This is a genomic window from Synechococcus sp. H60.2 (assembly GCF_047462315.1).
Classification (GTDB): Bacteria; Cyanobacteriota; Cyanobacteriia; order Thermostichales; family Thermostichaceae; genus Thermostichus.
On the sequence record NZ_JANSIZ010000012.1, the window covers coordinates 1 to 48186 of the forward strand.

The window sequence follows — 48186 nt, forward strand, 5'->3', positions numbered from 1 at the left end:
AACCGGGAGTAGTGGTCTCTGACCCGGTTCAACCGCTGTCCATTCCAGTGATCCCCCTCAGAGGTCTGGGCAATATCTCTCCTACCCAAATCCATGCCGATTGCCTTGGTGGTGTCTTGTGGCTCCGGTACCTCAGACTCCACGCCAATCTGGATGTAGTAGGAACCGTCTTGGCGTTTGACCAACGTGGCTGCTTTGGGATTCGAACCTGTTAGCATGCCACGCTGGTAGTGACCTACATTCAGCTCAAAGCGTTCGCGTCCCTCAACGGTGGTCAGCGACACCGTCCAGTCCTTCTCGCGGAAAGAGAAGATGCGGGCATCGTAGGTAACAAAGCCAGACTTGAACGCTTTGACTGGAGGACGGTTTTTCTGTTGGGCACTCTTACGTGCAGCGGCTAGCCTTCTGCATACCTGTTGTGCCACTCGCGCTAGCGGGACGGAGTCCTTATTGCTGGATAGCCCAAAGTGGGTACGAATTGCGCGGTAGCAGAGAGATTGGAGCTTGACGGCGTTGACCACCTTCTCTGGCGTGTTTTGGTTGACCCAGTAAGGCCTCCGGCCCGCTGGCGCGAGGAGTGCTTGTGCAAAAGCGGACAAGGTTGCCTCTAGCTTCACAGCTTGCGAAGCAGATACCTTGAGCTTGCAAGAGATAGTCAGGACTTGGGCCATGTCACAGTTATTCGTCGTCCGCATTCCTCCCGACCCTGACCGGCCCCCCTCCCCCCGTATACAGGGGTACAGGGCGGGGCTCCTGCGGTTTCTAGCTGAAAGGCACCAGCTCCCCTGAAATTACGCAAAATCTTAACACAGCTTTAGGGGTTGGCCCCCCATCCCAAGGAGAAGCCTGTGAAGAGGGTGTGAAGGGCTTGGCTATCATAGCTGTAGACGGCCAGAGGCGGGATGACCTGTGCAAATTCGCTTTGCTGTGATCAGCGATCCCCACATCACTGTTCCTTCCACCCTTTGGGATCATCCCAACCGGTTTCATTTGGTGGAGGTGAGCATCCCGGCTCTGGAGCAGGTTTTGCAACACCTGGTGCAGTTGCCCTTGGATTTTTTGCTGCTGCCGGGGGATCTGACCCAGCATGGAGAGCCAGAAAACCACGCCTGGTTGGCGGAGCGTCTGGCTCGTTTACCTTTTCCAGCTTTTGTGGTGCCCGGCAATCACGATGTGCCCCAGCTTGAGGCATTGGCAGAGTTTCCCCGCTACTACCAAGCTTTTGGCTATGAGGACGGGCGGTCTTTGGATTACAGCCGCCTGTTGCAGCCAGGGATCCGTTTGATCGGCCTCAATTCCAACCACTTTGATGCTCAGGGCCAGTTGGTGGGGTGTCTAACTTCGGAACAACTGACCTGGCTGGAAAAGGAATTGGCAGCAGCCGAAGAGGAGCTGGTGCTGCTGATGGTGCACCACAACGTGGTCGAGCATCTGCGCGGGCAGTCCCTCCACCCCTGGGGCCGTCGCTACATGCTGGAGAATGCCTCTCAATTGCGGCGGCTGCTGCAAGCTTACGGGGTGCAACTGGTGTTCACCGGACATTTGCACATTCAGCACATCGCCCGGCGAGGGGGGGTTTACGACATTACCACCGGCTCTTTGGTCAGTTTTCCCCATCCCTACCGCCTTGTCGAGATCCGACTGGATCGCGAGACCGGGATCCACGTCCACATCCAAAGCTACCGGGTGGGATCCCTGCCCGGTTGGCCCGATTTGCAGGCGTTCTCGCGGGAGTGGATGGGTCAGCGCAGCGAACCGGTGGTGGTTAAGTTTTTAACCTCTGCGCCGCTGCATTTGCCCCTGGAGCAGGCCCAAGCCTTGGCCCCACAATTGCGCCACTTTTGGGCAGGGGTAGCTGCCGGGGATCCAGACCTCGCTTTTCCAGACTTCCCACAGCCGGCAGGTCGATTCCTGGAGCGATTTAGCCGTTGTTTTCGCTGCCCACCCGATAATCAGGCGCAGCTCCATTTGCTGCCTCGGGGTTTTTCTATTTCTTAGGAACCAGGGCAAAGAATGGCCTTTGCAGGATTTGGCAGTTGGCGAAGCGATACCGTTTGTTCTTTCGGAAACATTCCTAGGGTTGGGATCCCTCAATGTGGGAGTAGGGCTCTAGGTGGATGGTGACCCGCACCGGCCCGTAGCGCTCCTGCAGCAGTTGCTCCACCGCTTCGGTGATGCGGTGGGCCGACTCCACGTCCAGCGGCTCCACCACCATGTGCATTTCGATAAAGATCATCTGCCCTGGGATGCCGCGGGAGGCAATGTCGTGGCAGTCGAGGATGCCGGGCAGGCTGAGAACCAGCTCCCGCAAGGTCTTAGGCGGAATGGCTACCCGGTCGGTTAAAAAGGGAACGTTTTCCCGCAGTACTTCCCAGCCGCTCCAAAACACCAGCAGCCCCACCGGCACCGCCAGCACCTGATCCAGCCAGGGGATCCCCCAGTAGTGGATCCCGGCCAGTCCCAGCAGCACCGTCAGGGTTACCCAAACATCGCTGAGGGTATGGCGGGCATCGGCCAAGAGCAGCGAGCTGGACAAAGCCTTGCCCCAGGAACGTTCATAGAAGGCCACGAAGAGGTTGATCCCCAGTACCCCCACCATTAGGGCTAGGGTCAGTCCATCGACCTGCAGCGGCGGCTGGGGCTTAAAAAACCGTCCCACTGCTGCGCTGAGGATCTCAAAGCTGGCCATCCCCAGAAAAGCGGCGATCCCCATGGCACCGATGGCCTCAAACTTGCTGTGGCCGTAGGGGTGCTCCTCATCCGGCTCTGGCGAGGAAAAGCGGGCCGCCAGCAGGGCAAGAATGTTGCTGGCGCTATCGGCGGAGCTGTGCAGGGCATCGGCCACCAAGCTCAGGGATCCGGTCGCCAGGCCCAAACCCAGCTTGACCAAAAACACCAAAAGATTGAGCCCCAGGGTAACATAGAGCACCCTCTGTACCTGGTGCTGACGGCGAGCGGCTATGGCAGCAGAATCGGGGAAACTCACCGCTCAAAGGCTCAGAAGAAAACCGGTTCTGCTTTATTTTGCCACCGGCTTGGGTTCAAGGCTGTCTTTCCTCCCCTTGAGGATAGGGGATCCCGGTCGGCGGGGTATTTTAGAACCAAGCATCGACGCGAGGGGGAAGCGGGCTATGGACGTGGCGGTTGTGGGAGCTGGCTATGTGGGGTTGGTAACCGGCGCCTGTCTGGCTCACCTGGGCCATAGCGTTATCTGTGTAGACAACAACCCCGTCAAAATCGAAAACTTGCAGCGGGGCCACCTGCCCATCTACGAGCCTGGGCTGGAAGAGCTGGTGCGGGGAGGCACCGAGGCCGGCCGGCTGCACTTTACCACCGACCTGGGCCTGGCGGTGAAAGCCAGCGAGGTGATTTTTATTGCCGTGGGCACCCCAGCTTTGCCCAGCGGCGAGCCGGATCTGCGCTACGTGGAGGCCGTGGCGCGGGAGATCGGCCAGCACCTGGACGACCGCTACCGGGTTATTGTCAACAAGTCTACCGTCCCCATTGGTTCCGGCGACTGGGTGCGTATGCTCATCCTCGACGGCGCCGCCGAGGCTGTCCAGCAACGTCTAAGCAGCCAGCAGATGGCCCTGGCTGGAGGGGATCCCACCCCCTCCTCCCTGGCCACCCTGGACAAGTCTCCCTGTGTGCCGCCCTTCGACGTGGTCAGCAACCCCGAGTTTTTGCGAGAGGGCAGCGCCATCCACGATACCTTCTACCCAGACCGCATCGTGATTGGCTCCAACAGCCCCCGCGCCATCGAGATCCTGCGGCAGCTTTACGAGCCCATCCTCAACCGCCAACAGGGCTTGGGCGGGGATCCCGTGCCCTTGCTGGTCACCGACCTGGCCTCCGCCGAGATGATCAAATATGCCGCCAACGCCTTCTTGGCCACCAAGATTAGCTTCATCAACGAGATTGCCAACATCTGCGAGCGCACCGGCGCCGACATCACCCAAGTGGCCGAAGGGATCGGCCTCGATAAGCGCATTGGCCGCGCCTTCCTCAACGCCGGTATAGGCTGGGGAGGGAGCTGCTTCCCCAAGGATCTGTCAGCTCTCATTCAAACAGCTGCTGACTACGGCTATGAGGCCAAGCTATTGCGGGCTACTGTCGAGGTCAACCGCGAGCAGCGGCAGCGCCTGGTGGAAAAGCTGCAGCAGGCCCTCAAGGTGCTCAAGGGCAAGACCATTGGCCTTTTGGGCCTCACCTTTAAGCCCCACACCGATGACCTGCGGGATGCACCCTCTCTGACGTTGATCGAGCAGCTCCACCGCCTGGGAGCCAAGGTGAAGGCGTATGATCCCATTGTCTCGGCTTCGGGGATGCGGGAGGGCCTGGCCCATGTGGTGGTGGAAACGGATGTGTTCCGCCTGGCCCAGGATTGCGATGCCCTGGTGCTGGTGACGGAGTGGCCGGAGTTTTTGTCGCTGGATTACCGGCGCCTTGCCGAGCTGATGCGGCGGCCTTTGCTGATTGATGGCCGCAATTGCTTAGATCGGCAGGCCGTTCAACAGGCGGGCATCACTTTAATTGGAGTGGGCTGGTGAAGATTCTGGTAACGGGTGGTCTGGGATTTATTGGCTCCCATCTGGTCAGCCGCCTTCTGCAGGAGGGCCACGCAGTTATCTGCCTCGACAACGGCTACACGGGGCGGGAGGAGAACGTGCAGGCCCACCGCGACAACCCCGCCTTTACCTTGCTGTGGCACGATGTGGCCGAGCCGCTGCCGCCGGAGCTGGAAAAAGCTGGGATCGAGCAAATCTACCACCTGGCCTGCCCCGCCTCGCCGCCCCACTACCAGGCGGATCCCATCCGCACCATCCGCACCAGTGTCTGGGGCACCTACCACCTGCTGGAGCTGGCTCAAAAAACCGGGGCCCGCTTCCTCCTGGCTTCCACCTCGGAGGTGTACGGGGATCCCCAGGTGCACCCCCAGCCAGAGGACTACTGGGGCCATGTCAACCCCATCGGCCCGCGGGCCTGCTACGACGAGTCCAAGCGCCTGGCCGAAACCCTAACTTTTGATTGGCAGCGGCAACACCAGACGGAGGTCCGCGTTGCCCGCATCTTCAACACCTATGGCCCGGCCATGCGGGAAGACGATGGCCGCGTGGTCAGCAACTTCATCGTCCAGGCCCTGCGCGGGGATCCCCTCACCGTCTATGGAGATGGATCCCAGACCCGCAGCTTCTGCTACATCGCTGACCTCATCGAGGGCTTGGTGCGCCTAATGAACAGCGCCCACCCCGGCCCCTTAAACCTGGGCAACCCGCAGGAGTTCACCATCCTAGAGTTGGCCCAGCAGGTCTTGGCCCTCACTGGCAGCTCTTCTCCCATTGTCCACCGCCCCCTGCCAACCGACGATCCCAAGCAGCGCCGGCCCGACATCAGCAAAGCCCGCGCCCTGCTGGGCTGGGAGCCGCAGATCCCTTTGTCCGTCGGCTTGGAGCTAACCATCCCCTACTTCCGCCGCCGCCTGGGGCTGGCATAGGAGAATGCCCCCTGGAGTTCCCAGGCCACTGGCCACTTCTAGAGGTGAGTAGAGGGCCTCAAGGTTGTTACATACTACGATACAAATACGGAGAAGGGATGTTAGCCTAAGCAGGGGATCCCTAGGTCCATGGACACTTCTCCTCTCTCTCTGGAAGAACCGACCACCCTCATGCCCTTAGAAAGCTGCGGGCTGGAAGCAGAGAGGGAACCGGTGGGCGCTTTTTTGACGGTGCTCCAGGGATCTGACAGGGGCAGGACTTTCCGCCTAGGGGAGACAGTAGTAGTGGGGCGCAGCCCCCAAGCCGACGTTCAGCTTTCTGACTACACCATCTCTCGGCAGCACTGCCAGCTGGGGAAGGAAGGGGAAAGCTATCTCCTCACGGATCTAGGCAGCCTCAACGGCACCTATGTCAACGGGGAACGGGTAACTTGCCGGGTTCTGGCGGATAGGGATCGCATCCAGGTGGGCAATAGCCTCCTACAGTTTGCCTACTATGACCGGCTGGAGGAGGCTTTCTTTTCCCAGATGGCCGCCGCTGCCCTCTACGACCCACTCACCAGCCTCCACAACCGTCGTTTTTTCCTAGAACACCTCGAGCGGGAAATCCCCTTTGCCCTGCGCCATCGCCTTCCCCTCCACTTGCTCTACCTGGATCTAGACAACTTCAAGCTCATCAACGATCGCTGGGGGCACTTGGCCGGGGATCAAGCCCTGATCCAGGTGGCCCAACAACTGCAGGCTCAAGTTCGCCGCGAGGACTTGCTGGCCCGCCTAGGGGGCGATGAATTTGCCCTCTTGGTGCGCGGGATCCCGGACTCTCAGATCCTGCAGTTGGCCAGGCGCCTACAGCAGGCCATCGAATCCCTTCCCCTGCAGGGGGGAATTCACCTCACCTGTAGCATTGGTGTCGCCTCTTTGCTCCGGCTTCCAGCAGAAACCTCTGCACCCAGCTTCCTAGAGGCAGCCGACCAGGCCCTCTACCAGGCCAAAACGCAGGGGGGCAACCGGGAGGTGTTGCTGTAGGGTTCAGGATCCCTCCACCAAGCTGGCATAGGCCTCGGCGCTCATCGTGTCGTCGAGATCCTCCGGGTTGGTCATGCGCACCTTGATCAGCCAGCCATCCCCATAGGGATCGTCGGCAATGCTCTCCGGGCTGTCCACCACTGCTTTGTTCACCGCCACCACTTCCCCCGAAACAGGGGCATAGAGATCCTCCACGGCCTTAACGGATTCCACCGAACCAAAGCTCTCGCCCTTTTCAATCTCTGTTCCTTCCTCCGGCAGGCCGACGAAAACGATGTCGCCAAGCTGATCGACGGCATAAGCCGTGATCCCAATCACCGCAAGGTCATCCTCAACGCGGATGTACTCGTGGGTGTCCACATAGCGCAGATGGGGTGGATACTCCAGGGCCATGCCGTTTCCCCCGCTAGAATTCAGTGGATTATTCTAGGGTGAACCCCTGAAGCTGGTAAAGCTCTCCCAAGGGGATCCCCTAGGCTTGACACCTAACTAGAGGAACTCCATCAGCAGCCGATTCACGGTTTGCGGCGCCTCCTGCTGTGCCCAGTGGCCGCACTCGGGGATGTATTCTTTGCGAATGCCGTTGGGGAAAAAGGGATCCATTCCCTCGGTCAGCTCGCGGCTGAGGGCAAAGTCTTCCTCTCCCCAAATGAGTAGGGTGGGGGCGAGGATCTGCCGCAGAGGCTGTAAAAACAGGTTCTGCAGAGTGGGCAGGCTAAACAAGTGGCGGTAGTAGTTAAGGGCAGAGGTGAGCACCTTGGGTTTGGCGAGAGCCTCTTGGTAGATCTTCAGGTCATGTCGGGTGAAGGCACTCTTGCGCACCGAGGTTTCTTGGAAGATGCGCTGCACCCAATCGCCCAAGTTCCACTGGAGCACCCACTCCGGCAGCCAAGGCAACTGAAAAAAGAACAGGTACCAACTGCGGCGCATCTGATCTAGGTTGGTCAAGAACTCCCGCCGAAAGCAAGCCGGGTGAGGGGAATTGAGAACGGCCAGCTTGCGGATCTCGTCGGGGAAAAATTGCGCCCAGTGCCAGGCAATGGCTCCTCCCCAGTCGTGGGCCACCACTACCGCCCTCTTAGCCCCAAAGTGATCCAGGAGGCCGCGGACGTCCGCCGTGAGGGTATCTAGGTCGTAGCCGTGATCCGGCTTATCAGAGTCATTGTAGCCGCGTAGATCGGGGGCTACGACGCGAAACCGCTGCGCCAACACTGGGATCTGGTGCCGCCAGGAATACCAAAACTCCGGGAAACCATGCAACAAGATCGCCAGCTCCCCTTCCCCCTGGGTGACGTAGTGCAGTTGAATACCATTGGTCAGGGCATAGCCGTGCTGCCAGCTCCCCATCTTAGCGGCTACTTCAGAGGGAAGGCGTCGGATCCCTGCTTCTGTCATGTCGTCTGCTCTCAGGCCGAACCCATGATTTGGTATCCACCCATACTAACCTTTGTCGCTCTCTTGCTAGCGGGGAGTTTTCCGGAGGCGTCTGCAAAAGGCATCCTGGGAGAGAAGCGGCGGCTGCAAAGGTCGGATGAAAACTAACACAACATCCCCCCAGAAGATCGCCATTCTAGGGGCGGGAGCCTGGGGAAGTACGCTGGCTCTACTGGCCCAGGCCCAGGGGCACCGAGTGCAGCTTTGGGATCGGCGCAAGGATCTCGATCTCAAAGAGGTGCTCCAGGGATCCCAAATCCTTATCTCGGCAGTCTCCATGGCGGGGGTGCGCCCTGTGGTGGAAGCGGTGCGCCAGGTGGGGATCCCTCCCCAAGCGATTGTGGTCTCGGCCACCAAAGGGCTGGATCCGTTGCAGCTTCTGACCCCTGCCCAAATTTGGGGGGCCACTTTCCCAGAGCAGCCTCTGGTGGTGCTTTCGGGGCCCAACCTTGCGGCGGAAATCCGTCAGGGCTTGCCGGCAGCGGCGGTGGTGGCCAGCCGGCAGTCCTGGGCAGCTATGCAGGTACAGCATGCCCTGGCTTCGGAACGCTTTCGCCTCTACACCAGCAGCGATCCCTTGGGGGTGGAGCTGGGGGGCATCCTGAAAAATGTTATCGCCATCGCCGTGGGGGTGTGCGATGCACTGCAACTGGGCACCAATGCTCGGGCTGCCCTGGTCACCCGCGGCCTGGCAGAGATGATCCGGGTGGGATCCCACTTGGGGGCGCGGCCTGAGACCTTCAACGGCCTCTCAGGGCTAGGGGATCTGCTGGCCACCTGTCACAGTCCTTTGAGCCGCAACTACCGCGTAGGCTACGGCTTGGGTCAAGGCAGGCCTTTGTCCCGCGTTCTGGCCGAAATCGAGGGCACTGCCGAAGGGGTTTACACCGCCCCCGTCGTGGTCAAGATTGCCGCCCAGCATAACATCCGGGTGCCTATCACCCAGGAGGTGCATCTGTTGTTGCAAGGACAGACCACCCCCCCTGCTGCCCTAGCCAGGCTGATGGAGCGACAACTCACCTCGGAATAAGACCCTCACCCCCCGCTCCTCTCCCTGAGGGAGAGGGGGGCTAGAGGTAGACGTAGAGAAACGTTTCATTGCTATTTGAAGCTATTTGAAATGACCATAGCCGCAAATCCGCGGATGAGGAAAGGGGTTCTGCAGCGCATCAGGATTTTTGCAGAGGGTTGGGGTACCAGAATGAGCTATTTGGCGGAGTTTTTTTCCTCAGAGTTTTTCTATGCTGCCTCCATAGCTTCCCTGTTCGTTCCCGCATCAACTCGGCTCTCGATTGTTCCGGGAAGCCGACAGCCAGCCCCAGGAGTTGGGGGGTCTCTTGTTTGCTTGTTTGCGAAGCCACATGTCCAAACGCATCTTGGTGATTGAAGACGAACCCGCTATCCGCACCTATTTGCAGAAGGTGTTGCAACGAGCTGGGTACGACACTGTTGCGGCCAGCGACGGAGAGGAAGGATTACAGATGGTGCGCGCCCTCCTGCCGGATTTGGTGTTGTGCGATGTGGTCATGCCCAAGCTAAACGGCTACGGGGTGCTCGATGCCGTGAGATGGGATCAGTTCACTGCCCACATCCCCTTTGTCTTTCTCTCCTCGAAAACCAGCCGAGAAGACATGGAAGAAGGGCTGCGGCTCGGCTCTAATGCCTATCTAACCAAGCCCATCGACCAAAACCACCTGTTGAAAGCAATCGCTGCCCAACTGCTCTAAACTTTTAGCCATTTACCCCTGGGATAAGACTTCCAGGGAACCGAGAAAAGTTTTCCGGATCCCTGCCGGCTGTAGCTAGGGGATCAACGCCTGTTGTCGCTGCCGCTGTTGCCGCTCCAGGGCCTCGAACAGGGCTTGAAAATTGGCTTCGCCAAAGCCCGCGGCTCCGCCCACTCGCTGGATCACTTCGAAGAAAAAGGTGGGCCAGCCAAATAGAGGTTGGGTAAATGTTTGCAGCAGAAGGGGACGATCCTGGCCATCAGAGGCGGGCAGGGTGGCATCCAGAAGGATCTGCTGCTCCACCAGGTCTTGCCAGGAGATGGCCTGTCCAAGGGCGGAACGGAGCGCCAACCCCAACTCCCTTTCCAGGCTGGTGTAGTACTGCGGCGGCACCTGCAAAAAGTCCACTCCCCCCTGCCGCAACCGCCGCAGGCTGGCAACGATATCCGGGTTGTGCAGCGCCGCGTGCTGAATGCCCGGGCCACCATGGGCATCCAAAAACTCCTGAATCTGAGAAGCGGCGCAGGTGGGTTCGTTGATGGCCCATTGGATCCCGGCTTCTGGATCCCCTACCACCACGCTTTCCAGGCCAGAGGTGTCGGTGTGGATGCTGTAACGGTACAGATGCCGCCAGCCCAGCACCTGGCCATACCAGTCGGCTGCCGCCTGCAGGGATCCCTGCTCCACGTTCAACACCACGTGATCCCAATGGGAGAACAGGCCTGCTTCCGCAGGGGTGACGTTGGAGGGGCCGGGGACGAGAGAATGCCGGATCCCGTAGGGGGTGTGGAGGCAGAGCGCCGCTGCTGTCGGGATCCATTCCACTGGGGCGCCTCGCCCCCGCAACAGCTCCGCCAAGGCCGGTAGCTCCTGCTCCCCCACCGCCAAAGCCACATCCACCACCCCCGGCGAATGCTGCTGCAAATAGCGATCCACCTCGTCCCCCGCCCGTGCCGGCTGAGACAGGCGCACGCGCAGGGATCCCTGCCGCAGATCCAGGGTGTTGCCGGCCTCGCTTTCCAGTCGGAAGCCCCAAACCCGACAAAAGTGTTCCCGCCAACGGGGCAGATCCCAAAGGTAGAAGTGCAGGTGATGGATCCCTTGGACAATTCGAATGGACTGGTTCATAGAAAGCGCACGGCTAACGCGAACGCCAGGTGTTCTGGTGTTTTCCCGGCAACAGGTAACCGGGGCCGCCCTAACCCAGCATAGGCTGGCCCTTTGGCGAGGGAAAAGGTCAAAACCCTTTCCAGCAAACCCTTAAGACAACATTAAAAACACGCTTAAAAATGCGCCCACAAAAACATCTTCGCAGGGCAAAGGACTAAAATTGAAGTGGGCGAGGTGTATGGCCAACATCCAAAAAAAGAAACAGCAGAGTTGCTAAAAGCTCTCCCTCAAGTCAGTCACCAGGCCCTCTCTTTTGCAAAGATTGTTGTAGCTTTTGGCAGTTGCTGGGGCGCCGCCTTGCCCTATTGTCAGCCTATTGGCGGAGTTGTCAGGCGTCATAGTTGGGAGGATTGTTATGATAGCGAGCGCGCAGCGTTCTGTAGCTTTGTCTACAGAATCGAAGGCCGAAAAAAATACAGAACGCAAAGTATCTGATCAAGCAGTTGCGAGAGATTTTCTGCCGGGACGGTGGCAGCGCTGCATCGATGTCCGAGATTTTATTCAGCGCAATTACACTCCCTACACCGGGGATGAAAGCTTTTTGGCGCCGGCCACCGAGCGCACCCAACGGCTGTGGGCCAAGGTTAAGGATTTGATGGCGCTGGAGCGGGAGCGGGGGGTTTTGGATGCCGACACCGACCTTCCTTCCAGCATCACCAGCCACCCGCCGGGCTATATCGACCGGGAGCTGGAGCAAATTGTAGGTCTGCAGACAGACAAGCCCCTGAAGCGGGCCATCCTGCCCTTTGGCGGCATCCGCCTGGTAGAGACGGCCCTCAAGGCCTACGGCTACGAGCTGGATCCAAAGGTTAAGGAGATCTTTACCAAATACCGCAAGACCCACAATGACGGGGTCTTCGACGCCTACACGGAGGAGATGCGCCGCTGCCGCCGCTCTGGCATCATCACCGGCTTGCCGGACGCCTATGGGCGGGGCCGCATCATCGGTGATTACCGGCGGGTACCTCTCTACGGGGTGGATCGGCTGATTGAAGACAAGGAGGCGCAAAAAGCCAGCCTCGACCTGGACACGATGGATGAAGAGACCATCCGCCTGCGGGAGGAGCTCTCAGAGCAGATCAAAGCCCTGCACGAGCTCAAGGAAATGGGGGCCAGCTACCGCTTTGACCTGGGCCGTCCGGCAGCCAACGCCCGCGAAGCCATCCAGTGGCTGTACCTAGCCTACCTGGCAGCGGTCAAAGAGCAAAACGGCGCCGCCATGTCCCTGGGGCGGGTCTCCACGTTCCTAGACATCTACATCGAGCGGGATCTGCAGGCCGGGATCCTCACCGAAGAAGAGGCCCAGGAGCTCATCGACCACTTTGTCATGAAGCTGCGCATGGTCAGGTTTTTGCGCACGCCGGAGTACAACGAGCTCTTCAGCGGCGATCCCACCTGGGTAACTGAGTGCATTGGCGGCATGGGGCTGGATGGGCGACCTCTGGTTACCAAGACCAGCTTCCGCATGCTGCACACCCTCTACAATCTGGGGCCGGCGCCGGAGCCCAACCTAACGGTGCTTTGGTCGGAGCGGCTGCCGGAAGCCTTCAAGCGCTACTGCGCCAAGGTCTCCATCGAAACCAGCTCCATCCAGTACGAAAACGACGACCTGATGCGCCCCTACTGGGGGGATGACTACGGCATCGCCTGCTGCGTATCGGCCATGCGCATTGGCAAGCAGATGCAGTTTTTTGGGGCGCGGGTAAACCTGGCCAAGTGCCTACTCTATGCCATCAATGGCGGTCGGGATGAGATCTCCGGTGAGCAGGTGGCCCCGGCCTATGCCCCCATCACCTCTGAGGTGTTGGAGTACGACGAGGTGTGGCCGCGCCTGGTGCAGATGATGGCCTGGCTGGCCAAGACCTACGTCAACACTATGAACATCATCCACTACATGCACGACAAGTACTGCTACGAGCGCCTGGAGATGGCCCTGCACGACCGCGACATCGTGCGCACGATGGCCTTTGGCCTGGCTGGCCTATCGGTGGTGGCGGATTCCCTCTCGGCCATCCAGTACGCGCGGGTGCGGGCAATCCGGGACGAGCGCGGCTTGGTGGTGGACTACGCGGTGGAGGGCGACTTCCCCAAATACGGCAACAACGACGACCGGGTTGACCAGATTGCGGTGCAATTGGTGCAGACCTTCATGGCGGAGCTGCGCAAGCACAAAACCTACCGCAACGCTATTCCCACCCAGTCCATTCTCACCATCACCTCCAACGTGGTCTACGGCAAGAAAACCGGCAACACCCCCGATGGGCGGCGGGCTGGCGAGCCCTTTGCGCCGGGGGCCAACCCCATGCATGGCCGCGACACCAAGGGAGCGGTGGCGTCGCTGGCTTCCGTGGCCAAGCTGCCCTACGACGACGCGCTGGATGGTATCTCCAACACCTTCTCCATCGTGCCGGCGGCCCTAGGTCGCACGGCTGAGGAGCGGGTTGCCAACCTGGTGGGGCTGCTGGACGGCTACATGCGGGATGGCGGCTTTCACCTCAACGTGAATGTCCTCAACCGCGAGACCTTGCTGCAGGCCATGGAGCACCCAGAGCTCTACCCGCAGCTCACCATCCGGGTTTCCGGCTACGCAGTGAACTTCATCAAGCTTACCCGCGAGCAGCAACTGGATGTGATTAACCGCACCTTCCATCAACACTTCTAAACGAGGGGGCGGGGGATCCCGGAAGGCTGCCCCTAGCCGGGTGAAGGATCCCCCCTCCCCAAGCAAGGGGGTTCAATGAACTATAGCGTTGGGGATTTGGTTAGAGACTACGCGGCGGGACGGCGAGATTTCCAGGAGATCGAGCTGCCCCAGGCCGACCTACAAGGGATCCACCTAGCCGGTGCCGACCTGCGCTATGCCGATTTCAGCGGCGCCAACCTGGCAGGCGCCAACCTGCGGGGGTGCGATCTCAGCTTTGCCGATTTGAGCGGCGCCAACCTATCGGGAGCCGACCTGCGGGGATGTCTACTTTTTGGCAGCAATTTCCGCGGTGCCCTCTTGGAGGGGGCTTTGCTGGATCACGCCGATTACGATGCCTATACCCATTTCCCGGCGGGCTTTGATCCCAAAGCCCATCGCCTGCACAGCCTCTCGGCGGAGGTCTCCCAGTAGGAGATCTTTCCATTGGTTTTCAACCGTTAAGAAAAACACAGTCTGGGTAAAGTCCAAACCGTGATGTGCATAACATGGCCAGCAATTGGGAAGAAAACCTCAAGATTAATTGATATTTTGCAAAAGCCATTGAGGATAGAAGTATGGATACCCCGCTCAACCCCTTGACGCCGATAACCGGCCGCATTCACTCGGTCGAGACCTGTGGCACGGTGGATGGGCCAGGGATCCGCTTTGTCATCTTCCTACAGGGCTGTCCTCTGCGCTGTCTGTACTGCCACAATCCCGACTGTCGGGATCCCAATGCCGGCCAGGTGGTGACGGTGGACTCCCTCATGGCGGAGATCCAGCGCTGCCGCAATTACTACCTCAAGGGTGGGGGAGTCACGGCCAGCGGGGGGGAACCGTTAATGCAACCCAACTTTGTGGCCGAGATTTTCCGCCGCTGCCACGAGCTGGACTTGCACACGGCGCTGGACACTTCCGGCTACGCGCCCTTGGGGGTGGCCAAGCCAGTTTTGGCCCATACGGATTTGGTGTTGCTCGATATCAAGTCCTATCTGCCGGAGCTCTATCGCAAAGTTACCGGCGTTTCGCTGCAGCCCACTCTCGATCTGGCTCGCTATTTGGATCAGATTCACAAGCCCACCTGGATTCGTTTTGTTCTCGTTCCTGGACTAACAGATCCTGAGGAAAACATCAAGGGCTTGGCTGAGTTTGTGGCCACTCTATCCAACGTGGAGCGGGTGGAGGTTTTGCCCTTTCACAAGATGGGGGAATACAAATGGCAGCAGTTGGGACTGCCCTACACCCTCAGCGATGTCCAGCCGCCCACCCCGGAACAGATCAACCACGCTTTGCAAATCTTTCGCGAGCGGGGATTGGTGGCGGTTTAATGGCTGCTAAGACTTAGTTTATTGCCGTAGCAACAGTAACAAAAACAGAGTCAATCCCCATTTGCATCAGCTTGATCCCAAAGTCATCTCTAAAATTCTTAGGCTGCCCCTAAAGTAGCGCTAGGTTGAACTTATAGGCTAGGAGCTGGCCAACTCTGGCAGATGGAAAAATAGAGGAGGGATCCCCAGTGGAAGTGCGCGTAACCTACCAAAATGGCGTTCAATTTCAAGCCGAAAGCCGCGGCCATCGCATTCTCAGCGATCAGCCCTTGGACAACCACGGCCAAGATCAGGGAATGACGCCGCCGGAGTGGTTTTTGGCCTCTTTGGGTGCCTGTGTTGGCTTTTATGCCGTCAAGTATCTGGAAGCGCGGCAGTTGGATCCTCGGGGGCTGGAAGTGGTTGTTACTGCAGATAAAGTTGAGCACCCCAGCCGCTTAGACAACATTTGCATTCGCGTTCAGACGGGGATCTCCCTCGACGAAAGGCAGCAAAAGGGCCTAGAAAAAGCTGTCGACGCTTGCATCATCCACAACACCCTCACCCATCCCCCAAAAATGACCACCGAGATCCAGGTTCCCGCACCTGTGGGCGCTTAGCCAGCCAGGGAGCCCAGGGAGTCTTGTAGCTCTAACTGTTACTCTTGCCTCAACTCTTAACCCGTATGGATGTGATTTTGGAGGGATCCACCTATGCCTGTTACCAATCTCGAGGAACTGGAAGCTTTAATCCAACAGGTGAAAGCTGCCCAGATTGAGTATGCCACCTTCACCCAGGAACAGGTGGATCGAATCTTTCACAAAGCTGCCCTGGCGGCCAACAACGAGCGGATCCCCTTGGCCAAGTTGGCCGTAGAGGAGACCGGCATGGGTATTGTGGAAGACAAGGTGATCAAAAATCACTTTGCCTCTGAATACATTTACAACAAGTACAAACACGAGAAAACCTGTGGCGTCATTGAGCGGGACGAGAGCTTTGGCTACGAGCGCATTGCCGAGCCGGTGGGGCTTTTGGCAGGCATTGTGCCGGTCACCAATCCCACTTCGACGACTATTTTCAAAGCCCTCATCACTCTGAAAACCCGCAACGCCATCATTTTTGCGCCTCACCCCCGCGCCAAACGATGCACCATTGCCGCGGCCAAGGTGGTCAAAGAGGCGGCTGAGGCGGCAGGCGCGCCTGTGGGCTTGATTGGCTGGATTGACGAGCCCACGATTGAGCTTTCTCAGGCTTTGATGCAGCATCCGGAGGTGAAATTGATCCTGGCCACCGGCGGCCCCGGCATGGTCAAGGCGGCCTATTCCTCCGGCCACCCCTCGCTGGGTGTGGGAGCGGGCAACACGCCGGCGGTCATCGACACCAGTGCCGACATTCCCATGGCCGTCAGTTCAATCTTACTCAGCAAAACTTTTGACAACGGCATGATCTGCGCCTCGGAACAGGCGGTGATTGTGGTGGAGGCCGTTTATGAGCAGGTGAAGGCGGAGTTTTGCCATCGAGGGGCCTACTTTTTGGATCCGGAACAAACGCAAGCGGTGCGCCGCATTCTCCTCAAGGATGGCCGTCTCAATCCAGCTATTGTCGGCCAATCGGTGCAGACCATTGCCGCTCTGGCCGGGATCCAGGTACCCGAAGGCACCAAGCTGCTGATTGGGGAAGTGGACAAGGTGGGGCCCGAAGAGCCGTTTTCCTACGAAAAATTGGCCCCTGTTTTGGCCTTCTACCGCGCCAAGGATTTCCACAGCGCCGTCGATGTTGCTGTCCAACTGGTCAATTTCGGTGGGCGGGGCCACACCTCTGTCTTGTATACCGATCCCGCCAACCAGGACGATATTGCCTACTTTGAGCATGCCCTCCAAACAGCACGGGTGCTGATCAACACCCCCTCTTCCCAGGGGGCGATTGGGGATCTCTACAACTTTAGGCTGGATCCCTCGTTAACTTTGGGCTGTGGCACGTGGGGGGGCAACTCGGTCTCCGACAATGTGGGGCCGCGCCACCTGCTCAACATTAAAACCGTGGCCTACCGGCGGGAAAATATGCTCTGGTTCCGGGTGCCGCCCAAGATCTACTTCAAGCCGGGATGTCTACCGGTGGCGCTGCGGGAGTTGGCCGGCAAAAAACGGGCTTTTTTGGTGACCGATAAGCCCCTCTTCGAGCTGGGTGTGCTGCAGCCGGTTACCCAGGTTTTGGACGAGCTGCACGTGAACTGGGATGTCTACCACGATGTGGAGCCGGATCCCACCCTCAGCAACGTCAACCGCGGCCTGGAGCAGTTGCGCCAGTTTCAGCCGGATGTCATCATCGCCGTGGGCGGCGGATCCCCGATGGATGCGGCCAAGGTGATGTGGCTGATGTACGAGCAGCCCCAGGTGGAGTTTGAAGGCCTGGCAACGCGCTTTATGGACATCCGCAAGCGGGTCTACGAGCTGCCGCCGCTGGGGCAAAAAGCCCAACTGGTCTGCATCCCCACCACTTCCGGGACGGGATCCGAGGTAACGCCCTTTGCGGTGGTGACCGATGACCGGGTGGGGATCAAGTACCCCCTGGCCGACTACGCCCTCACCCCCAGCATGGCCATTGTCGATCCGGATCTCACCCTAAAGATGCCCAAGAAGCTGACGGCTTACGGCGGCATCGATGCCCTCACCCACGCCTTGGAAGCCTATGTCTCGGTGATGGCCAGCGAGTTTACCGACGGGCTGGCGCTGCAGGCAATTAAGCTGCTGATGACCTACCTGCCGCGGGCCTACGAGAAGGGAGCTGAGGATCCAGAAGCACGGGAAAAAGTCCACTACGCCGCCACCCTTGCCGGCATGGCCTTTGCCAACGCCTTTTTGGGGGTGTGCCACTCCTTGGCCCACAAGCTGGGATCCACCTTCCACCTGCCCCACGGCCTGGCCAATGCCCTGATGATTACCCACGTCATCCGCTACAACGCCACCGACGCCCCCTTCAAGCAGGCCATCTTTCCCCAGTACCGCTACCCCAACGCCAAGCACCGCTATGCCGAAATTGCCGATTACCTGCAGTTGGGGGGAGCCAATGATGATGAAAAGGTCATGCGCCTTATCGAGGCCATCGAGGAGCTGAAGCGGAAGCTGGGGATCCCGGCCAGCATTCGCGAGGCCCTCAGCGAGAGCGAGCAGGCCTTTTACGACCGTCTGGAAGCGATGGCGGAGCAGGCTTTTGATGACCAATGCACCGGCGCCAACCCCCGCTACCCCCTCATTCAGGATATGAAGGAGCTGTACGTCTTGGCCTATCGGGGCTGCCGGGTGGAGGCTGCCCTCTACCACCAGCCGGAGCCGGCTCTGGTTTAAGGTCGGCCTTCCTCCCCGCCAAAACGTACTTCTCCCTTCCCTCCTTGCAACGGCTATGGCTACGCTGCACCGCCCCGATCCCAGCCTGGACATCTGGAAGGCCAGATCCCACCCCTTAGATCCCATTTTTCTGCCCCGCTCGGTAGCGGTGGTGGGGGCAACAGAGCGCGAGGGCAGTGTGGGGCGCACGGTGCTCTGGAACCTCATCAGCCACCCCTTTGGCGGCACGGTCTACCCGGTCAACCCCAAGCGGCACCAGGTGTTGGGCATCCGGGCCTACGAGCGGCTCTCTGCTCTGCCGGAGCCGGTGGATCTGGCCATCATCGCCATCCCGGCAGCCGGGGTGCCGGCGGTTATTCAAGAATGCGTCGAGGCCGGCGTCAAGGGGGCCATTGTCCTCTCGGCAGGCTTTAAGGAAATTGGCCCGGAGGGGCTGGAGCTGGAAAAGGCCATCCAAGAGGCTGCCCGCGGCAAGCTGCGCCTCATTGGTCCCAACTGCCTGGGGATCCAAAATCCCCACACCGGCCTCAATGCCACCTTTGCTGCCCAGATGGCCCGACCCGGCAACGTGGGGTTTATCAGCCAAAGCGGGGCGCTCTGCACCTCGATCCTGGACTGGAGCCTGCGGGAAAATGTCGGCTTTAGCGCCTTCATCTCTCTGGGATCCATGCTGGATGTGGGCTGGGGGGATCTCATCGACTATCTGGGCGAGGATCCCCATACCCACAGCATTGTCCTCTACATGGAGTCGATTGGGGATGCGCGGTCGTTTGTGTCGGCGGCCCGCGAGGTGGCGCTGAGCAAGCCCATTATTGTCATCAAGGCGGGGCGTACCCAGGCGGCGGCCCAGGCGGCAGCTTCCCACACGGGATCCCTCACCGGCAGCGACGCGGTTTTGGATGCAGCCTTCCGCCGCTGCGGTGTGCTGCGGGTGGATCACATCGAAGACCTCTTCGACATGGCGGAGGTGCTGGCCAAACAGCCCCGCCCGCAGGGCCCTCACCTCAGCATCCTCACCAATGCCGGCGGACCGGGGGTGCTGGCCACCGACGCCCTCATCCGCGCCGGGGGATCCCTGGCCCAGCTTTCTCCCCAAACCCTGGAGCAGCTTAACTCCATCCTGCCGCCCCACTGGAGCCACGGCAATCCCATTGATATTTTGGGCGATGCCGGGCCGGAGCGCTTTGCCCAGGCGCTGGAGATCGTGCTGCGGGATCCTGCCAGCCAGGGCTGTTTGGTAATCCTCACCCCCCAGGCAATGACGGATCCCACTGCCACTGCTGCCAAGGTGGCAGAGACCTGGCGGCGCAGCGGCTCCCGCCAACCCATCCTGGCCAGTTGGATGGGGGGAGACCTGGTGGATGCCGGCGAGCAGATCCTTAACCAAGCGGGGATCCCCACCTACCGCTACCCGGATCAGGCGGCACGGGTGTTCAGCTATCTGTGGCGCTTTAGCGACAACCTCAAGGCCCTCTACGAAACTCCCACTCTGCTCCCTGCAACAGCGGTCGAGGGCGAGAGGGTGCAACAAATTCTCGGCCAAGCCCGGCAGCAAGGTCGCCGGCTCTTAACCGAGGTCGAGTCCAAGGAGATCCTGGCCGCCTACGGGATCCCGGTGGTGCCCACGCGGGTGGCCAATAGCCCGGAAGCAGCGGTAGAGGCCGCCGCAGAAATGGGCTACCCGGTGGTGCTGAAGCTCTACTCCCATACCCTCACCCACAAGAGTGACGTGGGCGGCGTCCAGCTCAACTTGCCCGATGCCGAAGCGGTGCGGCGGGCCTTCGCCCAGATTCGCCGCAACGTCAGCGAGAAAGCAGGGCCAGAGCACTTCCAAGGGGTGACGGTGCAGCCGATGATCCGCACCGACGGCTACGAGCTGATCCTGGGCAGCAGCGAGGATCCCCAGTTTGGGCCGGTGTTGCTGTTTGGCAGCGGCGGCCAACTGGTGGAGGTGTTCCAGGATCGCGCCATTGGCCTTCCCCCCCTCAACACCACCTTGGCGCGCCGCCTGATGGAGAATACCCTCATCTACAAGGCCCTCAAGGGGGTGCGGGGGCGCCGAGCCGTCAATCTGGAAGCGCTGGAACAGCTTTTGGTGCGCTTCAGCCAACTGGTGGCCGAACAGCGGCAGATCCAAGAGATCGACATCAACCCCCTGCTGGCCTCGGGCGAGCAACTGCTGGCTTTGGATGCCCGCGTCATTTTGCGCTCGGAGCAGGAACCCCCCGTACCGTTGGCCATCCGCCCCTACCCCAGCCAGTACAGTTGGCCCTTCCGCGAGGGCATCACCATCCGCCCCATCCGTCCCGAAGACGAGCTGCTGGTGATCCAGTTTCACCGCCACGTCTCCGACTACAGCATCTACCTGCGCTACTTCCACCCCATCAAATACAGCGCCCGCATCGCCCACGAGCGCTTGGTTCGCATCTGCTTTAACGACTACGACCGGGAGATTGCTCTGGTGGCCGAGCGGCAAGACCCAGAGCCCCACCTCCTCGGCATCAGCCGCCTCTCCAAAAAACACGGCCTTCCCGAAGAAGCCGAGTTTGCCCTGCTGGTGGCGGATCCCTACCAAAGACAGGGGATCGGCACGGAGCTGCTGACCCGCCTGATTCAGGTGGCCCGCTGCGAAGGGATCCGGCGCCTCACCGGCGAGGTGCTCAGCGAAAACGAGGGCATGCGCCGCCTCTGCAGGCGCTTGGGGTTCCAGTTGCTCCCCTCTTCAGAGGATCCCGGCCTCCTCAGGGCCACGCTGGATCTTGCTGCCGATGCGGCGCTTCCCACCCCCTGCCCTGCCTAGGGATCCCTGGCCCTAAAGACGGTCTGCCGACCGGCTGACCGTAGAATGGATTCCTGCCGTTCAACCTTTAGGTTCTTGGGGAGAGCGGAATGGGGGTGGCTGTGAAGAGGGAAGGGACAGGGGGGATCCCCTCACCTGTCGCGGTGGCCTGGTCGGGGAGAGTGGGGCGGTGGCTGGCGGTGGGATCCCTGCTCCTGGGACTCCTGCTGGGGCTGGGCGGCTGTGGCGTGGGATCCCAGGGGGAAGTGAGGATTCTCCTAGCTTCTTTTGCGGTGACCCGCGATGCCTACCGGCAGATCATCCCTGCCTTTGAGGCCCACTGGCTGGCCCAGACCGGCCAACGGGTGCGCGTAGAAAGCAGCTACGCCGGCTCGGCCACACAAGCGCGGGCGGTCATTGACGGGCTGGATGCTGATGTGGTGGCTCTGGCCCTGGGCCTGGATGTGGAGCGCCTTGTGGCTGCCGGTCTCGTTCGACCAGGCTGGGAAAGCCGCACGCCCAACCAAGGGATCGTCACCCGCTCAGTGGCGGCAATCGTCACGCGGCAGGGCAACCCCCACGCTATCCACTCTTGGCTGGATCTGGCCCGGCCCGGCTTGCAGGTGATCACCGCCAACCCCAAAACCTCAGGGGGCGCCCGCTGGAACTTTTTGGCTCTCTGGAGTGCTGTCCCTGAACCCCAGGCCCTGGCCTTCACCACCCAGGTCTACAAAAATGTCCGCGTTCTGCCACGGGACTCGCGGGAGGCTACGGATGTCTTTTTCCAAAAAGGGCAGGGGGATGCCCTGCTCACCTACGAACAGGAGGTGATCCTGGCCGGCCTGCGCGGCCAGCCCTTGCCCTACGTGGTGCCGGATCCCAACATTTCCATCGACAACCCCGTAGCCGTGGTGGATGCCACGGTGGAGCGCAAAGGAACCCGCGCCGTGGCCGAAGCCTTTGTGAACTACCTGTTTACTCCAGAAGCGCAGCGGGCCTTTGCCGAGGTGGGTTTCCGTCCGGTGGAGCCGACGGTGGCGCAAGAGTTTGCCTGGCGGTACCCTTCCATCGAGAAGCTGGTAACCGTTGCCGACCTGGGCGGCTGGGAAGCAATCCAAAACCGCTTCTTTGCCGATGGGGCTGTGTTTGACCGCATCCAAGCTGGGTTGTAGGGAGCCTCCCTTGTTTTGCATCCCCATTCAAGGTATCCTGGGAGCAGTATCAACGGTTTGTTGACAGGTTTACCGTAGATTAGAGGCTCCCTACCTCCTCAGGGATAGGCAGCGCCATCCGGCCAACCCTTAGCTAGGCAGAACCTATGGGCATCACCATTGCAGGGGTATCGAAGCGTTTTGGGCAGTTTCAGGCTCTCCACCCTACGGATCTCACCATTCCCACGGGATCCCTGGTTGCCCTGTTGGGACCGTCGGGTTCCGGCAAATCTACCCTCTTGCGCCTGATTGCCGGCCTAGAAAAGCCGGACACGGGGCGGATTTTCCTCACCGGGCGGGATGCCACCCATGCCAGCGTCCAGGAGCGCAACGTCGGCTTTGTCTTCCAGCACTACGCCCTGTTCAAGCACATGACGGTGCGGCAGAACATCGCCTTTGGCCTGGAGATCCGCAAAGCTTCGCGGGCTGAGATCCGGGCACGGGTGGACGAGCTGCTGGAGCTGGTGCAACTGTCGGGGTTGGGGGATCGCTACCCCTCACAGCTTTCGGGGGGACAGCGGCAGCGGGTGGCTCTGGCCCGCGCCTTGGCGGTGGAGCCGCAGGTGTTGCTCCTGGATGAGCCCTTTGGGGCGCTGGATGCCAGAGTGCGCAAGGAGCTGCGCCAGTGGCTGCGGCGCCTGCACGACGAGGTACACGTCACCACCGTCTTGGTCACCCACGACCAAGAGGAAGCCATGGAGGTAGCCGACCAGATCGTGGTCATGAACCAGGGGCGGATCGAACAGGTGGGATCCCCTGCCGAGATCTACGATCACCCGGCCACCCCCTTTGTCATGAGCTTCATCGGCCCGGTCAACGAGCTCTCTCCCCGCTCCCTGTTATCTTGCCAGCTTCCCGAGGCCCAGGCGGGCCCGCACCAGCTCTTCTTGCGCCCCCACGATGTGCAGATCGAGGTCAACCCCAATAGCAGCGGCGTCTCGGCTTGGGTCAAAGAGATCATCCACCTGGGGCGGGAGATCCAGGCGGAGCTGATTCTAAGCGATGGCGGATCCCTGTGGGCCCACCTCAGCCGCGAGCAATATGCCAGCCAGCCGCTGCAGGTGGGGCAGCAGGTCTATGTCCGCCCCAAGGTGGTCAAGGCCTTTCCCCTCAAAAAAAACGATAAGAAAACTGCCATGACCCCGCTGGCAATGGCGGGACGGAGTCCGATGTCGCTGGGAGCTTGAGGAAAGTTGCAGCAAGCCGGGTTTCAACTGTCTTGGCCGTGGCGGCTGAGCTTGGGCTATCTCTTCCTGATGTTGGCCTTGCCGCTGGCGGCCTTGATCGCCAAGTCCAGCAGCGTCGGCTGGGCGGAGTTCTGGCGGATCGCGACGGATCCGGTGGCCCTCTCCGCCTATGAGGTTACTTTTGTAACCGCGCTGCTGGCGGCTTTGGTTAACGGCGTAATGGGCACCCTGACGGCTTGGGTGTTGGTGCGCCACGCCTTCCCCGGCAAAAAGCTCCTCGAGGGGTTGATCGATCTGCCCTTTGCCCTGCCCACGGCTGTGGCCGGCCTCACCCTGGCAACCGTTTACAGCAGCAACGGCTGGATTGGATCCCTTTTGGCCCCCTTGGGGATCCGCATTGCCTTTACCCGGCTGGGGGTGGGGGTGGCGATGCTGTTTATCTCTTTTCCCTTTGTGGTGCGGACGGTACAGCCGGTGCTGCAGGAGCTGGAACGAGATGTGGAAGAGGCGGCCTGGAGCTTGGGCGCCTCCCGCTGGCAGACCTTCTGGCGGGTGGTGCTGCCCCAGATTTTGCCCGCCGTGTTGACCGGCGTAGCCCTAGGGTTTTCCCGTGCTGTGGGTGAATATGGCTCCATTGTTATCATCGCCTCTAGCATCCCCTTCCGGGATCTCATCGCGGCAGTGCTGGTGATCCAGCGGCTGGAACAGTACGACTATGCCGGGGCAACGGTGATCGGGACGGCGATGCTCGGGATCTCGTTCCTGTCGCTGGTGGTGATTAACCTTCTGCAAGCCTGGGGAAGTCGCCATGAAACCTGACGGGATAGCGGGTGTCCAACCGGAGCCATCGACAAACCCTTGGCTGTCGGGCCTGTTGATCGGCATTGTCGGGCTCTACATCGCCCTGCTGCTTGGGATCCCGGTGGTGAACATCTTTTATCAGGCGTTTCGAGAAGGGATCCCAGCTTTTCTCCAGCACCTGACCGAGCGGGAGCTGCTCAGCGCCCTCCGATTGACGGTGCTGACGGCGCTGGTTGTTGTTCCCCTCAATACTTTTTTTGGCCTCTGCGCCGCCTTGGCCTTGGCTCGCCGCCGTTTTCCGGGGCGGGCTTTGCTGCTCAGCTTGATCGATCTGCCCTTTTCCATTTCCCCGGTGGTGGCTGGCCTGATGCTGGTGCTCCTCTTTGGCCGTCAGGGTTGGCTGGGATCCTGGAACCTGCGGGTCATCTTTGCCTTTCCGGGCATTGTGCTGGCCACGGCTTTCATCACGCTCCCTTTTGTGGTGCGGGAGGTACTGCCGGTGTTGGAAGAGGCCGGCAGCGAGGAAGAAGAAGCCGCCAAAACCCTGGGGGCCAATTCCTGGCAGATCTTCTGGCGCATCACCCTACCCAACATCCGCTGGGGACTCCTGTACGGGGTCATCCTGACCAATGCCCGCGCCATGGGGGAGTTCGGCGCTGTCGCGGTGGTCTCTGGCAACATCATTGGCCGCACCCAGACCCTTCCCTTATTTGTGGAAGATGCCTACCGCAGCTATGCCACGGGCTCGGCCTATGCGGCGGCAGTGGTGCTCTCCTTGCTGGCGGTGGTAACCCTGGTGGCCAAGGAGCTGCTGGAGCGGGGATCCCCTTCCCGCCGCATCTTCTAGAGGTCTGTTGGGATCTTTGCAATCAACGCTCTAACCCCCCTCTCCCTGAGGGAGAGGGGCCGGGGGTGAGGGCAGCCATGACCGTCATCGGCTAGGGTGTGGCTTAGACAGACTCGGTGAGGATCTCGGGCAGACAAACCTGGGTGCCCCCCAGGCCACAGTAGCCGCGTGGGTTTTTGGCCAGGTACTGCTGGTGGTAGTCTTCGGCGTAGTAGAACTCTGGGGCGTCCAGGATCTCAGTGGTGATTTGGCCGTAGCCGTGGGCGCTCAGAGCCTGCTGGTAGAGATCGCGGGTTTTTTCCGCCAGCTCCCGTTGTGCCGGGGAATAGACGTAGATGCCGGAGCGATACTGGGTGCCCACATCATTGCCCTGGCGCATCCCTTGGGTGGGATCGTGGTTTTCCCAAAACACCTTCAAAAGCTGCAGGTAGCTAATCTGGCTGGGATCGTAAACCACCCGCACCACCTCGTTGTGGCCAGTCAAACCGGTGCAAACCTCCTCATAGGTGGGGTTGGGGGTATACCCGCCAGCGTAGCCCACGGCCGTGGTGAACACCCCGGGCAACTGCCAAAACTTGCGCTCCGCTCCCCAAAAGCAGCCCATGCCGAACAGGGCCAGCTCCATGCCCTCGGGAAAAGGGGGCTTTAGGGGCGTGCCCTTGACGTAGTGCCGGTTAACGATTGCCATTGGCTCGGAGCGGCCCGGCAAAGCCTCTTCCGGCGTGGGCAAGGTCAGCTTCTTGCTCAGTTTGCCAAAACCAAAGAGCGCCATGGCGGTAGCCCGATACATTCGTTAACATCTACCAGCCTAGCGTAGATAGCCGCTCTTGTCTCGAGAAAAGATTGGCAAGGGAGCGGCCTGGGGATTTCAGACCGCCAGCTCCACAACCACAGGGGCATGGTCGCTGGGCTTTTGTAGCCGCCGCGGCTCGACGTCGATCCAGCAGGCAGTGGCCTTGTCCTGGAGCGGGGGAGAAAGGTAGAGGTGGTCGATGCGCCAGCCGCGATTCTTCTGAAACCCTCCGGCCCGGTAGTCCCACCAGCTAAAATGTCCGGGATCCGGGTTAAACTTGCGAAAGGCATCCTCAAACCCCAAAGCCAGGATCTCCCGCAGGGCCTGCCGTTCTGGCTCCGAGGCCATGATTTCTCCGGCCTTTTGGGGATCGTAGATATCGCGGTCTTCCAGGGCAATATTAAAGTCCCCACAGAGCAAGATGGGATCCCCTTGGCTGAGGGCAACGGCCAGGTAGTCCTTCAGCGTGGCCAGCCAGCGCAACTTGTAGGCGTACTTGTCGGATCCCACCGCCTCACCATTGGGCACGTAGAGGTTGAGAATGCGGATCCCGTGGTAGAGGGCACCGATCAGCCGCTTTTGCTCGTCCAGGTCTGCAGCCGCCGACAGCAGCGCGCCAAACCCCCGCTCCACCTTCTCCGGCACCTCCCGGCTAATTACGGCCACGCCGTTGTAGGACTTTTGCCCGTACACCTCCACATGAAAGCCTCGCTCCTCAAAGGGGGCGCGGGGAAAGTCCTCATCCACCACCTTGGTCTCCTGCAAGCAGAGCACATCCAGGGATCCCTGCTTGTCTAGCCAAGCCAAAACTTGCGGCAACCGGGTGCGAATGGAGTTGACATTCCAGGTGGCCACTTGCATAGCAGCAGGTTCCCAAGACAACGCTCAGGCCACCATTTTGGCCAAACCCAGGGGATGGATCCCCTGGGGCGAGACTGCGATCCGGTAGGGCAACACCTCGACCCCCGCCTGCAGCGCCTGGCGAAACAGATGGGCATAGCGGGGATCCCGTTCTGCGCCAGGGGCGAACTCGGTGCAATCGGCACGGTTGATCCAGTACAGCAGCAGAGCCCGCTGCCCTTGCCGGCGGATCTCAATCAAATCTTCCAGGTGTTTTTGCCCGCGAGTCGTCACCGTATCCGGGAAGAGGGCGCGGGATCCCACGGCCCAGGTGGTATTTTTAACCTCTAGGTAGGCCAAGCCAGAGTCTCCTATCAGCAGGAAGTCGATTTTGCTCCTGCCGCAGGTCACTTCCCGTTGCCAACAAGAAAACCCCGCCAACTGGGGAAACCACCCTTGTTCCAGCCCCCATTCCACCAGGCGATTGGGCAGGCCGGTGTTGATCCCCACCCACACTCCTTCCACCTGGATCATCTCCCAGGTGTAGGCCAATTTGCGCTTGGGATCGGGGTGATGGGAGAGGTACACAGGTGCCCCTACCTGGCAAACCCCCGTCATAGGCCCAGTGTTGGGGCAGTGAGCGGTTACCTGTTGCCCATTTTCCAGCTCCACCTCGGCAAAGAAGCGCTTGTAGCGGCTGCGCAACACCCCTCTGTGCAGGGAGGTCGGGAAACGATAGGGCAGCGCCCCCTGTTGGCCTGTCATTCGCAAGAGCTCTCCGATAAGTATTTTTTCTTTAGGATTTTGGAAGTCTTCCAGGGGTGGGGTGTTTCCTGCGCTAGGGTAAATGACGTATCTCCCCGGCCAGGGCCTTTTTTTGCCGATGCCTTGTTCCTATACCTCTCAATATCCTATCTTTTTCTATCCCTTTGCCAAAACTTGGAGAAGAAAGCCCGAATGTTGCGTCTTGATCCTGAGCCCGGCTTTCAGCCCCCGGATCCCTTCCAGGACAACCGCGGTCGCGTGGCCATCTTCATCGACGGATCCAACCTCTTCTATGCCGCCCTGCAGATGGGCATTGAGATCGACTACACCCGCCTGCTGAAGACGCTGACCGGCCGTTCTCCCCTTCTGCGCTCCTTTTTCTACACCGGCGTCGATCGCAACAACGAAAAGCAGCAGGGGTTTTTGCTCTGGATGCGTCGCAACGGCTACCGCGTGGTTACCAAAGAGCTGACCCAACTGCCCGATGGATCCAAGCGGGCCAACCTGGATGTGGAAATTGCTGTGGACATGTTGTCGCTGGTGCGTTGGTACGAGACGGCAGTGCTGGTGAGCGGCGATGGGGATTTGGCCTACGCGGTCAATGCCGTCAGCTACCAAGGGGCACGGGTGGAGGTGGTCAGCTTGCGTTCCATGACCAGTGACCAACTGATCAACTTGGCAGATCGCTACATCGACCTAGAATCCCTCAAAGACCAAATTAAGAAGACCAATCGCCCCTCCTATCTGTACCGACCCGGGTTCACCACCGACGAGGAGGATGAGGGGTAATTTTTCTCTCACCCCCCCACCCCAAAGGAGGGAGTTCAGCGAGATGGCAAAGTTGAAGGGATCCCCTGCAGCAGGTAAACGGGGTTAAGGGGGGCGAAGCGGGTGCCTTCTGCCAGGGCTGTGGAGCGGGAGATCTGGATGTGTTCTAGCCGCACCTGCCAGCCCTGCGAGCGCAGCCATTGCAGGGTTTCGCTGCAGGTTTCCAGGGTGGCAAAGTTGGCCACCAAGATCCCCTCAGGCCGCAGGCGGGCCGCCACCACCGGCAGCAGATCGCGGATCCCTTTGCCGCCTCCCCCCAGCAACACCCGATCGGGATCCGGCAAGTCGGCCAGCACCTGGGGCGCTGCCCCGGGGATCACGTGCAGGTTCTCCAGGCCGAAGCGTTGGCGGTTGCGCCGGATGAGACAAATACCCATGGCGTTGCGCTCAACGGCATAGACCTGGAGCTGGGGGGAGAGGCGGGCGATCTCTACAGCCACGGAGCCGGTGCCGGCCCCGACATCCCACACCACTCCCTGCCGCGGCAATTGCAAGGCCCCCAGGGTGAGCAGGCGGATGGGTTGCTTGGTGATCAGGCCGGGCTGGTCGGGAAAGGTGTGGAACTGATCGTCGGGGATCCCGACTAGGGGCCAGCGGCGGGGATCCGGTTCCGGGTCAACGCGGCGCAACACCACCAGATTGGGGCTGGGGAAAGCGGAGTTCTCACCTTCCTGCAGAGGCAGGATCTGCTCGTGGGGGGATCCCAGTTGGCTGCATACCCAGCCCTGGTAGCGCACCGGCAACTGCAGGTCGGCAATGAACTGGGCCAAGCTGGCTGGCGTGTGCTCTGGGTCGGTAAGCACCACAATCACAGGGGATCCCTGTTTGAGAGCGGGTTCCAACGGCTCCATTCCCCGCCCGTGCAGACTGAGAATGGTGGCCTCCTGCCAGGGGATCTGCAGGCGGTTGAGGGCCAACTGCACCGAGCTGACTTGGGGGTAAAAAGCCAGTTGCTCCGCCGGGAAATACTGGGTCAGCAGGCGCCCAATCCCAAAAAACAGGGGATCCCCGCTGGCCAATAAAACCAGGGATCCCTGTGCCAGCTCCTTTTGCAAAAGCGGGATCCAACTTTCCACCGATCCAGTAAGCCGGATCTGGCGAGCCGGATGGTCGGCAAAGTGCTGCAGCAGGCTGGGGGGCCCGGCCAGGGTTTGCGCTTGGGAGAGGGGGGGAATCGCCCAAGAGGCCACCGAGCCATCTCCAGCTACCCCTACGACCGCAAGCTGAGGCAACCGGCTCGCCATCTAGCGTTCGACAGGCGGGTGGTACTGGCGCATGTGGTTGAGAAAATCCAGGCGCAGCTCCGCTACCTCCCGCTGCATCTCCCGCATTTCCCGAATAAAGCCCAGATGAGCCTCGATCAGGCGGCCATCCCGCTCCCGAAATTGCTCCATCATCATGGCTTGCGCTTCCCTCAGCTCGGCAAACCCGGCCTGCATATCGCGGCGAGACTCCTGGATGGCCCTCTCCAGCTCATCTCCCCGCTCTTCGTTCTGGCGAATCCGCTCCTGGTTGTGCTGAATTAACGCCCGGATCTCCTGGATTTCGGTCTGGAGCTGGGCCTCGATGGCCTGCCGCTCGGCTCGCATTGCAGCCATCTGGGCCTCAAAGCGCTCGGCGGCCCGCTGCTGTTCGGCCCGGATCTCGGCGATCTCGGCGGAGAAACGCTCAGCGGCCCGCTGCTGCTCAGCTCGGATCTCGGCGATCTGAGCTGCAAAGGCCTGTCGCATTTCCGTCATCTGGGCCTCAAAGCGCTGGGCGGCCCGCTGCTGCTCAGTTCGGATCTCGGCGATCTGGGCTGCAAAGGCCTGCCGCATTTCCGTCATCTGGGCCTCAAAGCGCTGGGCGGCTCGCTGCTGCTCAGCCCGCAGCTCTTGAAGCTCTTCTTGTTGGAGCTGAAGGTTGCGGATCAGCCACTCCTCTTGTTCGGGGGTCATGGGAAAGGCCTGAAGATGTCGTTCCAATTCTAGTCAGTTGGGAATGGGATCCCGGCGGGCGGCCAGCAGTAGAGCATTGACGATGGCAGCGGCCACCGGGGATCCGCCTTTGCGGCCCTCCACCCGAATCTGGGGGACATCGGTTTGTGCCAATGCCTGTTTGGCCTCCTCCACGGCCACAAAGCCCACCGGCACCCCGATCACCAGGCTGGGCCGGATCCGCTCTGCCCGAATCTCTTCCACCAGCGCCAGCAGCGCCGTGGGCGCATTGCCGACAACAAAGATGGCTTCCGGGTAGCGGCGGGCCACCTGGATCATCCCCTGGGCAGTGCGGGTTTGCCCTGCCGCGGGGGGGTCTTCCACCCAGTCCAAAGCGCAATAGAGCGGGATCCCCTGCGCCTCAAGGCCAGCTTGGATCCCGGCAGCCACCATCCTCACATCCACCACCACGGGCCTTTGCTGCCGCAGGGCCGCCAGCCCCACCTCGACCGCCGTGGGGCTAAACACAAAGCGATCCCGCAGCTCAAAATCGGCAGTGGCGTGGATGGCGCGGCGCACGATCTCGTAGGGGATCCCTTGCCACGGGTGGGGGCCGATCTCTTGGTCAATCTGGCGAAAGCTGGCCGCCGTAATGGGGTCTATCCAAGCTGTCTCATCCATCATCTCAGCCATCGTGGGATCCACAGGCGGAGCCATGGTTCGGCTAGGGTGGTTTCTACGTCCTGCTGACGCGAGCAGTCTTGTTCGGGGAAAGTCGTGCAGAACGTCCAGAAAAGCTGTGCTCAAAAGGGTTACCTGAGAGAGACGCCCCTTTAGTTCCACTCTAGACGCCCCGAAGCAGCCGCTAAGTTCGGTCTATGCTGGTGGAGATGGGCCTGTTGTTGTCACACGCTCCTCCCTTGCCTGAACCCAACTCTTCTCCCTCTGCTGCTGTCGGTGGGGCAAGCTCCCCTCCCCTCGCGCCGCCCCCCTCTTCGGTCGGCAACAGGGATCCCCTTGCCGTGCTCCCTCGCTATGGCCATTCCCAAACCTGGCTCTGGCGTGGCTGGTCTATCCATTTCACCTACACCCCCAGTCGCGCCCAAACCTCCAAGGGCCAGGTGAACTTGACGGCGGCTCCGGCCATCTTGATCCATGGCTTGGGAGCCTCGGTGGGCCATTGGCGCCATAACATTGTTCCCTTGGGATCCCAGCGCCCCGTCTATGCCCTTGACTTGCTGGGATTTGGGAAAAGCGCCAAGCCGGAGATCGCCTACAGCGTCCATCTGTGGGTGGAGCAGGTGTACGAGTTTTGGTATGCCCACGTCCAACAGCCCAGCATCCTGGTGGGCCACTCCATCGGCGGGTTGGTGGGGGTGATCGCGGCTGCCCGTTATCCTCAGATGGTGAAGGGCCTGTGCTTAATCAGTTGTGCCGATGGGCCCCACCCGGAAGAATTGCCCTCTCCCTGGGATGCCCTGGTTCAAGCCCTCTGCGAAGGGATCCTGGCTGTTTTGGGCTGCCCGCTCACCTATCCCCATTTGTTTAACTGGCTGCGACAAACCGAGGTGCTGCGGGCTTGGATCAAAAACGTCTACAAGCGAGACGAGCAGGTGGACGACGAGCTGGTGCAGATCTTCCAGAGGCCTGCCTTTGAGCCGGGGGCAGCCCACGTGTTTTTGGATAGCCTGAGAGCCATCCTCTGCCGTCGCTTCGACAGCCCCAAGCGCCTGTTGCCCACCCTCAAAATGCCGATTTTGCTCCTCTGGGGCCAAGAAGATCCGGCGGTGCCCAGCTTTTTGGCAGACCAATTCAAGCGCTGGCAGCCGGCTCTTACGTTGGTGAAGCTGCCAGGGGTAGGCCACTGTGCTCACGACGAGCTGCCCCACTGGGTCAACACCCTCATCAGCGAGTGGGCAGCGAGCCTGGAGACTTGCCCCGACTTGTCCACCCACCTTCGCAGGGATCCCGCGGCTGACTAGTCCAGCCAGTTGCCCTGCCAAGGTTCAGCAGTGTCCTCCCTGCTATCAGTGAAACCTTATGATCGCGCCAGGTGGGAACCTCCCTCTCCCGGTGGGAAAGGGGTTAGGGCCAAGGGATCCCTTTAGTCCTCTGGGGGCAGCTTGAGGATCTGACGCTGAGGCATCCCCTGCCAGCGCTGGATGAGGTCGCTGTCGATGCCAAACTGATCCAGGGCCTTCACCACCACAAAGTCCACCAAGTCCAAGAGCGTACGCGGCTGGTGGTACCAGGCTGGAATGGCCGGCACGATGCGCGCTCCCGCCTCCGCCAGGGTGGTCAGGTTGCGCAGGTGAATGAGACTAAAGGGGGTTTCCCGCGGCACGATGACCAGGCGGCGGCCTTCTTTGAGCTGCACGTCAGCCGCCCGCTCCAGCAGGTCAGAGCTTAGCCCCGCTGCCAACTTGGCTACTGTGCCCATGCTGCATGGGATCACCAACATCCCCTGCGTGCGGTAGGAGCCGCTGGCGATGGTTGCCCCCACATCTTGCCAGCGGTGGCAGACCAGGGATCCGCCCTCACTTTCGGCCTGCTGCCGCCAAAATTGGGCCTGCCGCTGGGGATCCGCTGGCAACGGCACCCCTTGCTCCCCTTGCCACACCTGATAGGCTGCTTTGGAGGCCACCACCTCGACGCGGTAATCCAGGCTGAGCAGAACGTGCAAGGCACGCACGGCATAGAGCATCCCGGAGGCGCCCGATATACCAAGGATGATCGGCTGGGAGGAGTTCAAGGGCAGGCGGGAAGGGGCTTTACCTCAGTTTACCGACTGCCGAGGCCCCTCGGCTCTAGGCCTTGGGCTGGGCGATGTCGAACTCGGCGTCGTAGTCGAAGTCCTCGTCTTCCTCGACCCAGTCTTCCTCCAGCCTATCGTCCTCTGCCAGCTCCTCCTCTAGGCGGAGCTTCTCTGGGTACTCCTCGTCCAGCCCCAAAGCGGCTCGCTCTTCCCGCCTCCTGAAGCGCTCCAAAGCCGCTGGCGTGATGAAGGGATAGGGCAGCCCCTGCGCTTGCGCCTCCTCCAGCGCTGCCCGGTAGCTCTCCACTTCCTTGATGTCGATTTTCCAGCCAGTGAGACGGGCGGCCAGGCGCACATTTTGCCCCTCTTTCCCGATGGCCAGGCTGAGCTGGTCGCTGGTCACCAGCACGTGGGCCTGTTGGATCTCCGGATCCACCAGCCGCACCTCCACCACCTTAGCCGGGCTGAGGGCGTTGGCAATGTAGGTGGCGGGATCCGGTGACCAACGGATAACGTCAATTTTCTCGTTGCGCAGCTCCGCCACCACCGCCTGAATGCGGGATCCCCTCGCCCCGATACAGGCCCCTACCGGATCCACGTCTCGCTCCACCGTATCGACGGCAATCTTGGTGCGCGGCCCCACGTTGCGGGAGGGTGGGTTGGCCTCCCTCGCCACTGCCACGATGCGCACAATATCCTCTTCGATCTCCGGTACCTCGTTGGCAAACAGGTTCACCACCAAGCCGGCATCAGCCCGGGAAACCAAAAGCTGCGGCCCCCGTCGGGATCCCTCATAGACCTTTTTGAGATAGACCTTCATCACGGCGTTAGGGACATAGCGGTCACTGGCCAACTGCTCCTTCTTGGGTAGCTCGGCTTCCACCTCGGGCCGCCCAAAACCGCTGGATACCGCCATGATCACCGTCTGTCGTTCCGTGCGCAGCACCCGTGCCTGCAACACGGTGTTTTCCAGGTCGCGGAACTCTTCTTGAATCAGGCGGCGCTGCTGGTCACGCAACTTCTGGGCCAGCACCTGCTTGGTTTGGATGGCCGCCATGCGGCCAAATTCCGCCTGTTGGGGAGTGACGTCATTGGTGACTTCCCAGCCGACTTCGGCTTCCGGGTAGTCCTGCTGCACGTCGTACAGAGAGATTTCGTGATCTGGATCCCGTACCTCCTCGACAATGGTTTTAGTGGCCAAAATGCGAAAGCCCCCTGCCTCCACATCCAACTCCACATCGAAGTTGCGGAAGTGGTCTTCTTCAAAGACAACATCTCGCTGAATGGTTTTGCGGTAGCGTTCGTAGCCCTTGAGCAGCGCCTCCCGCAAGGCATTAGTGACCACATGGCGGGGCAAGTTGCGCTCCCGCGAAATCATCTCCACCATTTCTGCCAAACCGGGCAGAGGCACCATCGACATAAGCTGTTGTCCTCCTAATGCAACTTAAGCTGGGATGAAACTGCTATCACGGTTGCTCCGCAATCCTGACGGGAAATGCATCGTCGCACAGCAGGTAGCTCCGACGCGAAGACAAGGCAACCCACTTCGCGGCCGAACGTCCTCTCTATCCCCATTCCTCTACTCGGTTTCCGCCTCTGAGAGGACAACCCGCTGCACCGAAGCGCGGGGCAACTGCACGCGCCGCCCCTTGAGGGATAGGGCAACTTTCTCCTCATCCCGACCCAGCAGATGCCCTGACCAGACAGCTTTGCCCTTGTAGGGGGGATCCACCGTCACCTCCACCGCAAACCCTTTGAAAACCACAAAGTCGCGGTCGCTAATGAGGAGGTTGCTGATGCCAGGGCTGGAGACCTCCAGCACATAATGGCCGGGGATCAGATCCACCCGATCCAGCTCCACTTCCAAGGCCTGGCTCATGGCTTCGCAATCGGCATGGCTGGTTTCCTGCTCCGGATCCAGCGGACGGATGTCCACCCGCAGCACTGGCGGATACTGGTTGGTGTGAAAAACCATCTGTACCAATTCGTACCCCAGTCGAGCGGCCAAAGGACGGGCCAAGCTCTCCAACTGCGGGATAAGAGGGTGAACCATAGCCAACTCATCGCCAACTCGGTGTAACGGCCAGATCCCAGCCCATCGAAGCTGGAGTCGGCAGCGGGGGCATCTTTCCCCTAAAAAAGCAAAGAAGTGGGTGCTACCCACTCCCCGTTGTCATTGCGGAGATTCTTGGGAATCTACCTGCCGTTGCGGGGGGCTTTGGGCAGGCTTTTTCCTCAACTGTCATCTTAGAATATCTTGTCGGATTTGGCCAGAGGGATCTCTGTAAGCCAGATCTGCAAAAGGCCACATCTATAATGTGGACAGCCGCGGATTTGCCCAGACACCCAGCCGCATTCTGTGGGGTTTCCTATGACTGTTGCTTTTTCCTATCCCATCTTTGGCCCCAGCATTCAATGCCCCCACTGTCGGCAGACGATTGCGGCCCTTACCCTGACCGACACCTACCTCTGCCATCGCCACGGCGCCTTTGAGGCAGATCCCGAGCAAGAAGAGCTGGTTCACCTGCAATCAGGACGGCGTTGGCGCCTCTGGGAAGGCCGCTGGTACCGCCAGCACACCCATGCCGATGGGATCCGCTTCGAGATTCACGAAGAGCTGGATCGTCTGCGCATGCAGGGGATGCGGGCCACGCAGGTGATTGTGGCTGAGCGCTACCGCCCCTTGCTTACCCCCTATCTGGAGCAGGGATCCCACCGGCGCCCCGGCCCACCCCGCCTCTACGGCCTGCCGGTTAGTTTCAGCTCCCAGCTGCCTGAAGGAGCCGGTGGACCACCGCAGCGCTGGCGAGTGATCAACTTCGAGCTGATCTGCGAGCTGGATCCGGCCATGCGACAGCCGCAATCCCGGCTGCAGTGCTGTGACTAGCCTTCCTGGGATCCCTCCTCTAGATGGGGGGAGGCTATACCCCAGTAGTTGACACTTCCCCAGCTCAAGTTGGGGGATTCTTACGCAGTCCACAAGCTCATAAAGACGTTGTCAAACTGCCTCTACACAGTTCTTTGAGGCGGAACCCCAAGGTTCTGCTGACCTTCTTCAAGCCGTCCGGGCAGATTGGGGTTGGGGGGCAGCTTTAGGGAGTAGAGGCCGTAGCAGGCCAGCAGCCAATTCAGCAGTCGGGCCACCACGCGGGCAGTTGGCCGCGTTGCGGATCCCACCGCCACTCCCCCCAAAGAAAGGCCGATCACAGGGCGGGCGGCGAAGATAGCCTCACAGGTCTGCAACAGTTGAAACCAACTCAGCCCCCCCGGTTCCGGGTGGTGCACCGCCGGCACCAAAGAAGGATCCAGCACACTGCAGTCCACCACCAAAAACACCGGCTGCTCCGGCAAAGCCTCCACCACCTGCTGCGGATCCCAGCCATCCTGGGCCCAGAAGATCGGGCTGGAGTGTTTTTTGAGCCAGGCGTAGGCGCGGGCACTGCCGCTGCGCAGCCCCACATGCACCACCGGCAGCCTATGCTGGTAGAGCAACTCCACCCAGGCGGCGTTGCCGTAGCCCACATCTTGATCCGGCTGGGTCATCTCCGCGGGCGGCATCAGGTTGGCATGGGCACTGCAATGCACCACACTTAGGGCGAGGTAGTGCTTCCAAAGGGCACGAATGGCCCCCCAACTGGCAGCCAACACCGAGGGCAGCAGCACCGGCCACTGTTGCCGTCGCCAAGCCTGAATAACCGCCGCCTCACACATGCCGTAGGGCGGCTCATCCACCAGCCCCGGCAACTGCGCCACTGCTATCTCGTCCACATTGATCCCCAACCGCGGCTCAAAAGCACACAGCTCAGCACCGGCGTTGAGGATGGCCATTGGCGCCTGCGTATCTGGGCCAAAGGCAGTGGGAATGAGAACCACCCTGGCGTTGGCCTGGGAACTGGGATGGAGGGACCACTGGGCCATGGGCGTCGTTCCTGTTCCGAAGATAGGGGGGTCTCTGGACTGCTTCTATGGTGGCTCACAGGATGGGCCGAGATCTGGCCGCGCTGGATCTGCTACGAAAAATTACAGTTCCTGACCTAGCCTGGGGTCAAAAATCGGGTCGATGGTAGATTCAAAGTGCTCCGCGCCGCAACTCCAAGCGCGGCCTAACAACGCAAACGACAACGAGCGAGAAGGTAGGCTATGGCTGTGATGGAAGGCGATCCCCGTCAGGGGGCAAAGTTGCCCCTATTCGGGGGATCCACCGGAGGGCTGTTGAGCGCAGCCGAAACCGAGGAAAAATACGTGATCACCTGGACAGGCAAGCCGGGGCAAGTGTTTGAAATGCCCACCGGCGGCGCTGCCGAGATGGTGGAGGGCAAAAACTATCTCACCTTCGCCCGCAAAGAGCAGTGCTTGGCTCTCGGCGCCCAGTTGATCTCCGAGTTCAAGATCAAGGACTACCAGATCTTCCGCATCCCGGCGGGTGGACAGCCAGAACTGGTGCATCCCAAGGATGGTGTCTTTCCCGAGAAGGTCAATGAGGGCCGCCAGCCTATCGGCAAGGTGGATCACAACATCGGCAAGAACAAAGAGCCAGTTACCTACAAATTCACCAACGGGAAGCCCTGGGACTAATTCCGGCGACCTTTGTCTTTCTGCCTTGTTGGATCCCCTGGCTAGTTCAGGGGATCTTTTCCACCGGCAACCGGTTTGAAAGGGTTCAGCGCTGTTAGCCCTCACCCCCCGCCCCTCTCTCCGAGGAAGAGAGGAGGCGGAAGGTCATGTTGGGAAGAGTCGGATCTTTTGTCGGGCTGCCTTTGGCCAAAAAAGCTCCAGCAAAGCTGGAGCTGTACCTGCACCCTGACAGGGCCTGGGCAAGCCTACTTGGCAACCGCCGCGAAGAACTCCTTGGATTTCACCGGGTCGGGGTTCATCGTTCTCTGGCCGGGCTGCCAGTTGGCCGGGCAAACTTCATCGGGGTGAGCTTGCACGTACTGGATAGCCTGCAGGGTGCGCAAGGTTTCATCCACGCTGCGGCCAAAGGCCAGGTTGTTGATGGTGGCATGCTGGATGATCCCTTCTTTGTCGATGATGAACAGGCCGCGCAAAGCCACACCTGCCGCCGGATCCAAAACATTGTAGGCGGCGCTTATCTCTTTCTTGAGGTCGGAGACCAGCGGATACCTCAGCTCGCCCACCCCGCCGGCTTTGCGGTCGGTTTGAATCCAGGCCAGGTGAGAGTATTCGCTATCCACCGAGACGCCGAGGATCTCCGTATCCAACTTGGCAAACTCGTCGTAGCGATCGCTGAAAGCTGTGATCTCCGTCGGGCAGACGAAGGTGAAGTCCAGGGGGTAGAAGAACAGCACCACATACTTCTTGCCCCTGTAGTCCGAGAGCCTGACCGTCTTGAATTCCATGTCGTAGACGGCAGTGGCCGAAAAATCGGGAGCGGGCTGCCCCACCCGCAGACATGCTTCCTGAGACATCAGTCGACGCTCCTTACGGTAAAGTACAAATGTAAACCAAACCTAACATACCATACTCATAATGACTTTGGCTTGCCAGTCGGCCAGACTGGAGCCCTGGGCTCCCCTTTCTTTCTCGTCGCTGGGCTCTGCCAGGTCAGGGAGTCGCTTGCCATGAGGGTGGCGCTAGAGTTCCTCTACCACTTCTGTTGTGACCGCTGCCGGCGGTGGTGGAGCCAAGCGGACGTGGAGCCCCAGCCAGGGGATCGCCTCTATTGCCCCTATTGCGGCTTTCAAAATTGCATAGAAGGCATCGACACCTTCCGCGACGCCGCACGGGGCAGTTGCCTGACCCGTCCCCCCGATGCTCCTTCTGCCAAGCTGCCCAGAATCGGGGATCGGCCTCAGGATCTGGGATCCCCAAGCTGATCTAGCCGTTCACCGCATCCGCCAAGCTGCCCAGGTGGGGAGGCAGCCAGGAGTGGGATTCGGCCTCCGGCAGCGAAGAATCCAAGAGCGAGTGGCAGGGGTGGCGCTCTTCCAAAAGGGTGGTAGAACAGCAGCAGCTATAAACCTCCAGGTAGTCGTCCGGCTCTGCCTCGAAAATGGCATACTGGCCGGGGAAGAGGGTGCGCTCCCAGTGGCCGGGAATTGTTCGGATGACCTGAACCTGCTGAGAACGGTTGACGAAAACGTATCTTTTCATTGCGTTTTTTTAATCGCCTTAAGAAAAACTTATTGGCTTTAAGACAGGCTATCACCCTTGATCCCCAGCCGACAATAGCCAACGAGCAAGACGGGGATCGCTCTTTCTGCTTGACTTTGGGCGATTTGTTTTCTCAGCTTATGAAAGCTTAGGGAAGGGGATCCCGAGAAGAAGCCCGCCTGGTAAACTGAGGGGAAGAGTCTGAAGATATCCTTAAGTTGGCCTTCATCAGTACCAAGGGGGCACGCCGTGGACAACAAGTTGGGGCTAGAGATCATCGAAGTGGTGGAGCAGGCTGCCATCGCCGCGGCCCGCTGGATGGGCAAAGGCGACAACAAGACTGCCGATCAGGTGGCCGTCGAGGCCATGCGGGAGAAACTGAACCAGATCCCCATGCGTGGCCGCATCGTCATTGGGGAGGGAACCCGCGATGAGGCCCCCATGCTCTACATCGGGGAAGAGGTGGGCATCTGTACCCGTCCGGACGCCGAGCAGTTCTGCCGCGTGGAAGAGCTGGTGGAAATTGATATTGCCGTGGATCCCTGCGAGGGGACCAACCTGGTGGCCAAGGGCCAAAATGGCTCCATGGCGGTGCTGGCCATCTCCGAGAAAGGCGGCCTGCTGCACGCGCCGGACATCTACATGCAGAAGCTGGCGGCTCCTCCTCAGGCTAAGGGCAAGGTACATCTCGACTATCCGCCGGAAAAGAATCTTCGGATCATCGCCGAAAGCCTGGATCGGGAGGTCTCAGATCTAACGGTAGTGGTGATGGATCGCAAGCGCCACGTCGATCTCATCCGCCAAATCCGGGAGGCAGGGGCGCGGGTGAAGCTGATTACCGACGGCGACATCTCGGCGGCCCTCTCGGCAGGCTTCAACGGCACCGGCATTCATGCTCTCATGGGAATCGGGGCGGCTCCTGAAGGGGTGATCTCAGCAGCGGCGCTGCGCTGCTTGGGCGCCCACTTCCAGGGGCGTCTAATCTACGACCCCGAGGTGGTGCAGGCGGGCACCTACCTGCCACCGGTGGAAGAGACACGACGGCAACTGAAAGAACAGGGCATTGAGGATCCCGACAAGGTGTGGGAATGCGAAGAGCTGGCCAGCGGCAAGGAAGTACTCTTTGCCGCCACCGGGATTACCGATGGCGACCTGATGCGCGGGGTGCGCTTCTTCGGCGGTGGGGCCCGCACCGAGACCTTGGTGATCTCCAGCCAGTCCCGCACAGTGCGCTTCGTGGATACCATCCACATGAAAGACGGCCAACAGCCCCGCAGCCTGCAACTGCGCTAAAGGATCCCCTGCCTGGGAGATGAGGGCGACTTTCCCTTGGCGAAGGTCGCCCTTCTCGTTGGTCGAACGTTAAAAAATCTATCAAGTTGCAACCCGAGAAAACGTAATAACTCTTCAGCAAAATCCTGCGAAACCGGTTCGATACTGGTCTTAGGGTTTAGGTAGGCTGAGAAAAGTTACCTAAGCTTGCTGGAACCGAGGCAAGGAACTGCCTTGACACCGGTCTCAGCTTAGCCTTCCCGAAAAGGGAGGATTTGCTTTTGTTCAGAGATTTTGCTTTTAATAACTGTTGCTGCACAAACGACGGAGAGGCATGTTTATCGCGGTTGTCGGTCTTAGCCATCGCACAGCTCCTGTGGAGATCCGGGAGCGCCTCAGCATTTCCGAGGCTGAAGTGGGAGAGAGGATCCAGCAGCTCCGTGCCCACCCCAACATTGAGGAAGCGGCGATCCTCAGCACCTGTAACCGGCTGGAGGTTTACATCGTCACCCCAGAAATGGAAAGTGGTGTCCGGCAGACGATGCAGTTTTTGGCGGAGGCAAAAGGGATCCCGCTGCCCCAACTGCGCCCGCACCTGTTTACGCTGCTCTACCAGGATGCAGTGACGCACCTGATGCGGGTGGCCGCCGGGCTGGAGAGCTTGGTGTTGGGAGAGGGGCAGATCCTGTCGCAAGTGAAAAAAGCGCAGCAACTGGGTCAAGCCTGCAACGGCATGGATCGCATCCTCAACCGCCTCTTCAAGGCGGCCATCACCGCCGGCAAGCGCGTCCGCACCGAGACGGGGATCGGCACCGGCGCCATGTCCATCAGCTCGGCAGCGGTGGAGTTGGCGTTGCAGGAGCAGGGATCCCTTTCCCAGGGCAAGGTGACCGTGGTGGGGGCGGGGAGAATGGCCCGCCTGTTGGTGCAGCACCTCCTGGCCAAAGGGGCGGTGGATATTACGGTGGTCAACCGCTCCTTGGAGCGGGCGGAAGCTCTGGCCAAACAGTTTGAGCAGCCGATCCAGGTGTTGCCCTGGGAGGCGCTGTTGAGCAGTGTGGCCGAGTCCAACCTGGTCTTCACCAGCACCGGCGCCACCCAGCCGATCCTCACCTACGAGCAACTGGCGAGGGTGCTGCAGCCGAATCAGCCGCTGCTGTTGGTGGATATCTCGGTGCCCCGCAACATTGATCCCGAGGTGGAAAAGCTAAGAGGGGTACAGGTGTTCAACGTGGATCACCTCTCCCGCATCGTGGAAGAAAACCGCGCCCAGCGGCAAAAGCTGGCCCTGGATGCCGAAGCGTTGATAGAAGAAGAGGTAGAGCAGTTTATGGAGTGGTGGCGTTCCCTAGAGACGGTGCCCACTATTTCCAGCCTGCGCCACAAGGTGGAGTCTATCCGGGAGCAGGAAATGGAGAAAGCCCTCTCCCGCCTAGGCAAAGACTTTGCCGAAAAGCACCTGGAGGTAATCGACGCCCTCACCCGCGGCATCGTCAACAAGATCCTGCACGACCCCATGGTGCAACTGCGGGCCAAACGGGACATCGAGGCGCGGCGCAGGGCTATGCAAATCCTGCAGGAGCTGTTTAACCTCGATCCCCTGCCGTTTCAGGCGCAGCAGGAACGCTAGGGATCCCTGGGCAGTGTCAGGTATTAAAGAATTGTAACAGCTCTCTCATCTCAGGGGAAGGGCTGCCCTTAGGATCCAAAACGTAAGCTCTCGGAGTTGGGGGTATGTTTGGAGAGTACGAAGTGTTCGTGCAGTTGGCGCTGTTGGCCTTGATCGTCCTGGCAGGGCCGGCGGTTATCCTGCTGCTCTACCTGCGCGGCGCGGATATGTAGGTGACCTAGACCGGTTGCCGGCGCAGTTGACAGGATCCCCTGAGGAGGAGCGGTCGCCGTTGGTGGGGGAGTTCGCTCTGTTGCTTCCCTATCTCTTAATGTAACGCTTCTTTGCGCTACAGTTATAGAAGCAGCCCTAGGGCAAGCTCGCCTGTAGGGCGCTACTTTATGAGTTGATGATTTTTTATGTCACTCCCCATCCGCAACGTCGCCATCATCGCCCACGTTGACCACGGCAAAACCACCCTTGTGGACGCCCTGTTGCGCCAGGCGGGCACCTTTCGGGAGGGAGAGGACATTCCCGCCTGCGTGCTGGACTGCAACACGCTGGAGCGGGAGCGGGGCATCACCATCCTGGCCAAAAACACAGCCGTCCGCTACGGCGAAACCCTGATTAACATCGTCGATACCCCCGGCCACGCCGACTTTGGCGGGGAGGTAGAGCGGGTGCTGGGCATGGTGGAGGGCTGTCTGTTGGTTGTGGACGCCAACGAAGGCCCGATGCCGCAAACCCGCTTTGTGCTGCGCAAGGCGCTGGAAAAGGGCCTGCGTCCGCTCGTGGTGGTCAACAAAATCGACCGTCCCCGCGCCGAGCCCTACAAAGTTGTCGACAAGGTTCTGGATCTCTTTCTGGAGCTGGGAGCCGACGAAGACCAGTGTGATTTCCCTTACCTATTTGCCTCGGGTCTGCAGGGCTTTGCCCTGGAAGAAGCTGACCTAAAAGCCTTTTTGGAAGGGAGGTACAGCGGCCCGCTGGACATGAAGCCCCTCTTTGAAGCCATCCTCAAGTATGTCCCGCCGCCGATTGGGGATCCGGCCAAGCCGCTGCAACTGCAGGTCACCACGCTGGAGTACTCGGAATACCTGGGCCGGATCGTGATCGGCAAGATCCACAACGGCACCATTCGCCTTGGGGATCAGTTGGCGGTGGTCAAAGAAGATGGGTCGATTGCCAAGGGCAAGGTAACCAAGCTCTTTGGCTTCCAGGGCCTGCAGCGCATCGAGCTCACCGAGGCTACTGCCGGCCACATCGTCGCCGTGGCGGGGTTTGCCGAGGCCAACATCGGCCACACCCTCACTTCTCCCGAAAACCCGCAGGCCCTGCCGCTCATTAAGGTGGACGAGCCAACGCTGCAGGTGATGATCTGCGTCAACGACTCTCCCTTTGCCGGCCAAGAGGGCACCTTTGTTACTTCGCGGCAATTGCGGGAGCGCCTGCTGCGAGAGCTAGAAACCAACGTGGCGCTGCGGGTAGAAGAGACAGATTCCCCCGATCGCTTTTTGGTGTCGGGGCGGGGCGAGCTGCACCTGGGCATTTTGCTGGAGACCATGCGGCGGGAGGGCTACGAGTTTCAGGTGGGGCAGCCGAAGGTGATCTTCCGCGAGGTTAACGGCCAGCCCTACGAGCCCTATGAGTGTTTGGTGCTGGATGTGCCGGAATCGACGGTGGGCGCCTGCATTGAACGGCTGGGGCAGCGGCGGGGGGAGATGCAGAACATGATAGTAGGCGCGGACGGACGGGCTCAGTTGGAATTCGTCATCCCGGCCCGAGGGCTGATCGGCTTCCGCAGCGAGTTCGTCCGCATCACCCGCGGCGAGGGGATCATGAGCCACAGCTTTTTGGAGTACCGTCCCCTGACGCCGGGGATTGAGACCCGCCGCAACGGCGTGCTGATTGCCTTTGAAGAGGGGGTAGCCACCACCTATGCCCTGAAAAATGCAGAAGATCGGGGGGTGTTCTTCATTACGCCAGGTACCCGCGTCTACAAGGGCATGATCGTGGGCGAGCACAACCGTCCACAGGACTTGGAGTTGAACGTCTGCAAAACCAAGCAACTGACCAACCACCGGGCTGCCAGCGGGGAAGAGCTGGTGCATTTGCAGGCGCCAGTGGAGATGAACCTGGAGCGAGCGTTGGAATACATTGGTGAGGACGAGCTGGTGGAGATCACGCCGAAGTCGGTGCGCTTGCGCAAGGCACAGTTGACGGCTTCTCGTCGCTAGCGGTCGGCCCTACCACCGTCGCAGGTAGAAGCGCAGGTTGGGGAAGTAAAAGACCCCCCAAATCCCCAGCAGGACAATTCCCAAGCCCAACAAAGCCAGCCACAGGCGGGGGCCGCTGTGGAGCTGCTGGGATCCCGCCTGGACATAGGCCAGATCCACCCAGGCGGTGTTGCCGCGGCGGAACCAGCCCACCACCTTGACCCGCCGGCCCATGAGGGCACGGAGCTGCTTTAGGCCGGAAAAGACATTGCCCACCGGCCCCAGGGGAGAGGTAAAGCGCAGCGGGATCAGCCCGGTGGCATCCTGTAGCTTTAGCTCTGCCCCCAGTTGATAGCCAGCTTGTCCCAAGCCCAGCAGCTCTCCTTCCAGCTCCACTGGCTGACTGCGGCAGGGATCCGCCTCGGGGTCAGCCAGCAAGTGGAGTACATCAGTTGTCTGGGGCGACAGGGATCCGCGGTACATCAACACCGCCTTGGATCCCAGGCCTAGGCCACAGCCCACCACCGCTACCGCAGCAATGACTTTGGGATCGAGGCGATCTTGCAGCAGCAGGTAGAGGATCAGCCCCACCAGCCAACCGACGAGGATCCCGACCACTTCGGCAGCGTAGATGGCCAGATCCAGCCAGAAGCGGCTTTGCAGACGGACCCCATCCAACTTGGATCCAGATCCCAGGCGCAACTCCGGCGCCAGGCGCAGCCGTTGCGCATACTCCGCCAAAACCTGGAAGCGCCGCCCCAGCAGGGGATGGCTGGAATTGACCTGCATCCAGCGGGCCCAGGGGTTGAGCTGATCCCAGAGAAAGACTTGGCCAGCTTGGGCGGGATCCCGCAGGCGGACGGCGGCACTGGCAGCGGCGGTGGTTTTGAAGTCCAAGAAGCTGAACAGTCGGGCGCAGTGCAGCAGCGAAGATGGGCGGCGGTCGTTTTTGTGGGCCTCCTGCAGGCCGGCAGCCGACTTGAGCAGAGCGGCCACCAGCCCGTTGGGGTTGCCCGTGGCCTCCACCGCGAAGTGATCGGCGTGGGAGGTGCCCAGGCGAGAGAGGAAAAACAGCGGGTAGGAAAGCACTGTGTAGATTAGGTAGAGCAGGGGGGCCACATGGCCGATGAGATCCCGCCGTTTGTTCCCCAGTTGGCTCACCTGCTCCAGAGCCAAGTAAACCAGTTGAAGGGGGGATCCCAGCAGAGTCAGGATCAGGATATCGCCGTTGACGATCCGCCCCAGAGCCTGGGCATAGACAGCGGCAATCTCGTCCGGGGCAAGCTGCTGCAACAGGGCCTGGGTGACCACGATGCGGCCGCCATCAGGAAAAGTGCCGTAAACAAAAGCCAGCGGCCCCCCTTCCGGGATCACCCCCAGGCGGGGTTGTTTCAGTTGTTTTTGGGTGCAGAGGCGCTGCAGCAGGCGGGCCGCCTCGGGACTGTGGCGCTCAATTTCCCCCAAGGTGGCCCAGCGCAGCTTGTGCAGCCGCCGGTGTAGGTGATCCATCAGCCAGGGGGCAAAAAACAAAAGGCCGACGCCAAAGTTGACCGCCAGGCTTCCGGCTACCAACCAGCGCAGGCCATTGCGCAGCCAGGGCAGCAACCCTTGCAAAAACCAAAGCTGCCGCGGAAAACTCAGCCGTCCGAAATCTAGGTGGCTGCCCACCAGCACAAAACTCAACCCCCAGAGGAAGAGGATGCCCACCCCCAGGGATCCCCACTTGGCCCAGCGTAGAGAACCGGCCCGCTCCGGCAGGGGGATCCTCAGGCCCAGTTGAGCGGCCCGTTGGCGGCTGGAGAGCGGCTGAGCCTCAGAAGCCAGTTCTGGGGAGGGCGGGGAAGCAGCGGGTTTTTCCACCGTTTGGGGCAGGCGGGGCAGGATTTTTTGGGCCCAGCCCTGCACCTGGGGATCCGGGTGCTGCAGCAGTTCCAGACAAAGCGCCCGCGCCTTCTCCGCCTCGCCCGCCAGATGGTAGGCCCGCACCAGGTTCATCTGGGCCTCCAGGGCCTGGCTGTCGGAGGAGCCTGTCGGGATCGCTGCTGCTCCGCCCTGCTGGCGAGATTGAGCCAAGTAGGCCTCCAGCAGTTGGATGGCCTCTTGAAAGCGGCCCTGCCGCAGCGCCTCTTTGCCCGCCTCCGCGGGGGTCATCAGCCCGCTCCGAGATCTCTCTGCTCCCCCAGCTTACTCAAGGATCTGGCCTTGCTGAGGTGGATCCCCCGAAAGGGGGTAGCGGAGCAAGCGCCGCCGCAGGCAATCCAACGCCGTCTGGGCGCTCCACCAGCGCACCCCCTCGCGGCCCCGCAAGCTGCCGAAGCGGTACTCGTGGACTTCCACTTTCCCCTCCGGGTCGGCCAAGCCCAGATACACAAGGCCAACCGGCTTGGTGGGGGTACCCCCGTCTGGCCCGGCAATGCCGGTGATGCTCAAGGCCCAGTCGGAGCCGAGGACTTGCTTGGCCCCCAGCGCCATCTGGGCCGCCACCGGCTCGCTCACGGCCCCCTGCTGCTGCAGCGCCGCGGGATCCACCCGCAAGAGCTGCTCCTTGATGCGGTTGTCGTAGGCAACGATCCCCCCAACAAAATAGCGGGAGCTGCCCGGGATCCCGGTTACCAACTGCCCCAGCAGGCCACCGGTGCAGGATTCCGCCACCGCCAGGGTTTGCCGCCGCTGCAGCAGCAACTCCCCTACCACGCTGGCCAAGGTGGCCTCGTCGCTGCCGAAGTAGTCTTCCCCGGAAATCTGTAAAATCTGCTCCACCACCGGGGCAATCAATGCTTCCGCCGCCTCACGCGTGGGGGCACGTCCGGTAACCCGCAGGCGCACCTCCCCCTGGCTGGCGTAGGGAGCCACGGTGGGATTTTCCCCCGCCAGCAGGGATCCCACCCGTTCGGCCAAGGTCGATTCAGGAATGCCCCAGTAGCGCAACACGCGGCTGTAAAACACTTCCTTGCCCCAGCCCAGGGAGCGCAAATAGGGCACAGCCGTCTCCTGCCACATCTGCTGCATCTCCCGCGGCACGCCGGGGAAGGTGAGAATGTGCAGGTCGGGCCGGGGCTGCCAGATGAGGCCACAGGCGCTGCCCAGGGGGTTGGGCAGGACGGTTGCCCCCTGAGGCAAAAAGGCCTGCTTGCGGTTACTGGGCGAGGGCTCCATACCTCGCTGGCCGTACTTTCGCAGAATCTCCTCCCAAACCCGCGGGTGCTCCACCATCTCCACGCCGAAAAAAGAGGCCAGTGCCGCGTGGGTCAGATCATCCGGGGTTGGCCCCAGCCCTCCTGTAATTAAAAGCAGGCTGGAGCGGTTGCAGGCCACCTCCAAAGCATGGTGGATGCGGGCTTCGTTGTCCCCCACCACCGTTTGGTAGTAGTGCGGGATCCCCAGCTTGGCCAACTCGGCTGCCAGGTATTGGGCGTTGGTGTTGGTGATCTCTCCCAAGAGCAACTCTGTACCAATGCAGAGGATCTCAGCCCCTTGGGGAGTGACGGTTTGCGTTGGGCTCATGCTCGGCTCAACCTCGGCTCAGCCGCTAAGTATAGAGGTCTGGATCCCCCTTTCGCGCAGGGATCCCTGGGATCTCTTGCTCAAGAGGGGTAGGGATCCTCGGCCAGCCGAGCCAAAGCTTCCAGCTCAGCACCCACCACGCGGTGCAGGATCCACTCCGGATGTGGCTTGGCACCCAGGCGCCGGTAGAACTCAATTGCTGGCTGGTTCCAGTCCAAAACCATCCACTCCAGCCGCCCATATCCTTTGGCCACTGCCTCCTGGGCCACCCGCGCCAAGAGCGCCTTGCCAATGCCCCTGCCGCGAAACTCCGGCAGCACAAACAAGTCTTCCAGGTAAATCCCCGGTCGGGTGAGGAAGGTGGAAAAGTTGCGAAAGTAGAGGGCAAACCCCACCGCTTGCCCCCCCACTTCTGCCAACAAGGCCGAAGCAAAGGCTTCGGGGCCAACCAGATGCGGTTGCCGCTGATCGGCGGTTCCCGTTACCTGGTGGATCTGGGGGTCGTACACGGCCAAAGCGAGTATGAGTGAAAACAGAAGGGGCACTACTGCAGGGGTGGCTGGC

The 48186-nt window shown here is 60.8% G+C and carries 44 protein-coding genes and 1 pseudogene; 25 read left to right on the forward strand and 20 right to left on the reverse strand.

Translation table 11 applies throughout. The annotated features are described in order from the left end of the window. Positions 1-671 (reverse strand): annotated as a pseudogene (locus NW845_RS03180) (RNA-guided endonuclease TnpB family protein); the annotation flags it as partial. Positions 672-909: 238 nt separating this feature from the next. On the opposite strand from NW845_RS03180, the gene NW845_RS03185 reads away from it, so the two are divergent. After that, on the forward strand, positions 910-1998 hold the full coding sequence (locus NW845_RS03185; RefSeq protein ID WP_414376793.1) for a metallophosphoesterase family protein: 1089 nt from the start codon (positions 910-912) through the stop codon (positions 1996-1998). Positions 1999-2074: 76 nt separating this feature from the next. Here NW845_RS03185 and NW845_RS03190 read toward each other — a convergent pair whose 3' ends face one another. Beyond that, positions 2075-2986 carry a cation diffusion facilitator family transporter gene (locus NW845_RS03190; RefSeq protein ID WP_414376795.1) on the reverse strand — a complete coding sequence of 304 codons (912 nt, stop codon included), beginning with the start codon at positions 2984-2986 and terminating at the stop codon, positions 2075-2077. 145 nt (positions 2987-3131) lie between these two features. On the opposite strand from NW845_RS03190, the gene NW845_RS03195 reads away from it, so the two are divergent. The 3 genes from NW845_RS03195 to NW845_RS03205 all read left to right on the forward strand — a co-directional run bounded on the left by NW845_RS03195 (position 3132) and on the right by NW845_RS03205 (position 6520). Next, positions 3132-4550 carry a UDP-glucose dehydrogenase family protein gene (locus NW845_RS03195; protein ID WP_414376797.1) on the forward strand — a complete coding sequence of 473 codons (1419 nt, stop codon included), beginning with the start codon at positions 3132-3134 and terminating at the stop codon, positions 4548-4550. Further along, complete coding sequence (locus NW845_RS03200; protein ID WP_414372273.1) at positions 4547-5494, forward strand: UDP-glucuronic acid decarboxylase family protein; 948 nt, start codon at positions 4547-4549, stop codon at positions 5492-5494. Before NW845_RS03195 ends, NW845_RS03200 begins: the two co-directional genes overlap by 4 nt. Positions 5495-5623: 129 nt before the next feature. Further along, entirely contained in the window at positions 5624-6520 is an 897-nt protein-coding gene (locus NW845_RS03205; RefSeq protein ID WP_414376799.1) for a diguanylate cyclase, read from the forward strand. A 3-nt stretch (positions 6521-6523) separates the two neighbouring features. On the opposite strand, the gene gcvH is transcribed toward NW845_RS03205, so the two are convergent. Both gcvH and NW845_RS03215 read right to left on the reverse strand, forming a co-directional pair. Beyond that, positions 6524-6913 carry a glycine cleavage system protein GcvH gene (gene gcvH, locus NW845_RS03210; RefSeq protein WP_414363951.1) on the reverse strand — a complete coding sequence of 130 codons (390 nt, stop codon included), beginning with the start codon at positions 6911-6913 and terminating at the stop codon, positions 6524-6526. Positions 6914-7009: 96 nt separating this feature from the next. Further along, on the reverse strand, positions 7010-7915 hold the full coding sequence (locus tag NW845_RS03215) for an alpha/beta fold hydrolase (protein WP_414363950.1): 906 nt from the start codon (positions 7913-7915) through the stop codon (positions 7010-7012). A gap of 136 nt (positions 7916-8051) precedes the next feature. Here NW845_RS03215 and NW845_RS03220 point away from each other — a divergent pair, with 136 nt between their 5' ends. Further along, a complete protein-coding gene (locus NW845_RS03220; RefSeq protein ID WP_414363949.1) occupies positions 8052-8984 on the forward strand; it encodes an NAD(P)H-dependent glycerol-3-phosphate dehydrogenase in 933 nt (310 codons plus the stop codon). Between the two features lie 331 nt (positions 8985-9315). Further along, on the forward strand, positions 9316-9681 hold the full coding sequence (locus tag NW845_RS03225; RefSeq protein WP_414363948.1) for a response regulator: 366 nt from the start codon (positions 9316-9318) through the stop codon (positions 9679-9681). A 75-nt stretch (positions 9682-9756) separates the two neighbouring features. On the opposite strand, the gene NW845_RS03230 is transcribed toward NW845_RS03225, so the two are convergent. Next, the gene (locus NW845_RS03230; RefSeq protein ID WP_414376801.1) at positions 9757-10809 is read right to left on the reverse strand and encodes a VOC family protein; all 1053 of its coding nucleotides are present in this window, start codon (positions 10807-10809) and stop codon (positions 9757-9759) included. A 397-nt stretch (positions 10810-11206) separates the two neighbouring features. On the opposite strand from NW845_RS03230, the gene pflB reads away from it, so the two are divergent. The 10 genes from pflB to cysW all read left to right on the forward strand — a co-directional run bounded on the left by pflB (position 11207) and on the right by cysW (position 25010). Further along, entirely contained in the window at positions 11207-13513 is a 2307-nt protein-coding gene (pflB, locus tag NW845_RS03235) for a formate C-acetyltransferase (protein ID WP_414376803.1), read from the forward strand. Positions 13514-13588: 75 nt separating this feature from the next. Further along, the gene (locus tag NW845_RS03240) at positions 13589-13966 is read left to right on the forward strand and encodes a pentapeptide repeat-containing protein (protein ID WP_414376805.1); all 378 of its coding nucleotides are present in this window, start codon (positions 13589-13591) and stop codon (positions 13964-13966) included. Positions 13967-14109: 143 nt separating this feature from the next. Continuing rightward, a complete protein-coding gene (gene pflA / locus NW845_RS03245; RefSeq protein WP_011429382.1) occupies positions 14110-14862 on the forward strand; it encodes a pyruvate formate-lyase-activating protein in 753 nt (250 codons plus the stop codon). Between the two features lie 188 nt (positions 14863-15050). Next, a complete protein-coding gene (locus tag NW845_RS03250) occupies positions 15051-15461 on the forward strand; it encodes an OsmC family protein (RefSeq protein WP_414372263.1) in 411 nt (136 codons plus the stop codon). Between the two features lie 93 nt (positions 15462-15554). Continuing rightward, positions 15555-18185 carry a bifunctional acetaldehyde-CoA/alcohol dehydrogenase gene (adhE, locus tag NW845_RS03255; protein WP_414376808.1) on the forward strand — a complete coding sequence of 877 codons (2631 nt, stop codon included), beginning with the start codon at positions 15555-15557 and terminating at the stop codon, positions 18183-18185. 55 nt (positions 18186-18240) lie between these two features. After that, entirely contained in the window at positions 18241-20985 is a 2745-nt protein-coding gene (locus NW845_RS03260; RefSeq protein WP_414376810.1) for a GNAT family N-acetyltransferase, read from the forward strand. A gap of 89 nt (positions 20986-21074) precedes the next feature. Next, positions 21075-22136, forward strand: coding sequence for a sulfate ABC transporter substrate-binding protein (locus NW845_RS03265; RefSeq protein ID WP_414376812.1), 1062 nt, complete (start codon positions 21075-21077; stop codon positions 22134-22136). Between the two features lie 146 nt (positions 22137-22282). Further along, complete coding sequence (locus NW845_RS03270; protein ID WP_414363939.1) at positions 22283-23362, forward strand: sulfate/molybdate ABC transporter ATP-binding protein; 1080 nt, start codon at positions 22283-22285, stop codon at positions 23360-23362. A gap of 6 nt (positions 23363-23368) precedes the next feature. Beyond that, on the forward strand, positions 23369-24181 hold the full coding sequence (gene cysT, locus NW845_RS03275; RefSeq protein ID WP_414363938.1) for a sulfate ABC transporter permease subunit CysT: 813 nt from the start codon (positions 23369-23371) through the stop codon (positions 24179-24181). Then, the gene (gene cysW / locus NW845_RS03280) at positions 24171-25010 is read left to right on the forward strand and encodes a sulfate ABC transporter permease subunit CysW (RefSeq protein WP_414335334.1); all 840 of its coding nucleotides are present in this window, start codon (positions 24171-24173) and stop codon (positions 25008-25010) included. Before cysT ends, cysW begins: the two co-directional genes overlap by 11 nt. Positions 25011-25113: 103 nt before the next feature. Here cysW and msrA read toward each other — a convergent pair whose 3' ends face one another. The 3 genes from msrA to sfsA all read right to left on the reverse strand — a co-directional run bounded on the left by msrA (position 25114) and on the right by sfsA (position 27408). Next, positions 25114-25782: a peptide-methionine (S)-S-oxide reductase MsrA gene (gene msrA, locus NW845_RS03285; protein ID WP_414335345.1), complete on the reverse strand. Its 669-nt coding sequence runs from the start codon at positions 25780-25782 to the stop codon at positions 25114-25116. 96 nt (positions 25783-25878) lie between these two features. Then, on the reverse strand, positions 25879-26664 hold the full coding sequence (xth, locus tag NW845_RS03290) for an exodeoxyribonuclease III (RefSeq protein WP_414335333.1): 786 nt from the start codon (positions 26662-26664) through the stop codon (positions 25879-25881). A 24-nt stretch (positions 26665-26688) separates the two neighbouring features. Then, complete coding sequence (gene sfsA / locus NW845_RS03295) at positions 26689-27408, reverse strand: DNA/RNA nuclease SfsA (RefSeq protein ID WP_414376814.1); 720 nt, start codon at positions 27406-27408, stop codon at positions 26689-26691. A gap of 192 nt (positions 27409-27600) precedes the next feature. On the opposite strand from sfsA, the gene NW845_RS03300 reads away from it, so the two are divergent. Next, positions 27601-28197 (forward strand): NYN domain-containing protein, encoded by a 597-nt coding sequence (locus tag NW845_RS03300; protein WP_414363936.1) that lies wholly within the window; start codon positions 27601-27603, stop codon positions 28195-28197. 35 nt (positions 28198-28232) lie between these two features. Here the strand turns inward: NW845_RS03300 and cbiE are convergent, their stop codons facing one another. Genes cbiE through NW845_RS03315 form a run of 3 tightly spaced genes read right to left on the reverse strand, consistent with a single transcriptional unit; the run spans position 28233 to position 30869 of the window. After that, complete coding sequence (gene cbiE, locus NW845_RS03305) at positions 28233-29480, reverse strand: precorrin-6y C5,15-methyltransferase (decarboxylating) subunit CbiE (RefSeq protein ID WP_414363935.1); 1248 nt, start codon at positions 29478-29480, stop codon at positions 28233-28235. Continuing rightward, positions 29481-30173 (reverse strand): hypothetical protein, encoded by a 693-nt coding sequence (locus tag NW845_RS03310; protein ID WP_414376816.1) that lies wholly within the window; start codon positions 30171-30173, stop codon positions 29481-29483. It abuts the gene before it with no gap. A gap of 33 nt (positions 30174-30206) precedes the next feature. Continuing rightward, positions 30207-30869: a cobalt-precorrin-8X methylmutase gene (locus NW845_RS03315; RefSeq protein ID WP_414336912.1), complete on the reverse strand. Its 663-nt coding sequence runs from the start codon at positions 30867-30869 to the stop codon at positions 30207-30209. A gap of 161 nt (positions 30870-31030) precedes the next feature. Between NW845_RS03315 and NW845_RS03320 the strand changes: the two genes are divergently transcribed. After that, positions 31031-32134: an alpha/beta fold hydrolase gene (locus tag NW845_RS03320; protein ID WP_414376818.1), complete on the forward strand. Its 1104-nt coding sequence runs from the start codon at positions 31031-31033 to the stop codon at positions 32132-32134. A gap of 122 nt (positions 32135-32256) precedes the next feature. Here the strand turns inward: NW845_RS03320 and NW845_RS03325 are convergent, their stop codons facing one another. The 3 genes from NW845_RS03325 to rimP form a co-directional block, all read right to left on the reverse strand. Continuing rightward, positions 32257-32904: a flavin prenyltransferase UbiX gene (locus NW845_RS03325; RefSeq protein WP_414376820.1), complete on the reverse strand. Its 648-nt coding sequence runs from the start codon at positions 32902-32904 to the stop codon at positions 32257-32259. A 55-nt stretch (positions 32905-32959) separates the two neighbouring features. After that, a complete protein-coding gene (nusA, locus tag NW845_RS03330; RefSeq protein ID WP_414363931.1) occupies positions 32960-34327 on the reverse strand; it encodes a transcription termination factor NusA in 1368 nt (455 codons plus the stop codon). Between the two features lie 159 nt (positions 34328-34486). Then, a complete protein-coding gene (rimP, locus tag NW845_RS03335) occupies positions 34487-34960 on the reverse strand; it encodes a ribosome maturation factor RimP (protein ID WP_099812470.1) in 474 nt (157 codons plus the stop codon). A gap of 318 nt (positions 34961-35278) precedes the next feature. On the opposite strand from rimP, the gene NW845_RS03340 reads away from it, so the two are divergent. Next, a complete protein-coding gene (locus NW845_RS03340; RefSeq protein WP_414372246.1) occupies positions 35279-35794 on the forward strand; it encodes a TIGR02652 family protein in 516 nt (171 codons plus the stop codon). Positions 35795-35916: 122 nt separating this feature from the next. Here NW845_RS03340 and NW845_RS03345 read toward each other — a convergent pair whose 3' ends face one another. After that, a complete protein-coding gene (locus NW845_RS03345; RefSeq protein WP_414363928.1) occupies positions 35917-36825 on the reverse strand; it encodes an arginase family protein in 909 nt (302 codons plus the stop codon). A 222-nt stretch (positions 36826-37047) separates the two neighbouring features. Here NW845_RS03345 and NW845_RS03350 point away from each other — a divergent pair, with 222 nt between their 5' ends. After that, positions 37048-37482, forward strand: coding sequence for a photosystem I reaction center subunit II PsaD (locus NW845_RS03350; protein WP_414363927.1), 435 nt, complete (start codon positions 37048-37050; stop codon positions 37480-37482). 245 nt (positions 37483-37727) lie between these two features. On the opposite strand, the gene NW845_RS03355 is transcribed toward NW845_RS03350, so the two are convergent. Further along, on the reverse strand, positions 37728-38336 hold the full coding sequence (locus NW845_RS03355) for a peroxiredoxin (protein ID WP_414376822.1): 609 nt from the start codon (positions 38334-38336) through the stop codon (positions 37728-37730). Positions 38337-38489: 153 nt separating this feature from the next. Here NW845_RS03355 and NW845_RS03360 point away from each other — a divergent pair, with 153 nt between their 5' ends. Beyond that, positions 38490-38744 (forward strand): hypothetical protein, encoded by a 255-nt coding sequence (locus NW845_RS03360; RefSeq protein ID WP_414376824.1) that lies wholly within the window; start codon positions 38490-38492, stop codon positions 38742-38744. 1 nt (position 38745) lies between these two features. Here the strand turns inward: NW845_RS03360 and NW845_RS03365 are convergent, their stop codons facing one another. Further along, positions 38746-39021: a DUF1830 domain-containing protein gene (locus tag NW845_RS03365; RefSeq protein ID WP_414363923.1), complete on the reverse strand. Its 276-nt coding sequence runs from the start codon at positions 39019-39021 to the stop codon at positions 38746-38748. Between the two features lie 249 nt (positions 39022-39270). On the opposite strand from NW845_RS03365, the gene glpX reads away from it, so the two are divergent. From glpX to typA, 4 genes are all read left to right on the forward strand, one after another. Continuing rightward, entirely contained in the window at positions 39271-40314 is a 1044-nt protein-coding gene (glpX, locus tag NW845_RS03370; protein ID WP_414376826.1) for a class II fructose-bisphosphatase, read from the forward strand. Between the two features lie 313 nt (positions 40315-40627). After that, positions 40628-41923, forward strand: coding sequence for a glutamyl-tRNA reductase (locus NW845_RS03375; protein ID WP_414376828.1), 1296 nt, complete (start codon positions 40628-40630; stop codon positions 41921-41923). Positions 41924-42027: 104 nt separating this feature from the next. Then, a complete protein-coding gene (gene psb30, locus NW845_RS03380) occupies positions 42028-42135 on the forward strand; it encodes a photosystem II reaction center protein Ycf12/Psb30 (RefSeq protein ID WP_414363921.1) in 108 nt (35 codons plus the stop codon). A 186-nt stretch (positions 42136-42321) separates the two neighbouring features. Then, positions 42322-44139 carry a translational GTPase TypA gene (gene typA, locus NW845_RS03385; RefSeq protein ID WP_414363920.1) on the forward strand — a complete coding sequence of 606 codons (1818 nt, stop codon included), beginning with the start codon at positions 42322-42324 and terminating at the stop codon, positions 44137-44139. A gap of 9 nt (positions 44140-44148) precedes the next feature. On the opposite strand, the gene NW845_RS03390 is transcribed toward typA, so the two are convergent. The 3 genes from NW845_RS03390 to NW845_RS03400 all read right to left on the reverse strand — a co-directional run. After that, on the reverse strand, positions 44149-46269 hold the full coding sequence (locus NW845_RS03390) for a M48 family metalloprotease (RefSeq protein WP_414376830.1): 2121 nt from the start codon (positions 46267-46269) through the stop codon (positions 44149-44151). A gap of 33 nt (positions 46270-46302) precedes the next feature. Next, complete coding sequence (locus NW845_RS03395; protein WP_414376832.1) at positions 46303-47622, reverse strand: competence/damage-inducible protein A; 1320 nt, start codon at positions 47620-47622, stop codon at positions 46303-46305. Positions 47623-47702: 80 nt separating this feature from the next. Continuing rightward, positions 47703-48186: N-acetyltransferase family protein (locus NW845_RS03400; protein WP_414376834.1), on the reverse strand; the 484-nt coding region annotated here is incomplete at its 5' end.

Excerpts from the sequence above, each read along its gene's own strand:
- NW845_RS03195 (WP_414376797.1), top strand. The coding sequence starts at position 3,132 with ATGGACGTGGCGGTTGTGGGAGCTGGCTATGTGGGGTTGGTAACCGGC.
- NW845_RS03205 (WP_414376799.1), top strand. The coding sequence starts at position 5,624 with ATGGACACTTCTCCTCTCTCTCTGGAAGAACCGACCACCCTCATGCCC.
- gcvH (WP_414363951.1), bottom strand. The coding sequence starts at position 6,913 with ATGGCCCTGGAGTATCCACCCCATCTGCGCTATGTGGACACCCACGAG.
- NW845_RS03215 (WP_414363950.1), bottom strand. The coding sequence starts at position 7,915 with ATGACAGAAGCAGGGATCCGACGCCTTCCCTCTGAAGTAGCCGCTAAG.
- NW845_RS03220 (WP_414363949.1), top strand. The coding sequence starts at position 8,052 with ATGAAAACTAACACAACATCCCCCCAGAAGATCGCCATTCTAGGGGCG.
- NW845_RS03225 (WP_414363948.1), top strand. The coding sequence starts at position 9,316 with ATGTCCAAACGCATCTTGGTGATTGAAGACGAACCCGCTATCCGCACC.
- NW845_RS03230 (WP_414376801.1), bottom strand. The coding sequence starts at position 10,809 with ATGAACCAGTCCATTCGAATTGTCCAAGGGATCCATCACCTGCACTTC.
- pflB (WP_414376803.1), top strand. The coding sequence starts at position 11,207 with ATGATAGCGAGCGCGCAGCGTTCTGTAGCTTTGTCTACAGAATCGAAG.
- NW845_RS03240 (WP_414376805.1), top strand. The coding sequence starts at position 13,589 with ATGAACTATAGCGTTGGGGATTTGGTTAGAGACTACGCGGCGGGACGG.
- pflA (WP_011429382.1), top strand. The coding sequence starts at position 14,110 with ATGGATACCCCGCTCAACCCCTTGACGCCGATAACCGGCCGCATTCAC.
- adhE (WP_414376808.1), top strand. The coding sequence starts at position 15,555 with ATGCCTGTTACCAATCTCGAGGAACTGGAAGCTTTAATCCAACAGGTG.
- NW845_RS03260 (WP_414376810.1), top strand. The coding sequence starts at position 18,241 with ATGGCTACGCTGCACCGCCCCGATCCCAGCCTGGACATCTGGAAGGCC.
- NW845_RS03265 (WP_414376812.1), top strand. The coding sequence starts at position 21,075 with ATGGGGGTGGCTGTGAAGAGGGAAGGGACAGGGGGGATCCCCTCACCT.
- NW845_RS03270 (WP_414363939.1), top strand. The coding sequence starts at position 22,283 with ATGGGCATCACCATTGCAGGGGTATCGAAGCGTTTTGGGCAGTTTCAG.
- cysW (WP_414335334.1), top strand. The coding sequence starts at position 24,171 with ATGAAACCTGACGGGATAGCGGGTGTCCAACCGGAGCCATCGACAAAC.
- msrA (WP_414335345.1), bottom strand. The coding sequence starts at position 25,782 with ATGGCGCTCTTTGGTTTTGGCAAACTGAGCAAGAAGCTGACCTTGCCC.
- xth (WP_414335333.1), bottom strand. The coding sequence starts at position 26,664 with ATGCAAGTGGCCACCTGGAATGTCAACTCCATTCGCACCCGGTTGCCG.
- sfsA (WP_414376814.1), bottom strand. The coding sequence starts at position 27,408 with ATGACAGGCCAACAGGGGGCGCTGCCCTATCGTTTCCCGACCTCCCTG.
- NW845_RS03300 (WP_414363936.1), top strand. The coding sequence starts at position 27,601 with ATGTTGCGTCTTGATCCTGAGCCCGGCTTTCAGCCCCCGGATCCCTTC.
- cbiE (WP_414363935.1), bottom strand. The coding sequence starts at position 29,480 with ATGGCGAGCCGGTTGCCTCAGCTTGCGGTCGTAGGGGTAGCTGGAGAT.
- NW845_RS03310 (WP_414376816.1), bottom strand. The coding sequence starts at position 30,173 with ATGACCCCCGAACAAGAGGAGTGGCTGATCCGCAACCTTCAGCTCCAA.
- NW845_RS03315 (WP_414336912.1), bottom strand. The coding sequence starts at position 30,869 with ATGGCTCCGCCTGTGGATCCCACGATGGCTGAGATGATGGATGAGACA.
- NW845_RS03320 (WP_414376818.1), top strand. The coding sequence starts at position 31,031 with ATGCTGGTGGAGATGGGCCTGTTGTTGTCACACGCTCCTCCCTTGCCT.
- nusA (WP_414363931.1), bottom strand. The coding sequence starts at position 34,327 with ATGTCGATGGTGCCTCTGCCCGGTTTGGCAGAAATGGTGGAGATGATT.
- rimP (WP_099812470.1), bottom strand. The coding sequence starts at position 34,960 with ATGGTTCACCCTCTTATCCCGCAGTTGGAGAGCTTGGCCCGTCCTTTG.
- NW845_RS03340 (WP_414372246.1), top strand. The coding sequence starts at position 35,279 with ATGACTGTTGCTTTTTCCTATCCCATCTTTGGCCCCAGCATTCAATGC.
- NW845_RS03345 (WP_414363928.1), bottom strand. The coding sequence starts at position 36,825 with ATGGCCCAGTGGTCCCTCCATCCCAGTTCCCAGGCCAACGCCAGGGTG.
- NW845_RS03350 (WP_414363927.1), top strand. The coding sequence starts at position 37,048 with ATGGCTGTGATGGAAGGCGATCCCCGTCAGGGGGCAAAGTTGCCCCTA.
- NW845_RS03355 (WP_414376822.1), bottom strand. The coding sequence starts at position 38,336 with ATGTCTCAGGAAGCATGTCTGCGGGTGGGGCAGCCCGCTCCCGATTTT.
- NW845_RS03360 (WP_414376824.1), top strand. The coding sequence starts at position 38,490 with ATGAGGGTGGCGCTAGAGTTCCTCTACCACTTCTGTTGTGACCGCTGC.
- NW845_RS03365 (WP_414363923.1), bottom strand. The coding sequence starts at position 39,021 with ATGAAAAGATACGTTTTCGTCAACCGTTCTCAGCAGGTTCAGGTCATC.
- NW845_RS03375 (WP_414376828.1), top strand. The coding sequence starts at position 40,628 with ATGTTTATCGCGGTTGTCGGTCTTAGCCATCGCACAGCTCCTGTGGAG.
- psb30 (WP_414363921.1), top strand. The coding sequence starts at position 42,028 with ATGTTTGGAGAGTACGAAGTGTTCGTGCAGTTGGCGCTGTTGGCCTTG.
- typA (WP_414363920.1), top strand. The coding sequence starts at position 42,322 with ATGTCACTCCCCATCCGCAACGTCGCCATCATCGCCCACGTTGACCAC.
- NW845_RS03390 (WP_414376830.1), bottom strand. The coding sequence starts at position 46,269 with ATGACCCCCGCGGAGGCGGGCAAAGAGGCGCTGCGGCAGGGCCGCTTT.
- NW845_RS03395 (WP_414376832.1), bottom strand. The coding sequence starts at position 47,622 with ATGAGCCCAACGCAAACCGTCACTCCCCAAGGGGCTGAGATCCTCTGC.